The 57,671-nt window shown below is 52.2% G+C and carries 44 protein-coding genes and 1 pseudogene (1 of these 45 running past the window's edge); 31 read left to right on the forward strand and 14 right to left on the reverse strand.

Translation table 11 applies throughout. The features are described 5' to 3' along the window. Positions 1–428 precede the first annotated feature (428 nt). Positions 429–1,787, reverse strand: a complete 1,359-nt coding sequence (locus tag B1748_RS30800) for a dicarboxylate/amino acid:cation symporter (protein ID WP_087571861.1) — start codon at positions 1,785–1,787, stop codon at positions 429–431. A gap of 418 nt (positions 1,788–2,205) precedes the next feature. Between B1748_RS30800 and B1748_RS30810 the strand changes: the two genes are divergently transcribed. The 4 genes from B1748_RS30810 (at position 2,206) to B1748_RS30825 (ending at position 4,697) form a co-directional block, all read left to right on the forward strand. Then, positions 2,206–3,012, forward strand: a complete 807-nt coding sequence (locus tag B1748_RS30810) for a hypothetical protein (protein ID WP_087571800.1) — start codon at positions 2,206–2,208, stop codon at positions 3,010–3,012. Positions 3,013–3,065: 53 nt separating this feature from the next. After that, entirely contained in the window at positions 3,066–3,839 is a 774-nt protein-coding gene (locus B1748_RS30815) for a hypothetical protein (RefSeq protein WP_087571801.1), read from the forward strand. Between the two features lie 113 nt (positions 3,840–3,952). Next, positions 3,953–4,504, forward strand: coding sequence for a TlpA family protein disulfide reductase (locus B1748_RS30820; protein ID WP_087571802.1), 552 nt, complete (start codon positions 3,953–3,955; stop codon positions 4,502–4,504). Between the two features lies 1 nt (position 4,505). After that, positions 4,506–4,697, forward strand: coding sequence for a YheC/YheD family protein (locus B1748_RS30825; RefSeq protein ID WP_256976050.1), 192 nt, complete (start codon positions 4,506–4,508; stop codon positions 4,695–4,697). An 80-nt stretch (positions 4,698–4,777) separates the two neighbouring features. On the opposite strand, the gene B1748_RS30830 is transcribed toward B1748_RS30825, so the two are convergent. Then, complete coding sequence (locus B1748_RS30830; RefSeq protein ID WP_087571803.1) at positions 4,778–5,326, reverse strand: DUF1697 domain-containing protein; 549 nt, start codon at positions 5,324–5,326, stop codon at positions 4,778–4,780. Positions 5,327–5,700: 374 nt separating this feature from the next. On the opposite strand from B1748_RS30830, the gene B1748_RS37850 reads away from it, so the two are divergent. Next, positions 5,701–7,500 carry a stalk domain-containing protein gene (locus B1748_RS37850; RefSeq protein ID WP_218781677.1) on the forward strand — a complete coding sequence of 600 codons (1,800 nt, stop codon included), beginning with the start codon at positions 5,701–5,703 and terminating at the stop codon, positions 7,498–7,500. A 236-nt stretch (positions 7,501–7,736) separates the two neighbouring features. Here B1748_RS37850 and B1748_RS30840 read toward each other — a convergent pair whose 3' ends face one another. Beyond that, positions 7,737–8,597: a DUF975 family protein gene (locus B1748_RS30840; protein WP_087571805.1), complete on the reverse strand. Its 861-nt coding sequence runs from the start codon at positions 8,595–8,597 to the stop codon at positions 7,737–7,739. 154 nt (positions 8,598–8,751) lie between these two features. After that, positions 8,752–9,516, reverse strand: a complete 765-nt coding sequence (locus B1748_RS30845; RefSeq protein ID WP_087571806.1) for a TetR/AcrR family transcriptional regulator — start codon at positions 9,514–9,516, stop codon at positions 8,752–8,754. A 206-nt stretch (positions 9,517–9,722) separates the two neighbouring features. Between B1748_RS30845 and B1748_RS30850 the strand changes: the two genes are divergently transcribed. Continuing rightward, complete coding sequence (locus B1748_RS30850) at positions 9,723–10,703, forward strand: ATP-binding cassette domain-containing protein (RefSeq protein ID WP_087571807.1); 981 nt, start codon at positions 9,723–9,725, stop codon at positions 10,701–10,703. Beyond that, positions 10,700–11,536: an ABC transporter permease gene (locus B1748_RS30855; RefSeq protein ID WP_256976051.1), complete on the forward strand. Its 837-nt coding sequence runs from the start codon at positions 10,700–10,702 to the stop codon at positions 11,534–11,536. The genes B1748_RS30850 and B1748_RS30855 overlap by 4 nt, the downstream gene beginning before the upstream one ends. A 265-nt stretch (positions 11,537–11,801) precedes the next feature. On the opposite strand, the gene B1748_RS30860 is transcribed toward B1748_RS30855, so the two are convergent. The 3 genes from B1748_RS30860 to B1748_RS30870 are packed head-to-tail and all read right to left on the reverse strand — an operon-like array spanning position 11,802 to position 13,430. Continuing rightward, positions 11,802–12,764: an NAD(P)-dependent alcohol dehydrogenase gene (locus B1748_RS30860; RefSeq protein WP_087571808.1), complete on the reverse strand. Its 963-nt coding sequence runs from the start codon at positions 12,762–12,764 to the stop codon at positions 11,802–11,804. Between the two features lie 2 nt (positions 12,765–12,766). After that, a complete protein-coding gene (locus B1748_RS30865) occupies positions 12,767–12,982 on the reverse strand; it encodes a helix-turn-helix transcriptional regulator (protein ID WP_087571809.1) in 216 nt (71 codons plus the stop codon). Between the two features lies 1 nt (position 12,983). Continuing rightward, positions 12,984–13,430 (reverse strand): hypothetical protein, encoded by a 447-nt coding sequence (locus B1748_RS30870; protein WP_087571810.1) that lies wholly within the window; start codon positions 13,428–13,430, stop codon positions 12,984–12,986. Positions 13,431–14,318: 888 nt separating this feature from the next. On the opposite strand from B1748_RS30870, the gene B1748_RS30875 reads away from it, so the two are divergent. The 5 genes from B1748_RS30875 to B1748_RS30895 all read left to right on the forward strand — a co-directional run bounded on the left by B1748_RS30875 (position 14,319) and on the right by B1748_RS30895 (position 19,080). Then, entirely contained in the window at positions 14,319–14,999 is a 681-nt protein-coding gene (locus B1748_RS30875) for a hypothetical protein (protein ID WP_087571811.1), read from the forward strand. A 13-nt stretch (positions 15,000–15,012) separates the two neighbouring features. Further along, complete coding sequence (locus tag B1748_RS30880; RefSeq protein WP_087571812.1) at positions 15,013–16,707, forward strand: VWA domain-containing protein; 1,695 nt, start codon at positions 15,013–15,015, stop codon at positions 16,705–16,707. A 26-nt stretch (positions 16,708–16,733) separates the two neighbouring features. Further along, the gene (locus B1748_RS30885; protein ID WP_087571813.1) at positions 16,734–17,873 is read left to right on the forward strand and encodes a toxic anion resistance protein; all 1,140 of its coding nucleotides are present in this window, start codon (positions 16,734–16,736) and stop codon (positions 17,871–17,873) included. A 229-nt stretch (positions 17,874–18,102) separates the two neighbouring features. Next, positions 18,103–18,711 carry a hypothetical protein gene (locus tag B1748_RS30890; protein WP_087571814.1) on the forward strand — a complete coding sequence of 203 codons (609 nt, stop codon included), beginning with the start codon at positions 18,103–18,105 and terminating at the stop codon, positions 18,709–18,711. An 81-nt stretch (positions 18,712–18,792) separates the two neighbouring features. Continuing rightward, positions 18,793–19,080 (forward strand): hypothetical protein, encoded by a 288-nt coding sequence (locus tag B1748_RS30895; RefSeq protein WP_087571815.1) that lies wholly within the window; start codon positions 18,793–18,795, stop codon positions 19,078–19,080. 302 nt (positions 19,081–19,382) lie between these two features. Here B1748_RS30895 and B1748_RS30900 read toward each other — a convergent pair whose 3' ends face one another. Then, positions 19,383–19,583 (reverse strand): DUF378 domain-containing protein, encoded by a 201-nt coding sequence (locus B1748_RS30900; protein WP_087571816.1) that lies wholly within the window; start codon positions 19,581–19,583, stop codon positions 19,383–19,385. A gap of 327 nt (positions 19,584–19,910) precedes the next feature. Here B1748_RS30900 and tnpB point away from each other — a divergent pair. Both tnpB and B1748_RS30910 read left to right on the forward strand, forming a co-directional pair. Then, positions 19,911–20,998, forward strand: a pseudogene (tnpB, locus tag B1748_RS30905) (IS200/IS605 family element RNA-guided endonuclease TnpB). A 230-nt stretch (positions 20,999–21,228) separates the two neighbouring features. Next, entirely contained in the window at positions 21,229–22,377 is a 1,149-nt protein-coding gene (locus B1748_RS30910) for an MFS transporter (protein WP_179215909.1), read from the forward strand. Between the two features lie 7 nt (positions 22,378–22,384). Here B1748_RS30910 and B1748_RS30915 read toward each other — a convergent pair whose 3' ends face one another. After that, positions 22,385–22,645 carry a hypothetical protein gene (locus tag B1748_RS30915; RefSeq protein WP_087571818.1) on the reverse strand — a complete coding sequence of 87 codons (261 nt, stop codon included), beginning with the start codon at positions 22,643–22,645 and terminating at the stop codon, positions 22,385–22,387. A gap of 329 nt (positions 22,646–22,974) precedes the next feature. Between B1748_RS30915 and B1748_RS30920 the strand changes: the two genes are divergently transcribed. Further along, positions 22,975–24,213 (forward strand): MFS transporter, encoded by a 1,239-nt coding sequence (locus B1748_RS30920; protein ID WP_087571819.1) that lies wholly within the window; start codon positions 22,975–22,977, stop codon positions 24,211–24,213. Between the two features lie 611 nt (positions 24,214–24,824). On the opposite strand, the gene B1748_RS30925 is transcribed toward B1748_RS30920, so the two are convergent. Then, positions 24,825–25,709 (reverse strand): pirin family protein, encoded by an 885-nt coding sequence (locus B1748_RS30925; RefSeq protein ID WP_087571820.1) that lies wholly within the window; start codon positions 25,707–25,709, stop codon positions 24,825–24,827. A 208-nt stretch (positions 25,710–25,917) separates the two neighbouring features. Here B1748_RS30925 and B1748_RS30930 point away from each other — a divergent pair, with 208 nt between their 5' ends. The 8 genes from B1748_RS30930 to B1748_RS30965 all read left to right on the forward strand — a co-directional run bounded on the left by B1748_RS30930 (position 25,918) and on the right by B1748_RS30965 (position 38,336). Beyond that, positions 25,918–27,888, forward strand: coding sequence for a glycoside hydrolase family 43 protein (locus B1748_RS30930; protein WP_087571821.1), 1,971 nt, complete (start codon positions 25,918–25,920; stop codon positions 27,886–27,888). A gap of 146 nt (positions 27,889–28,034) precedes the next feature. Further along, positions 28,035–29,306 (forward strand): ABC transporter substrate-binding protein, encoded by a 1,272-nt coding sequence (locus tag B1748_RS30935; protein ID WP_087571822.1) that lies wholly within the window; start codon positions 28,035–28,037, stop codon positions 29,304–29,306. 709 nt (positions 29,307–30,015) lie between these two features. Continuing rightward, positions 30,016–30,915 carry a carbohydrate ABC transporter permease gene (locus B1748_RS30940; protein WP_087571823.1) on the forward strand — a complete coding sequence of 300 codons (900 nt, stop codon included), beginning with the start codon at positions 30,016–30,018 and terminating at the stop codon, positions 30,913–30,915. Between the two features lies 1 nt (position 30,916). Next, positions 30,917–31,750, forward strand: coding sequence for a carbohydrate ABC transporter permease (locus tag B1748_RS30945; RefSeq protein ID WP_087571824.1), 834 nt, complete (start codon positions 30,917–30,919; stop codon positions 31,748–31,750). Between the two features lie 20 nt (positions 31,751–31,770). Next, on the forward strand, positions 31,771–33,534 hold the full coding sequence (locus B1748_RS30950) for a family 43 glycosylhydrolase (protein WP_087571825.1): 1,764 nt from the start codon (positions 31,771–31,773) through the stop codon (positions 33,532–33,534). 56 nt (positions 33,535–33,590) lie between these two features. Continuing rightward, entirely contained in the window at positions 33,591–34,925 is a 1,335-nt protein-coding gene (locus B1748_RS30955) for an ABC transporter substrate-binding protein (RefSeq protein WP_087571826.1), read from the forward strand. Next, positions 34,922–36,706, forward strand: a complete 1,785-nt coding sequence (locus B1748_RS30960) for a cache domain-containing sensor histidine kinase (protein ID WP_087571827.1) — start codon at positions 34,922–34,924, stop codon at positions 36,704–36,706. Before B1748_RS30955 ends, B1748_RS30960 begins: the two co-directional genes overlap by 4 nt. A 25-nt stretch (positions 36,707–36,731) precedes the next feature. Then, on the forward strand, positions 36,732–38,336 hold the full coding sequence (locus B1748_RS30965; RefSeq protein WP_087571828.1) for a response regulator: 1,605 nt from the start codon (positions 36,732–36,734) through the stop codon (positions 38,334–38,336). A gap of 14 nt (positions 38,337–38,350) precedes the next feature. Here the strand turns inward: B1748_RS30965 and B1748_RS30970 are convergent, their stop codons facing one another. Genes B1748_RS30970 through B1748_RS30985 form a run of 4 tightly spaced genes read right to left on the reverse strand, consistent with a single transcriptional unit; the run spans position 38,351 to position 41,731 of the window. Continuing rightward, on the reverse strand, positions 38,351–39,142 hold the full coding sequence (locus B1748_RS30970; RefSeq protein ID WP_087571829.1) for a 3-hydroxybutyrate dehydrogenase: 792 nt from the start codon (positions 39,140–39,142) through the stop codon (positions 38,351–38,353). 17 nt (positions 39,143–39,159) lie between these two features. Beyond that, positions 39,160–39,822 carry a 3-oxoacid CoA-transferase subunit B gene (locus B1748_RS30975; protein WP_373271315.1) on the reverse strand — a complete coding sequence of 221 codons (663 nt, stop codon included), beginning with the start codon at positions 39,820–39,822 and terminating at the stop codon, positions 39,160–39,162. Then, entirely contained in the window at positions 39,819–40,535 is a 717-nt protein-coding gene (locus B1748_RS30980) for a CoA transferase subunit A (protein WP_256976052.1), read from the reverse strand. Before B1748_RS30980 ends, B1748_RS30975 begins: the two co-directional genes overlap by 4 nt. Continuing rightward, positions 40,532–41,731 (reverse strand): acetyl-CoA C-acetyltransferase, encoded by a 1,200-nt coding sequence (locus B1748_RS30985; RefSeq protein ID WP_087571830.1) that lies wholly within the window; start codon positions 41,729–41,731, stop codon positions 40,532–40,534. The genes B1748_RS30980 and B1748_RS30985 overlap by 4 nt, the downstream gene beginning before the upstream one ends. A gap of 145 nt (positions 41,732–41,876) precedes the next feature. On the opposite strand from B1748_RS30985, the gene B1748_RS30990 reads away from it, so the two are divergent. From B1748_RS30990 to B1748_RS31025, 8 genes are all read left to right on the forward strand, one after another. Continuing rightward, entirely contained in the window at positions 41,877–42,779 is a 903-nt protein-coding gene (locus B1748_RS30990; RefSeq protein WP_087571831.1) for a LysR family transcriptional regulator, read from the forward strand. 185 nt (positions 42,780–42,964) lie between these two features. Beyond that, entirely contained in the window at positions 42,965–45,586 is a 2,622-nt protein-coding gene (locus tag B1748_RS30995) for a glucosidase family protein (RefSeq protein ID WP_087571832.1), read from the forward strand. A 258-nt stretch (positions 45,587–45,844) separates the two neighbouring features. Further along, positions 45,845–46,804: an ABC transporter permease gene (locus B1748_RS31000; RefSeq protein ID WP_256976053.1), complete on the forward strand. Its 960-nt coding sequence runs from the start codon at positions 45,845–45,847 to the stop codon at positions 46,802–46,804. Next, positions 46,805–47,680, forward strand: a complete 876-nt coding sequence (locus B1748_RS31005; protein WP_087571833.1) for a carbohydrate ABC transporter permease — start codon at positions 46,805–46,807, stop codon at positions 47,678–47,680. It begins immediately after the preceding gene. A 57-nt stretch (positions 47,681–47,737) separates the two neighbouring features. Next, entirely contained in the window at positions 47,738–49,375 is a 1,638-nt protein-coding gene (locus tag B1748_RS31010; RefSeq protein WP_087571834.1) for a type 2 periplasmic-binding domain-containing protein, read from the forward strand. 64 nt (positions 49,376–49,439) lie between these two features. Beyond that, complete coding sequence (locus B1748_RS31015; protein ID WP_087571835.1) at positions 49,440–50,597, forward strand: Gfo/Idh/MocA family protein; 1,158 nt, start codon at positions 49,440–49,442, stop codon at positions 50,595–50,597. A gap of 18 nt (positions 50,598–50,615) precedes the next feature. Continuing rightward, positions 50,616–55,664: an S-layer homology domain-containing protein gene (locus B1748_RS31020; protein ID WP_087571836.1), complete on the forward strand. Its 5,049-nt coding sequence runs from the start codon at positions 50,616–50,618 to the stop codon at positions 55,662–55,664. A gap of 80 nt (positions 55,665–55,744) precedes the next feature. Further along, positions 55,745–57,671, forward strand: partial view of a TIM barrel protein gene (locus tag B1748_RS31025; RefSeq protein ID WP_087571837.1) — the 5' portion only. Its footprint extends 1,052 nt past the window's final position; 1,927 of the gene's 2,979 nt are visible here — the first part of the coding sequence; the start codon lies at positions 55,745–55,747; its stop codon lies beyond the right edge, outside the window.

The raw sequence follows: 57,671 nt of genomic DNA on the forward strand, positions 1-57,671 counted from the left end.
CCGCATAAATGAGGTTATTCAACAGTCTGAGGTTTTCCATCTAATCGCTTAAACGCAGGCGCTTCACTAGAATTAGAGGGAGGTTTTCCTATTAGTTCTGCTAGAATCGCAGGCGTGGAGCGGAGTTCTGTGATGCAGCTTGGTACGCATGACGCTACGTAAAAGCAAGCTGTCAGAAAACCTGCTTGGGAGAACGCGGGGTTAGCAGAACGATGAATGAGCGCCATGGGGAAAGCGTGGTATAAGGAGCGAGCGTGCATGCAAGCATGCATGCGAGAGCCTATTCCGGCTGCTGCAAGGGAGGGACAACCCTATCCACGTAAAAAAAGGAAGCCCTCCGAAACGCAAGCTTGTAGCTTGGCGTCTTCGCAGGGCTGTTATTCCATAAAAAACGGCGGCCAGACGGCCGCTGTCGTGCGAATCCGGCTTTAAGCCGGATTCAGGGAAACTTCCTCGTCGTCGCCGCGGTTGAAGGCTTCGCGGTCGAACTCGCCCTCGGACTTGGCGACCAGAAGCGAAGTAACGGTCGTGCCCGTAGCGTTGACGGCTGTACGGCCCATGTCGATCAGCGCTTCGACGCCTGCGACGATTGCGATGCTTTCGAGTGGCAAACCGAGCGCGCTCAACACAACGGTCGTCGAGATGACGGCCGGTCCAGGAACGCCTGCAACGCCAATGGAAGAGATGATGCTGACAAGAACCAATATAATATAGTCCGTAAACGTCAGCGTGATATCAAAGATCTGCGCCGTGAAAACAGCAACGATGGCCGGCCAGATGCCGCCGCAGCCGTTAAAGTTGACGGATGCGCCAAGCGGAGCAACAAAACTCGCGATTCGCGGCGAGACGTGAAGGCGCTTCGTGATGACTTCCAGATTGACAGGAAGCGTCGCGTAGCTGCTGCGCGTCGAGAAGGCGACCGCAACCGTCGGGTAAATTTTACGGAAGAACTTGAGCGGGTTCACCTTGGCTACCAGAAGAACAAGACCGCCGAATACGAGCACGAAATGCAGGATCAACGCCACATAGGAAGTCAGGATAACGCTGCCCAGCTCCTGAAGCGTATCCCAGCCATAGCGGGCCGTAATGCCGGCAATAAGCGCGAACACGCCATACGGCGTCAGGCGAATGACGAACTTTACGACCTGATGAAGCACTTGCGTAAGCGATTCGATCAGATCGCGCACCGGTTTGACGGACGCTTCGTTCCGGGAGCCGACCTTGATGATCGCGACGGCGATAAAGATGGCGAAAATCAGGACGGGGACGACTTTGCCATCGGCAGCTTCGCTAATCGGATTGGATGGAACGAGCTGAAGAATGACCTCCGAGAACGTCGGAATCTCGCGAGCAGCGAAGTCCGATGGAACCTCCAGCTGCAATCCTTTGCCGGGGCTGAAAATAAGCGCGACGATAAGGCCGAGAATGGAGGCGATGCCGGTCGTTCCCAGGAACCAGGCAAACGTTTTGAAGCCGATTTTACGAAGATAATCGAGACTTTTGAGCGATGCGATACTGTTTAATACAAGCACGAAAACAAGCGGAATAACGAGCATTTTGATCAGATTGACATAGATGCTGCCGAAGGTGGTGATGCCCTTAGTTTCTAATGAATCTAAGTTTTGGAATAGTATCCCAATAGCTAATCCGATGCCTAATCCAATCAATACCCTTGTGCCGAAGCCGACCCGTTTCTTGGCCAAATAAAATAGCAGTCCGAACACGAAGACGGATACGGCGAAGCTGTACCAGTTCGTTTCAATTGCCAGAAGCAGGTTGTTGTCAATGTTGTTCACTTTCATTAAGCCTCCTAAACCTATATTTTTTGTCGGAATAATGTATTCACTGTACAGACTACTTATTACACTTGTCAATGCATTTTTTTAGCGGATTTTTTAATTCCGACAAAAACGATGGGAAAAATAAAATAAATGATTGACACCTGAACAAAAGCGTCATAAACTAAAGCCAGATACAGGAATGAGCTGCCAAGCAAGAATGTACGAAGACAAAAGATCATAGACAATCGACTGGATAACCAGAGATTCAACGGTAGCGCGGTAGCGCTCATTGTTGGATCTTTCTTTTTTTGTCCGAAACTTATGCAAGCAGGCATCTCCTCCTAAGGGGTCGTCGGCGACTGTATCGAGATGTTAGTCCGGACTATCCACCCTAATACAGAAAATGAGAGGAAGGTAAACAATCATGACTAAAAAAACAATCTCCAAAAAATTCTCCATCACACTGACGGCTTCTGTAGCGGCCTTCACACTAATTACTTACGCGGCGGTGTCCGCTAACGATTCCCTGGCTTCGCCGCCTCCGGCCGAAGAAGCCGGCGTCGTTCAGTCCGTGACAACGAACGAGTCGGAGGCTCCTGCAGTAGAAGAGGCAGCAGTTGAAGTCACGGCGACGAACGAAGCGGAAGCAGCACCGGCTGTTGAAACAGCAGAGGTCGCTGTGACGGATGAAGCTGCGGCGATCGAGTCAAGCGCTGCTGAGCAAGTACAAACAACGGAAGCTGCGACGCCTGTCATTCCGGCAGCTGGCGCCAAAGCGGAGCAAGCAGTTGTCAAGTCGGAACAGCCTGCTGCAGCTTCCAATAATGCAACGTCCAAACCAAACACGTCCAAAGCGACGGTATCCGTTGCATCCTCGACAGAAACGAAGTCGGAAGCACCTGCCGTGAAGCCGGAGCCTCAGGCAACTACGGCTCCTAAGGCTCCAGCAGTCGTTAAGGAAGAAAAGCCTGCCGTTCAAGCGGCTGAATCCGTGAAGGAAAGCAAAGCGCCGGCAGCTCCTGCCGCAACGCCGGCACCTGAGAGCAAGCCGGCCACGACGAAAAAAATCGTGAGCACAAACAATTCCTCCAAGCCGGTATCTGTACCCAAACAAGAAACGAAGCCTGTTGAAAGCTCCTCGTCTTCATCTTCGTCATCGTCGTCGGATTCGTCCTCCGCACCTTCAAGCTCGGATTCTTCCTCGGGCGGCACGGAAGAGGAAATTTGCTAATACAGGCGGCGCACACGATGCAGGATAGATGAAGCGGAAAGGATGAGGCTCGCATGAAGAATGTAACCAAATGGTCCAAACTCTCTATTACGCTGGCGACGTCGATTGCGGCATTCACGTTGATTACGTATGCGGCTGTGTCGGCTAACCAGACACATAACATTGCGGAAGGCGCGGCACCCGATTCTAAGGTGACGGTCACCGAAACGAAGACTCTGGAAAGACCGGATGTAATCGTTGCTTCGGATTCCGGAACACCAGCCGTCGAAACGCCGGCCATCCAGGAGCAAGCCGCTCCAGTGGAAGCTGCATCAGAGAAGGTCGAGAAACCGGTTGCTGTTGCTGAGGAGTCGACGACGGAGACTTCGCAGGCCAAGCAGCCAGTATCGACGGTTGCTGAGAAATCAGTCGCACAAGATCATGCTAGTAAGCAGCAGGCTCCCGTCTCCAAGGAAACGAAATCATCCGTAACGGTTGCCTCTGCAGCGGCTCAGCCATCGGCAGCGCCGAAGGCGAACGCTCCGGAGCCGGCTGGCACGGAGCCGACCCAAGCTTCGGTCAAAGTCGATTCGCCAAAAGCGGATGTTAAACCTGCAGCCGAGAAACCGGCATCAGCTCCTGTTGCGGCGGCCGAGCAGGCTCCTGCGGCAACGGCAGCTCCGGAGAGCAAGCCGGCGAAATCCGTGAAGATCGTAAGCGGAAGCCAATCGGCCAAACCTATCGTCGTACCTAAGCCGACGGCTATCGCTAACAGCCAATCGTCCACCCCTTCTTCCAGCTCGGATTCGGCTCCTGCCGAAGAGGAATATTGCGAAGAAGAGTGCTAATGCATGAGGGATGGCCTGGCCTGGCCATCGATTATACCTGATCAAAGAGGGACGCGCGGCATGACGGCCGCGCGTCTTCTTATTTAATGAAGTAAAAGAAAGGAGCGAGTCATATGAACAAACCCGTGCTGCTGGGCGGCGCGATTCTGCTGCTCGTATTAATCGCCGGATACATCGCGAACCAGAATGGAGCAAGCAGCGCCGAAGCCGCTCCCACTGTCGTGTATGGTCAAGAACAGGGGGAAGAGACGGTCGCCGACTTTACGCTGCTGGATCTGTCCGGCAATCCAGTCTCGTTGACTGACTACGCAGGCAAAGTCGTCTACGTGAACTTCTGGGCGACCTGGTGCAAATGGTGCAAAAAAGAAATGCCGGACATGGAGAAAATTCATCAAGCCTATGCGGACGAGGACTTCGTCATTCTTGCGGTCAGCGTCGGAGAGGAGTCTGGCAAAGTGGAGAGCTTTATCGGAGAACATGGCTACACCTTCAAGGTTTTGACGGACCCGGATAAGACGGTGGCCGAAGCCTATCGAGTGAGACCGATCCCGGTATCCGTATTCCTTGGCCGGGATGGACGCATTGCCCATCAGAAGCTGGGGTACATGACGGAAGAGGAAATGAAGGCTCAGATCGACCCGCTGCTTGCCGAAGATGCGGCGTAATGTGATTGTTCAGAAGACGAACCAGGGGAAGTGGATCAGCACCACGCTGTTCACGAAGATCGGCCGTCCCGGCAAGGTAGCGACCAATTATAAGCAAGGGGGTAGCATCGGCTACTTCCGGCCTACGATGAAGGACAAGACCTTGTACCGCCGCATTATGTCTTATGCCAAACAGTATGGACGTAAAGGCTGACAGGGAACGACTGCCTTCGGCGCGAACGAGCCTTCCTGGCTACTCCCCTCCGTGGCCGTGTTGTTCGAAGGATGCCGCCATCAAAGCTCGGCCGCCGCTTTCATCAGATCATGGATTTTGCGAGCCGTATTGACGTTGCGAACAGTGACGCTAGCGTAAAATTTGGTGCCGATGATCTTGTTCATGCCGCTTCGCCCCGCATGCTGCCGATCGTACGACCATAGAACTGCGCCTGGGATATAGATAACCCGGTCTATCTCGGGGGTAAGCTTTAGCCCTTCCAGTACGGATTCGTTGTCGATCTCCTCCCACAGATAAAGCACATCGCTTTTCATCTCCTCGTCATTGGCCCAATGCTCCGGCAGCGCGGCCATGATGGCTTCGATCTGCCCGATTGTACGGACCATGACTCTAATGGACAGTCTGAAGTCCGAAGCGATGGCTTCCTCCAGCAGGGAGGATAGTTCCGGGGCGGTGCGATTGTCATCCGTAAAAATAATATTGCCGGTATTAATGTACGTAACCACGTTGCTGAGACCTGCCCGCTCGAACGTTGCTTTCAGTTCCTTCATATTAATTTTGTTGTTGCCGCCTACATTGATGCCTCGCAATAATGCGATATATACCATGGTCTGTGATACCTCCTGCGCGTGGGGAATCTGATATCTACTATTAGAAGCATTATACTAAAAAAATCTTCCGAAAGGCAGAAGAAGGGGCATTCCGGCTTGTAACCAGATGAAAAGCGTTCAGTCTGCCCGGGTACGGGCAAACCGAACGCTTTTAGAATTTCGATTGTTCGGCGTTATGGACCTGCTATAATATGCTTTTTTTGTTTTTGTAATCTGCATTACAAAATTCTACTGAAGGATATGTTATAACTTAAACTGAAACCGAAAAAAGGTTAGCGATGATCATTTCCTTCAATTTTTTAATAGAACGGCGCAAGATATATTTAAAACAGGAGATGAAGTTGCATTTTTTTAATAGGGAGATGAAGAGAGTGGGACTAAGAGGTAGAGGAAGAAAACGGAGATGGTACAAGGTTGCGAGCTTAACGCTTCTTACCGTGCTGCTGCTGTTCGCGCCGGTTGCTCAAGCAGCAGGTGTATCCATCAATGTAGACGGAAAAGTCGTAAAGGAGAACATGAATGCAATTGTAAAGCAAGGGACGATGTTAGCGCCGATTCAAGACATCGCGGAGCTGCTTGGCGCTACATATTCGTGGAACGAGAGGACGAGCACGCTTACGGTCAAAAAAGGCGATACGGTTGTGACTTTCTTAGAAAATTCGCTTAAGGCGTCTGTCGCGGTTAACGATAACCGCATTGAGGTTGCGCTCGGACAACCTATGCAGACCGTCGACGACGAGCAACTTGTGCCCATTCGGTTCTTAGCGGAGCTGTTCGGAGCCAGCGTAAATTGGAATCAGGGATTACAGCAGGTGCAGCTCCTGCTTGGTACGGTCAAGGGCGACAAAGGAGATAAGGGAGAGAAGGGCGACAAAGGCGACAAAGGCGATGCGGGAGCCGCTGGGGCGACCGGTCCGTCCGGGTCAACAGGACCTGCGGGTCCGGCGGGTCCTCAAGGGGAGCAAGGCCTGCCGGGGCTTATCGGTCCGGAAGGACCACAAGGTCCCGAAGGTCCGCAAGGCATTTCCGGTCCGGCGGGAGCAGCGGGCGCCGCTGGAGCTGTTGGCCCGGCGGGCCCTCAAGGGGAGCAGGGCCTGCCTGGTCTCGTCGGACCGCAAGGACCGCAGGGTCTAGTAGGTCCGCAGGGTAATCCCGGCCCGGCGGGAGCAGCGGGCGCAGATGGAGCTGTTGGCCCGGTGGGCCCTCAAGGGGAGCAAGGCCTGCCTGGTCTCGTCGGACCGCAAGGACCGCAGGGTCTAGTAGGTCCGCAGGGTAATCCCGGCCCGGCGGGAGCAGCGGGCGCAGATGGAGCTGTTGGCCCGGTGGGCCCTCAAGGGGAGCAAGGCCTGCCTGGTCTCGTCGGACCGCAAGGACCGCAGGGTCTAGTAGGTCCGCAGGGTAATCCCGGCCCGGCGGGAGCAGCGGGCGCAGATGGAGCTGTTGGCCCGGTGGGCCCTCAAGGGGAGCAAGGCCTGCCTGGTCTCGTCGGACCGCAAGGACCGCAGGGTCTAGTAGGTCCGCAGGGTAATCCCGGCCCGGCGGGAGCAGCGGGCGCAGATGGAGCTGTTGGCCCGGTGGGCCCTCAAGGGGAGCAAGGCCTGCCTGGTCTCGTCGGACCGCAAGGACCGCAGGGTCTAGTAGGTCCGCAGGGCGATCCCGGTCCCGTAGGCCCGGCTGGAGCGAACTATACCGCTGAGGGATTCTCGGCATCTTTAGTTCCGACAACGGTTACGAATACCCAGACGCTCAGCGGCTGGAATGTCGCATCGCCGTTTTATGCAGGTACAGGCTTCGATCCGGCTACCGGCCAATTCGTTGTGCCTGCCACAGGCAGATATGCCATTAAGGCTACGGTGAATTACAAGACGACGGCAGCGGTTACCATCTCGCTGGGAGCGGGTATTGATCCATATTTCGCGGTACAACGCGTATCGCCAATGGAATCCACGCTGGTATCCGGCGTCATTCCGATTTTGAATGTGAACGTAGCGCTGGTTCTATCGCTTAGGGCGCCGCTTGGCAGCGCGACCGTTACGCTGGATGGGGAGGTTGATTTAACCGCCGGGGATGTCCTGGAGTTGAAATATTTCGACGACGGTATGACTTTGCCGTTGGATATCGGCAAGGAAGCGCCAACCACATGGTCCATCCACCAGTTGTCTGGCAACTAGGGCGTGTCTGAAAACCCGCTCGGGGGCATCTTTCACCGCCTTTCCGCCCCCTGCTTCGTCACTTTTGCTTGACGTACCCCGGTACGCCTTCACAAAAGTTCCTTGCATGGAACGAAAATTCGGCAAAATCTGCTCCCCTCAGAGTATTCAGACACACCCTAATCGACGCAGACGCGTCCACACGCCAAAAAGGCCTTCCTCCGCTAGCAGGGGGAAGGCCTTTTTCCGTAAGATGGCTAGACGTAAATCGGCGGAAAGTCATCCGTAAGCCGAAGCTCTTGCGGAGCCGTCATGCCGCGTTCCAATGCTTCCTTGCGCAGAGTCAGATAAAGCTCAGCCTTCGTTGCGTTATAATAAGGAAGCACAAAGAGGTAACCGACGAAGAGAGCCAGCAAACCCAGCAGGAACCAGCCGATAAAGCTGAGATCGAGCACGAAGATCCGGAATTTATGTCCTCGCGTCATCTGATTGCTAAGCTGTACCGCCCGCCTGTAGCCGATGTTGGGATTATCCGCCAAAATATAGGGCACGAGGCTGTAGGCGTACGATTTGATAATGCCCGGAATAATGAGGAGCAGGTACCATAGGAAATTTAGCAGCCCCCGCCAGAACATGGACTTAATAATATCCACATATCTCCCCTTGCCGAACGCATAGCCTAAATTGTTAAGATTTGCATCCTGCTCGGCAGCTTGCTTGAAGTAGCGCCTGCTCCCGACCTCCAACGGAGACAGCAGGAAAATTCGGAATGCGAGCGCGAACAAAAGCACAACGATAAATACGATGATCATGATAATGATGAACGGTCCCCAGAAACCCCACTCGATACCGGAAGAGGTGCCGAAGTCATCGTTATAGACAAAAGAATCGATGATATCTTCTTCGACGAACAAATCGTCTTCGCTATAGCCGCTATCGACGGAGCTAAACGATTCTCTGAGATCGCCCCAGTCGCCCGAACCCAAATTCAGATTGGCCCCGAAGCCGCCGCCTCCCCCGCCTACAAACAACAGGATGATGCTGACCAGGAATGCCTTCCAATACGTTGTCCGCAATACATCCTTAGCTCTCTGCTTTAGCTCCGTGCGTGTCCACATTGCCAATCCCCCCATATATGCTCTGCCTTTCATCTTACAATACGAAACACCGGATTTAAATAGAATATTTCCAGCGCTTCCGCATTTTGAAAGATGATGGGGCTGTCGACGCTGAGCCGAGGGCGATTTGGACAAATGAACGCCTAAGGCAAGGTTACGTGGCTTTCCCGATCAACGCGGCTGTGCCGGCGATAATGCGCTCCAAGCCGAATAGATAGGCATGCTCCGGACTATAGGCGCTTTGATGCATCTCGCCTGCGGCATTGCCCACGCGGGACGAGACGGGGAAACGGCTCCAGTCGGTTATATTGTCAAGCACGGGAGATAACTCGAGCCACCATTCGTTATCGTTCAGCTCGGAGGAGGCTTCGGTCCGTTTCATGCTGAATTGAAGCCGCGCGCAGCTCTCCACGTGCATGAGCAGAAGCGAAAGCGTGGAGTCCATTTCGATATCGGAGAGGCCGATTCCGTCCAGCGCGCATAACTCAAGCTCGTATTTGAGCAAAACATGGGGACCCATCACGGGTCTTCTGCCGGAGAGGTCGACGATCCAGGGATGCTTCCGGTACAACTCCCAGTTGGTCTTGGCGATGTAGCGTATCGCTTCGCTCCACTCTCCTCCGCATGCTCCCCGGATATCGCCGCCGCTGTCATATAGATCCGCCTGAGCTTTGTCCAGCATCAGGTCCAGCAGTTCGGACTTGCTGGGCACGTAGGTATATAACGACATGGCGCCAACTCCCAAACGCTCCGCCACCTTGCGCATCGACAATTGCTCGATGCCGTTCTCATCGGCCATCTCCATGCCGGCAGATACGATCTTCTGTACGGTTAGGCCGCTTCGGCCCGGTACGGTCTGCGAGCCCCATAAGAGACTCAAGCTGCGGGCATAGTCATTTCCTTGTCCATTAGTGGGCATTGAAGGCAGATCTCCATTCCGATGATGTGATAACCCTATTATACACGCGAGCATTGACAGTTAAAAGTAATGAATGATACACTGTACCGTACAGTGTACGATAATGGTTTGCGGCAGAGATGCTAGACTCGAAGCCGCATTCCCGGACGTGCCGTAATCACGAGGCCAGACGCTGCTCTGGCTATTCGAAGGGGAGAATGCAAGCAATGGGAGCCCATGCGTATGCCATTCAAGCTCGCAATGTGAAGAAGCACTACGGGAGAACGAAGGAGGGACCGGGGCTGAACGGTCTCACGCTGAACGTGCCTGCGGGGAGTATCTTCGGACTTCTGGGTCCGAACGGAGCCGGGAAGACTACCGCGGTCAAAATTTTGACGACGCTGCTCCGCATGGACGAAGGCAGCGCCACTGTCGCGGGGTACGACGTTAGCAAGGAGGGACATCTCGTCCGTTCCAGGATCGGGCTGGCTGGACAATACGCCGCGGTCGACGAGCAATTGACGGGCTACCAGAACCTCGAGATGTTCGGACGTCTGAACCGACTGCCAAAGGGGCAGGCAAGGAGGCGCGCCGAGGAATTGTTGACGCAATTCGATCTGACGGAAGCGGCGGGCAGAGCCGTGGGCAAATATTCGGGAGGGATGCGCAGACGGCTTGATCTAGCTGCCAGTCTGATCGTGTCGCCGGACGTGCTGTTCGTCGACGAGCCGACGACCGGCCTGGACCCTCTCGCCAGACAAGAAGTGTGGGGAGCGATCCGCTCGCTTAAAGAAGCGGGGACAACCGTGCTGCTTACGACGCAATATTTGGAGGAGGCGGATCAGCTTGCGGATCTGATCTCTATTTTGAAGGACGGAAGAGTGATCAGAGAGGGAACGCCCGAGGCTCTGAAGTCTTCGTTCGGGGGTGACCGCTTGGAGGTGACGCTGCTAAGACAAGAGGAAGTCGAGAAGGCGGAACGTATTTTGCGCGGAATCGGCGGGGCTTCTGTTCTCGTAGACAACGCCGCGAACCGAATCAGCGTGCCGGTAACCGACCGTACGGGCTCGTTGCTAAAGGCGGCAAGCGCGTTCGCGGACTCGGGGCTGGAGCCGGAGGATATAGTTCTGCGCAGACCAACCTTGGACGAAGTATTTATTCATTTTACGGGACAGAACGGAGTATCGAATAAGGAGGAATCCAGATGATTACGATGGAACGTAACGTGAAGAATATTCAACCTTCGGGCGCCGCACGTATCCGATATGCTTTCACCGATGTATGGGTATTGTCGAAGCGGGAGCTGCTGCATTGGGGAGGCAATCCTTGGGGGATTATGATCGGCTGGCTGTTCCCTGTCATGATGCTGCTTATGTTCGGCTACCTGTTCGGGGGAGCGATGGCGGTTCCCGGGGGAGGCTCGTACTTCGAGTTTCTTATGCCGGGCATGTTCGCGATGACGATGTTTTTCGGTGTGGAGAGCACCGTCATGGCGGTAACGACGGATGCCTCGAAGGGCGTCACGGACCGATTTCGGTCGATGCCGATTCATGCCTCGGCCGTTTTGCTGGGTCGATGTATGGTCGATATGCTTAATTCGGTCATTGGGCTGCTTGTGTTGATCGTGACCGGTCTATTGCTCGGCTGGGGATGGCATGAAGGCGCAGACCATGCGCTTGCGGCGTTCGGCCTTTTGCTGCTGCTGAGATTTTCGCTGCTGTGGGTCGGCATCTTCGTAGGTCTTCACGCGACGAATCCGCATAACGTGTCGATGGTGCAACTGTTGGTATGGCCGGTGGGTTTCCTGTCGAATGTCTTCGTCGATACGACGACGATGCCCGCCTGGCTGGGAGCCATCGCGGAGTTTAACCCTCTGTCGGCTACATCGACGGCGGCAAGAGAGCTGTTTGGCAATCCTGGCCTGCGCGGCGAGAGCTGGATGTCGGAGCATGCCCTGCTGCTAGCCGTTGGCTGGCCCGTATTGCTCCTGGCCATATTCTTGCCGCTGGCGGTACGGAGTTATAGGAAGTTGAATCGGTAAACGCGTAACGGACATCAGCGACACAATTTGCGCTTTTTTTGATGGGATCAGAATCTAACGGACGGGAGAGACGCTATTTGGTCGGTATGAAGCAAAAAGATGCTCGGATGGCACAAATAGAGCTGTGTATGTCCGTTAGATTTTAGCAACCTTAAAAAATCAAAGAATAACGTCGCTCCTGTCCGTTACGTTGCAGACTCGCTCGCGCCTATGAGACTTAAAACTTTTTCTACAAGCGGTCATGCGTACTAGGAGGAATGTGCTCTTAGTACGTAATGACCACATTCCCTCTCTTGCGTTCCGTATCCACGTATGCGTGCGCTTCCGGTATCTGCTCCAACGCATACTCTCGATCAATGTTCGCGCGGAGCCTCCCGACGTTGAAGAGCTCGGTTATATATTGAAGGTTATCTTTGTTCTGCATGAGGCCGGCCGTTGCGAATTTAGCTTTGCGGCCTCGCGACAGGGAGGAGAGGAGGACGGCGAATAGAATCGACATGGACGGGACGGTGGAGAGATAGACGCCGTTGGCGGTGAGTGATCGCTTGCAATCGCGGAATGTTCGTTTGCCGACAGCGTCGAAGATCACGTCGTACGTCCGGCCATTCCGCGCAAAATCTTCTCGGGTATAATCAATGACGGCATCGGCTCCGTTCACCAGCACCAGCCCAGAGTTCGCGCCGCTGCATACGCCGGTTACCTCTGCGCCGAATACCTTGGCGAGTTGTACGGCCGCCAGCCCGACCGCTCCGGAGGCGCCGTTGACCAGCACCTTCTGGCCGGGCTTCAGCTTGGCTTTGTCGCGAAGGAAGGTCAGCGCCGTGGGGGTACCGTCGCAGATCGCGGCGGCTTCCGCGAACGTCATGCCGTCCGGCATGACCGCAAGCGGCTTGGATTCCGGCAGGCATTTGTATTCGGCATGGGCGCCGAAAGTAGCCGCGCTAATGCCGAATACGCGATCCCCGACGCGAAACTGCTTAACGTTGCGGCCGACGGCGTCGACGACTCCCGCAAGCTCCGTGCCCAGGATGGGCTGCTTGGGTTTCTTCAGCCCGTAGACGAGCCTCACGATGAAGGGGTCTCCCTTGCGAAAGGCGCAATGCGACGGACCCACGGTAGCGGCCGCTACACGAATGCGAACTTCATTATCTCCCGGCTCCGGCTTAGCGACGTCCTGCAACTGCAAGACGTCCGGAGAGCCGTATCTCGTACAGACGATCGCTTTCATCCTCATTCCTCCTCGAAATAAAAAACTTCCTCAAGCGGAACGCCGAAGGCGCGCGCGATACGGAACGCGAGCTCCAGCGAAGGCGAATAATTGCCCTTCTCGATGGTAACGATGGTCTGCCGCGTGACGCCTACCAGATCCGCAAGCTGCTGCTGCGTCATCTCGTTCCGGTTGAAGCGAAGCTTGCGCACATGATTGCCAATCAGACTTTTACTCATGTCAGACTCCCCTGCGATAGTAATAAAGCTGCGCGATATACCCGGCAACCTCCGACAGGAAGGCGAAGCCGACGAAAGTGACGAACATCGTGTTCGGCGTCATGCCGAGCGCGAGCGTGCCCATGGCCAGCACGGTACCCATGCTGAACGTGTAATGGGTAACCCGGGTCGCCTTCAGATCGATCAGCTTGTCGAGCTCGTCGGCGAATGAAGGTTCGTCTTCGTTCGTGACCATCCGGTTAATGATCGAGAAGAGGATATGCAGAATAATTTTCGCGACGATGGTGACCGGGATCAGCACGATGACGAAGAGGCCCCAAAAGCGGAAGGGATCCTCTTGATCGAGAATGCCGAAGGGCGCGTTTTGAAAGACGTACAAGCAATAAGAGCCGAAGATCAGGAAGGTGCTGAGCAAATAAAAGAGCGTTTTTTTCTCTTGAAAGGACATACGGAACGCCTCCTCGACGCATGGAAAGTAAAGTTCGATATACACAATGTAAAGTAGACTATATATGAAGTCAAGTTAATTTTACCAATAGTATAAACGGGGCCGTTTATTGAATAGCGAGGAGGAGGCCGTCGATTCATTGTGCAAAACTGGAAATGGGGCTGCAATCCATTATCGCCAACCTGTTAACGGAAATAAGGGCCCTTATATGGTTCGTTTGGCGTGATTTTAAAATCTAACAGAACTCTGCGACGTTATTCGGGAGAAATCCAGGCAAACCGCGGACTTTTGCCCATCATAAGGGCTGTCAGTTCCACTAGATTTGCGAAGTGCGGCTTTTTGCTGAAATAACGCCTCTCATTTCCGTTCCAGTTGCTCCCGTTCATTTCTTACCGGACACTTGCCCGCAATTTCACCTATGCACAATGAATAGACAGCCTCAGGAGCGACATCATTTGGTCGAAATGAGGCAATATGATGCTCTTGTGGCATAAAGAGTAGTGTATGTCCGTTACGTTGCAGCCTCGCGTCTTTGAGTTGAAATTTACTCTAGACGCGGTCGCTCGTCGCCGAAGGAATTCCCGTAATATCAATATCTGCACCATATTGGACTCGGAGAACTCCCGCGGAGATTCCTTACATTTCATTTCGCTGCACCGTCAAAAGACGTCGCAGGAGCTCCCCCGCCTATACGATCCATCTACGAATCTTTCAGGGACGATTTCGCAAAAAAATGGGCAAAAAATAGGAAACATAGATTAAAAGGGCAACGTACAGACGGGGAAATGCCCTAAATAATGTAAACTTGTCCATCGAAAGAGCTTGTTATGCTCGGCATATCGCGGTTCATAACCGGAATAGGTTAAGTAGTAGCGGGAGGTGCGGTTAATGGGCGGATGGTCGAAAGCATGGAGGCTGGCGTTGCTCGTATCGGGAACCATCGGCTTGAACGTCGCGGCTTTGTCTCCCGGCCTGGGCGGAGCGAGGCTGACGGGAGGGAGCTCCTTCGAGACCGCCTTCGTCGTCACGCTTATCGTCATGAGTCCGGTCGTGCTTCTGACTGGCAGCCATGCCATCCTCTTTCGCGATGCTTCCTCCGCACCGCGTCTGCCGGAATGGCGTTCGCCGGAGGCGTACTGGCTTGCATTCGTTCGATTCCGCCGCAATCGCGTGCTCAGACGGGAGAGCGAAGCCGCATTATCTCAGCTGGAGCGCATGGAGAAAAAGGTGAACGTCTTGCTGGGATTGTTGGGAGAACGGTTTAATCCGACGGAATTAAGCTACAAGAGGTTCGCATCGGCGATTGCAGCGGTCGAGGAGTTGTTCTACGGCCATGTGCGAGAATTGCTGGGATTGCTCCGCCTTAGAGAAGCGTCAGCGATGGCAACGGGCTGGTCGGCTGAATCCGCGGGTTATTTGGGGGCGAATGAAGAAATTCTGCTCAAGCTGGACGGTCTGCTTGCGGAACTGACAAGGCTCGGTGGCGCGGATTACCGGGATGTGCTGCTCATGCCGTGCATGAAGGACATCGACATCTTAATCAACCAGACCAAATACTACAAGCCGTGAAGGGGGGATAGAGATGGCCGGCAGAAGCGGAGGAAGAACGGCATTGCTGCTTGGAGCAATCACGATATTCGTCTTCGTGGCCGTCTACTACGGGATTGCTTTCACGTCGGACTGGGGCCAGCCAGCGGGCGTAGCGTCGACGAGCAACGCCGATAAACGTCTGGATAAGCTGGTTCGCCGCATCGACGTGACGATAGCCGAGCCGGTAAAGGGGATCGTTGACCTCGCCCCCGTCCAGGTAGGCGATTCGCTGCCGGATATCGAGAAATATCCCGTAACGGTGCAGCCGTCAACAGGCAGCTATGCGGAGATCTTCTCGTCGACGGAGAAAGGCGGAGAAGGCGTCGACGGCTGGTTGGCGGAGGCGGCGCAAGCATTCAATGATGCCGGTATTGTTCTGAACGGAGAGCGCGTATCGGTGAAGCTGCGCAACATCGCCTCCGGCACGGCCGCCGATTATATCCGCTCGGGAAAATACGTGCCGGATGCGTTCACGCCGTCGAATGAGCTGTGGGGAGCCATGATTCAAGAGGACGGCATTCCAATCGAACTACTGTCGGAAAGACTCGTCGGCAATGTGGCGGGAATCGTGACCAAGAAGGCGAAGCATGACGAATTGGTGGCGAAGTACGGCTTCGTCGGCGTTAAAACGTTGACGGACGCGCTCGCGGAGAACGAGCTTGCGATGGGATATACCGATCCCTTCGCCAGCTCGACGGGGCTTAATTTTCTGGTGACATCCCTGGAGACGTATGGAGGTGGGAACCCGCTTGGCGAGGAGGCCGTTCAAGGTTTCCAGCGCTTCCAGGCCAATGTGCCCTTTATCGCCTCTACGACGCTGCAGATGCGGGAGGCGGCAAAGTCGGGCATGCTGGACGCGTTTGTGCTGGAATATCAGACCTATATGAACTCTCCTGACTTGCGCAGCGAGTATGTTTTCACGCCGTTCGGCGTCAGGCACGACAGTCCGTTGTATGGTTTGGGCAACCTGACGGTGCAGAAGCGGGACATTCTTCTGTCCTTTGCGGAGTTCGTCACGACGGAGAGATGGCAGCAAGAGGGAACGCGCAAGGGCTTTAACGGTCTGGAGGAGTATCGGCCGGAGAGCAAGCCGATCGACGGCTCCATGCTTGCGCCTGCCCAGAAGCTATGGAAAGAGAAGAAGAACGGGGGCCAGGAGGTTGCTGCAGTCTTCGTGGCGGACGTGTCCGGCAGCATGGACGGCGAGCCGCTAAACCGGCTTAAGGAATCGCTGCTGGCAGGACAGAAGGTGCTCGGCAGGGAAAACAGCATCGGGCTAGTCTCCTATTCCAGCGAGGTGAGGGTCGAGCTGCCCATCGGTACATACGATACGAATCAGCAATCGATGTTCGTGGGGGCGGTGGAGAGCTTGCGTGCCGGCGGCGAGACGGCTACCTTCGACGGCATCGCAGTAGCCATGAAGCTGCTTCGCGAGGCGTTGGTCGCGCGCCCTCAAGCAAAGCCGGTTATCTTTGTTCTCAGTGACGGGGAGACGAATACGGGCCATTCGCTGGACGATATCCGCAGTCTGGTCGAGACGTATCGCATCCCGATCTATACGATCGGCTACAACGCTAATGTGGAAGCGCTGGGGAGCATCTCTGCTATTAACGAAGCCGTCAGCATGAATGCCGACACGGATGATGTCGTATACAAGATCGGCAATCTGCTGAACGCGCAAATGTAGGAGAACGAATTACGGGAGGGGATCCAATGTCATTCTCGATGGAAGTAGTGAGTCCGGAGGCCATACGGTCTGCGATCGAAGAGCAGGTGAAGCCGGTTCCGCAGGAGGTTGAGCAGCTTCGGACGCTCGCGCGGAGCAACGTTGCCGCGATTCTGGAGGTTGATCCGGAGGCTCCCGAGAAACGCAAGGACATCATGACCTCGCTGGAGCTGTTCGGCATGGCTACCATGCGTTCTTCCGCGGAGAAGAACGGCTTGCTCCAGGTGTCCGTCGGCCAGCTGTCCAGGGCGGGCGACGAAGGCGGGCAAGTCGCGCAAGGGTTGACGGAGCTGCAGCTTCAGCTCAAGGATCTCGATCCCGGCGCCGTCGATTTCGCGAAGCATGGCATGCTGGGCAAGTTCTTCAATCCGCTGCGGAGCTACTTTGCCAAATATCAACGGGCCGACGCCGTTATCTCGGATATCATCGTATCGCTTGATAAGGGCAAGACGGTGCTGCGCAACGATAATACGACCCTGGAATTCGAGCAGCAGGCGCTTCGCGAGCTGACGAAGCGGCTCCGCAAGGAGATACAGCTTGGCATGCTTATGGACGAGGAGATCGAGGCGCAGCTCGGAGCGGCCAGGCTGAGGCAAGAGGAGGATGACCGCATCCGCTTTATCGCGGAGGAAGTGCTGTTCCCGCTCAGGCAGCGGCTGATGGACCTGCAGCAGATGATGGTCGTAAACCAGCAGGGAATCATGGCAATCGAGGTTGTCATGCGGAACAACAAGGAGCTGATTCGCGGCGTTGATCGGGCAAGAAACGTGACGGTGTCCGCGCTTAAGACGTCGGTGACGGTGGCAAGCGCCCTCTACAATCAGCGTATCGTGCTGGGCAAGATCGAGCTGCTGAACCAAACGACGGATATGCTGATTAGCGGCACTTCCAGAATGCTCAAGGAGCAGGGAGCCGCGATTCATAAGCAGTCTCTGGAGTCCAGCATTTCCGTTGACACGTTAAAGCAGGCTTTCACCGACGTTATCGCGGCGCTGGATTCCATCAGCGTCTACAAGCAGGAGGCGCTTCCTAGAATGCGAGAGACGATTACGCAATTCCGCGAGCTGGCGGATACGGGCGAGCGCCAGATCAAACGGCTGGAGCAGGGTCAGCGGCTGGCTTTATAAAGTTGCCCAACAATAACGCCGTTCCATTGCGACAGGGCTGCCGGGTTGCTTCCAACACCCCGGCGGCCCTTACGTACTTCGGTTGAACGGTAATGGTCCAAGCTTTATCAATATCGGGGAGAATGGACGTGGCAGCATAATTGGTATTGGAAGGAAATGTTCGAAATAGAGCGAAATAGAACATAGATGGAATCTACTATGAAATCTACTCTTTTTTCGGAGGAATGATATGCATAAGGCGCATTTGAAAAAGAATATAACCCGATTTTTTGTTTTATTTATTGGGGTTTTTATTATTTACAGTATCTATATCCACTTAGAGTACAGGCAGAATTTGAATCAAATCCAAGATAGAAATGATCAAATTTTTTCGTTTATATCTGTTGCGGGGAATAACTTGGCAAACAGGCTTACGGAATTTGTTCAGTTGCCAATTGAACAGGAAAATAGCAGTGAAGTGAAAAAAGAGTTGTACAACAATTGGAGGATTGTTAGGGGTGAAAGTAAAAGCATTCATTCCGAACTACAGGCCATTTCAACCGTGCATATGAGAAAGGAAGCATCTGATTGGAGTTTACTACAATACAGCTTATTTCGTGTGGACGGCTTTATTGATGGCATGACCAATAAGTTTCTGGAACAGCATTCTTATGCAATTAGTAGTGAAGAAAAAAAGAAGATGGAAGCGGTTATTACCATTTATAAAACAATACATGCGGAATCAGAAGATGAGTTAGTGGACTTAGAAAACATTTTGCTGTCTATAAAGGAGCCCATGCTGGTTATTGACGATTATTACCAAATTACACTTGAACGAGTAGGCAGATCAACGCAATAATTTATGATTAATAATCGTGATACCGCCTAAGGTACAACCTTGCGAACATCGGCATACGATGTAGCGAGGAGGTGATTCAAAATGTTTGGTACGCTTACTCATTGGATGGAAGTCGCGATGTGGGTCGTAATGGGTTCGATGGCGCTCGATCTGGTAATCGGGCTGTTCAAATCGATGTCGGGAGGCAAACTCTCCCATGAGCTTGTGCTGGGCTACCTGAAGGATATGGTGTATTACGTGCTTCCGCTCTTCATGCTTGCCGGGCTTGCAGCCATGGATGTGACGGGCTGGGTCGTCCTTGTCGGTTATTACTTGGGGGCACTTGCCGTAGTCATCAAATATCTCATGGATATGAAATCCAAATTGTAAACGTATACACCTGCTTAGATCCAACGACGTTGCTGGAAGGATGAAAGTCCGGACCGCAACGTCATAACGGAAATAACAATAAAGGCGATGTCGGGAACTGTCCTGAGCATCGCCTTTTATTTGAATTATAGGAAAGTATAAGTTTTCTCCATACTTGCCCAATAATTCTCGGAATGAAACGCGCTGCACCGCCAAAGGACGGCGACAGCCATTTCACCTTGGATGTATTGCCTTCACAATTGTCTATGAATTATGGACTGCAGGAACGGTGTTCCCTCTTAGCGGAGACCGGAGGGGAGCCCTTAATCCTTGGCAGCTTTGGGAAGCAGGGAGATGGCATATAGCGCCGCCACGCCGACGACGATGTACACGATCTTCGAGCCGATCTCGGCCTGGCCGCCGAACAGCTCGCTGACGACATCGTACTCGAACAAGCCGACGGACAGCCAATTCAGCCCTCCAATAATGACTAAAACCAAGCTAATAAGGTTGAGCGTCTTCATACGAATACTGCCTCCTTGGGACGGTCGTGAGAGAGCCCGGCTGGGAGGGACCGGGGATTCTTTCACTCCGAATCTTGGTTAATCCATACAATGTTATGAGCAAATGCTATGGATTATGCACAGTTCGCCGGAGGAACCGATTTCGAGCCGGGAATTGTTTATCACAATCACCGAGAATACTCCTGCCTCTAAGCTACTATACTCACGAAGTGAGGGCGTAGGCAGGGGATGAATCGGGAATTTTGTTGATGGATATATGAGAACGTATGTGCTACAATTATGGGAGTTAACAACAATACTTCCCCATGCTGGTGGTGATTCTACGCGATGCTCCATCATAAGACATTCAAGTTTCGGATCTATCCGAGTGTAGAACAAATCGTGCTCATGCGCAAAACATTAGGTTGCAGCCGCTTTGTATTCAACCACTTCTTGACTAAGTGGAAGGAGTCGGTTCAGGCTACGGGGAAGGGCCTTTCTTACAACGCCTGTGCCACGCAGCTTCCCGCTTTGAAGCAAGCCTTTCCATGGTTGAAGGAAGTAGACAGCATCGCCTTGCAATCGGCGGTCCGACATTTGGCTGACGGGTTTGAGCGTTTCTTCAAGAAGCAGAATGAGGCTCCTCGTTACAAGAGTCGCAAGCATCCGGTGCTGAGCTATACGACCCGGTATACGGGTGGCAACATCAAGGTAGACGCGAAGCAATTACAGTTGCCCAAGCTGGGACGGATGCCGCTTGCCAAGTCCAGAGAAATCGAAGGCCGGATTCTGTCGGCAACGGTACGCTTAGCCCCAAGCGGCAAATGTTTCGTAGCGCTGGTCTGTGAGACGGACATTCAGCCGCTTCCGAGAACAGACCGCATCCTTGGCATCGATCGGGGCATCAAGCAGTTGGCAGTCCCTTCGGAAGGACCCGTACTGGCCAATCCGAGATATACGCTTCGGTATGAACGAAAGCTCGCGAAGTGGCAGCGCAGGATGGCGAGGAGAGTGCCGGGCGGAAGCAACTGGCACAAGGCGAAAGAAACGTGGCCCGCATCTACGAGAAGATACGAAATAGCCGATTAGATGTGATCCATAAGCAGACCACGAGGTGGATTCGTGAGAACCAAACGATCTGCACCGAGGATTTGCGTATTGTGAACATGATGAAGAACCGGCATTTGGCTAAGCATATAGCGGATGCAGCGTGGGGAGAAATGAGTCGCCAGCTTCACTACAAGGCGAAGTGGTATGGCCGCACGATCAAGGAAGCGCCTACCTTTGCCCCAACCAGCCAAACCTGTCATGTCTGCGGGAGCAAGGAGGCAGAAGTGAAAGATTTGAGCGTTCGAGCGTGGACCTGTCAGGTCTGCCAAACGTTGCATGACCGCGATCGCAATGCCGCGCAAAACATAAAGAGTATGGCCCTGTAACAAAGAAACAGGAACTGCGGGAACCGCAGGGATCGCTTGGTGTACGAGTTTTCGCAAGAAAATATCGATACGACTTTGCTCCATGAGGAGCAACAATCCAAGAATTCCCCACCTCTAAGGTGGTGGGAGTGTTCAATGGGTTAACGTTAAAATCATAGTACAATGAATTGAGTATTTCCCACATAATATTGACCGGAAAATTCAAATACATCATGAAGAAGGCGTCCCCAGTGAGAATCGTATCCGCTTATTACTTCCTTATGTACCTGATGTCCAGCGTTCTGCTGCCCTATACGAGCCTGCACTTTCATGATCGCGGCTTCAGCCCTTCCACGATCGGATATATTCTTTCGTTATGGGCTTTCGTAGGCGTCATTGCGCAGCCTGTAATGGGACTGCTTAACGACAGGCTCCAGCGTACCAAAGTTCTGCTTTTCCTGCTCGTGCTTATCACGCCGGCTTCAGGCCTGCTGTTTTATACGTCGAATGCGTTCGGGGCTATCGTCGCGGTGTCGCTTCTCTTCGCCTGGTTCCAGTCTTCGCTACCGTCCATGAGTGATGCGGCCGCCGTCCAGATTGGCAGAACGCAGGGCTTCGCGTTCGGCAACGTACGGCTGTGGGGAGCGCTCAGCTATGCCATCGGAGCATTTGCGGTTGGATTCTATTACGAGAAATACGGGTACGATCATGTATTCCTTATGTACGCGCTGCTTGCAATTCCGACTGCGGCGATTGTGTTTCTGCTGCCCGTGACTCATACGAACTCGGCGCGTATTAGCGTATTCCAGCAACTGGGGGATGTGGTTAGGAACCGAACCTTCCTGTTCTTCTGTCTCATTTCCTTTATGACTATGCTGGCCGTCACGGCGAGCGCGACATTTCTGCCGCTATACTTCGACGAACACGGCTTCGACAAGCGGTTTTTGGGGACGGCGATAGCGCTGGCCGCGCTCATCGAGGTGCCGATGTTCTGGTGGGCGGCCAAGCTGGGGAACAAGTTCGGGAAGTCTCTGTTGCTCGCGGCAGCGGCATCGTTGTATGCGCTGAAGTACCTCATTCTGTTTCTGACCAGCAACGTGTACATGACGCTGGCTACGCAGTTGTTGGACGGAATCGCCTTCGCCTTCTTCGCCGGCGTGGCGGTGGAGCTTGTGGATCGTCTTGCCGGAGCCAGAACGAAGGCGACTTATCAGACATTGTACGCGGCGGTAACCTGGGGGCTCGGAGGAATCGCGGGCAACTTGATCGGAGGGCAGATCGTGGAGCTTCGCGGCGTCGCGTTCCTCTATTTCGTACTGTTCTTGTTATGCGCTTCTTCGGCGCTCTTTTACACGAGAGTCAGGCAGGAGCATTCGAAACTTCCAAAGGCGGGAGCGTAAAGGGGGGTTAAGCGATTCGTTCGTAGCGTTCATGCCGGGGCATGGAGATGTCGTGCTCTTCCTTCAAGACAGAACGCAGCTCGTTCAACAGGACGTCCAGCTCCTGCTGCAATTGGCGCAGCTCGCTTCTGCAGCGTGCCTGAAGACCGTCCAGCTCGGCGGGGGACAGTTGATGCTGCCTAATACGGTAGATGAGCTTGTTGGCAATCGTTTCGTTGTCGCATAACCGGGGCGTATACATAATAGCGGGCTCAGCTTGAGCTGACATGATCGTTGATCTCCTTCGTCGTTATAGATTTGTTCCCGATAGGGAATTCGTTTTACAAATCCAACTTTAACAAACGATTGTTAAAAGAATGCCTTAAAAGGATCAAATTTATGTAAGAATTGGATTAAGTCATTTATTACCTTGATCCTCCAGGTCGCGCTTGATAGAATGTTTTCATTCGCGTGCCTCGCCCTGATACCGGGCCAAGCGGCAGCGTATGGAGGTGCTGGATATGCTTTTTTGGGGAATCCATTTCTTGCGCTTAAGGTAATGAGATGGTTTATACGGCTATGTCAATGCCCATGCCCAAAAAAGAAGGAGGAATCTCCATGTATACCGATTGGAAGAGAAAGTTCGCCTTCATCTTTAGCGGACAGCTCTTCTCGATTCTTACCACTTCGATGGTACAATTCTCGATTATTTGGCATCTGACGGAGACGACGCAATCCGCCGTCGTGCTCATGATCGCGAGCCTCGTCGGCTTTCTGCCGCAAGCGCTGCTCGGCCCGTTTATCGGCGTCTGGCTCGACAGATGGAACCGGAAACTTACGATGATCGCGGCTGACGGAGCGATTGCGCTGTTCAGTCTTGCATTAGGTTTGTATTATTACTTCGGCGAGCCCGGACTAGGTTTCGTCTATCTTGTTCTGATGGCGCGCTCCATCGCTTCGTCCTTCCACGCGCCTGCGTTTCAGGCGGCTATTCCGCTGATCGCGCCGCCGGATCAACTGACGCGCGTGGCAGGCTGGCAGCAAATGGTGTTCTCGGCCTCGACCGTGCTCGGCCCCGCGCTTGGCATCGCGGTATATTCCGCAACCTCGCTTGGAGCCGTGTTGCTGTTGGACGTGGCTGGCGCGTTGATCGCAAACATCATGCTGATGCTCGTTAAGATTTCTCAGCCGAAGTCCGAGGCGGCGGAGAGACCTCAGTTCCTGGCAGAGTTCAAGCTGGGTTGGCAAACCTTTATACAAGTGAAGCCGGTGGTCATTATTACGGTGGCTACCGCGGTGTTCTCGATTGCGTTTATGCCTCTCGGCACATTGTTCCCGTTTATGACATTGTCCCACTTCGGACGCGGCGGATATAGCGCCAGCCTTGTGGAGGCCGTCTTCTCGGCGGGAATGATCATAGGTGGATTGCTGTTATCCGTTGTCGCCTCCAGGTGGAAGGACATCTCCTATATCGTTATGAGTATGGTCGTGATGGGCGCCACCTGCGTGGCAAGCGGAGTAATCAGCCGGGAGGCCTTTGTCGTTTTCGTAATCCTCTCCTTCCTCATGGGAGCGGCTGCCCCGTTCTTTAACGGACCGTATATGGCGATGATTCAACGCGCTTATGATCCGGCGATGCTGGGAAGGGTTATCTCGCTGGTAACGAGCATCATGCTGTTGTCCTCGCCGATCGGCCTGCTAATGGCGGGACCGATTGTGGACAAGTACGGCATCCAGAGCTGGTTCCTCGGCTGCGGAATCGTAACGGTACTAACAGGTGTTGTATTGTTTGTTCTATCCAAACGTCTGCATGTGCCGGAGCGGGAGTCGGAGTCGGCCGCGAGTTCTGCAGTGTAATGAAGGGGTGTCTCCAAAGCCTCGAAAGGAAGATAGCGCAATTGTTCTTCCCGAGAGACTTCGATGGAGGTATCTCCACCGTAGCAGCAAGCGCGAGGTGAGGCCAATCGTATACCGCATCGGAAAATAGATGGAAAAGCTCCCATTAATCTGGATGAAACGGGCTATCGACTCGATTTAGAGGGAAAAACACCCTTTCTTCGGGGGGATTCTGCCCGAATCCAGCTTTTCGACCTGGATTAGTGGTAGGAATTCCCTCTAAAGCGCAAGCAAGGGCGTAGATGGGGATACTAGAGGGCGTTTTTCCTCTTATTCCGAGAGAAGGGTGATCGAACAGACAAGAGCGACACTTTTGCCCTTTTGTGGCGATAAATCTTCCTCTAAACGCGGACGCTCATCTTCGAACGGCCTCGATAGAGGATTATTTTCTCGAAACGAGCCGCGCCGCCAAAGGACGGCATAGCCGTTTCACCTTGAGAAAGAGGACCTCATCCTCCGCTTTACAGTGGAATTTGAGGTCCTTTCACGTATAAATCGGGATGTTTGGGACGGCCACATATCATGCGAACACCTTTAGACGGCTCTTCTTTCTGTAATGGAGGACCTTGCGATTAGAAATCGGCATTGCCCATTTTGCCTGCCTGGAAGTCTGCGTAGGCTTGAATGACTTCTTCGCGCGTGTTCATAACAAACGGCCCGTATTGGAACATCGGCTCGTCGATAGGCTCTCCGCCCAGCACGAGTACTAGCGTGTCGTCGCTCAAAGCTTCGATGGCTATGCGTCCTTCGGCATTGTCGAACAACACGAACGCGCCTTCGCCGACCTCGCGCTCGCCGTTCACTCTGGCGCTGCCGCGCAGGATGATAGCTCCCGTATTGTAGCCCGCCGGCAACTCGAATTCGGCGATGCCGCCTGACTTAAAGGCGATGTCGAACAACGTGATCGGCGAAAAGGTCTCCGCGGGACCGCGCGTGCCTTCGTATTCGCCTGCAATAATGCGAACCTCTCCGCCGTCATTCGGCAGGGCGACCCGGCCCATATTCGCTTTCAGCAGCTCCTGATATCTTGGAGGATGCATCTTGTGTTCGCGCGGAAGGTTGACCCAAAGCTGGATGAAGTGGAACACGCCTCCGCGTTTGGCGAATTCTCGCTCGTGGTATTCCTTATGCAGCAAGCCGGAGCCCGCCGTCATCCATTGGACATCCCCGGGACCGATGATGCCATGATTGCCATGGTTATCGTGATGCTCTACATACCCCTCGTATGCAATCGAGACAGTCTCGAACCCCCTGTGGGGATGCGCGCCGACGCCTCTGGCGGAATCGCTTGGCGGGAAATGGTAAGGCGCGTTGTAATCGAGAAGAATAAAGGGACTGATCCGTTCGCCGAGCTCGTTGCCGGAAGGGAAGTAGTTGGATACGCGGAAGCCGTCGCCGACCATATGGAATGGCGCGCCGCTGCGAACACTGTCGATAGGTCTATATGTTGTTGTCATGAAGAACACGCTCCTTGGTTTGGGATTTAACCTTAATATTAATTATCTTAAATTAAAGATATCATGCCGAAAGGTTGTTGTCAACCAGCGATGCCATGACCTGTAAATATGTCCATAACGTCCAAAAAAGCGTTCACCTCCAAGCCCTGTCCAGTCCGCTATAATAAGCTTAAACCTAACTTATTATAAATGGAGGAATTATACCATTATGAACATGTATACCAATCCGCCGCTCGTCGTTAAAGACGAGAGCTTAAGAGATTCCGCTGCGTCGTCTGCTCCCGCCTATCATCCTGACCCGTACGTGCTCAAGTGGAACGGAAAATATTATGCCTATGCGACCGCCGAGGCCGGTGTTACCTTGCTGACATCCAAGGATATGAAGACGTGGACCTTCCAAGGATTCGCCTATCAGGAAGAGGGACGCAGCGGTTATTGGGCCCCTGCCGTCATGTACGATAATGGACAATTCTATCTCTATGTTTCCAATATGCCAAGCGGGGGAGACGACGTTCATCAACAATTCATGCGGGTCGCGGTATCCGCAAGTCTGGAAGGCCCGTTCGAATATCGGAAGACGTTGTTCGATACGTTCTCTATCGATGCGCATGTCGTGCGCGATACGGACGGGGGTTTCGTCTTGTTCTATTCTACGAACGAAACTTACGGCATTGATCCTCATCGGGCGGGTACGGTTATTCTGGCGGACAGACTGCTGGATCCCTTCACGCCGGAGGGCAAACCGAAACTGATCGTCAGGCCTACGCTGGACGAAGAGGTATTTGCCGTAAATCGCTTCGGCGACGGAAGGAACTGGCATACGATTGAAGGCGCTTTTCATCTGAAAAGGGGCGCAAAACATTACGTTATGTATAGCGGCAACGCTTATACCAGCCCGTATTATTATGTCGGATACAGCATGGCGGATCATGCCGCGGATCATTCGCTGACGGAGCTCGAGTGGAGCAAATATCCGGACGACGACACTTACGAGCCGCTGCTGAGGCAGAACGCCAAGGTAGAAGGCGTTGGCCATAACAGCGTCGCAAAGGCGCCGAACAACGTAGACGACTGGATCGTCTATCATGGGCGCGAAGTACGCGGGGATGATGCGGCGGACGAGAAAGAACGAAGACAGCTGCGGATGGATCCGCTGCTGTGGCATGGGGACAGAATGATGGTGCCGGGACCGAGCTGGGAGGCCGTGGCTGCGCCCGCGATGCCCGCGTTCAGGGATCTGTTCGATCGTAAGGATACGGCACAAGGCGATGAGATCGGGAGTGGCTGGACAACCAATGGAGGAGAGTGGCGGATTGACGGGGGCAGCCTGCTTCAAGCAAGCCAGTTCGGCATTAGCCGGGCATTTGTCGAGCCCTCCTATGCCCATGCGCTTTTCGAACTGAACGTACGCTGGGAGCGGAGCCACATGGGAGGTTTGTACGGTGCCGTGCTGCAAGCAGGAGACGAGACAAGCCTCATCGAGGTGCTGTTCGACGCGGGCAAACGGACGATCGGCATCTACGAGACGGTGCGCGGCATTAGGCTGGAGCAGCGAAGCCGCGTTCTTCCGGTCGGATTCCGATTCGACGTATACCATCAGGTAGTGATTCGTACATCAGGAAACGCCGTCATGGTGGAGCTGGACGGGGTGCAGACGTTGTCCGCCTCCTGCGTTTCTCCAGTTCAGCGTTACGGTCTCGTCACTCACTACACGTCCGTTTGCTTTGCCGGTATTTCGTTAACAGGTTTCTTGTCTTTCCTGGAGACTGGAGCGGCGGCTTGCTTGTCGGCTTGCGAAGTGTCGGCCGGCGATTGGAGCGCGGCAGGAACGGCGTTGACCGGCTGCCCGACCGCAGGATTATCGTCCCTCCGTCTTAACAACCCGTTCCAGGATGAGGCGACAACCTGCCGCTTCGAGCTGGAGGGGGGGATCGCTAAGCTCCAGCTGTCGCTTGTTTCGGCGAATGGCGAGGTCCGCTCCGTCATCCTCCAAGACAATTCGATTGTCGGAGGCTGCACGTGGTTTATCCGCCATGCGGGACAACGTCTGCACATCAGCATGGACGGCGAGACTGTGTTATCCGAGTCCGTACAAGGGGAAACATGGCGGTCGATCGCGGTGTCCTCGGAACGCAAGATCATATTGAGCCAATTGGAATGGACGGCGCTGGGATCCTAAAAAATTGTCCATAGTATACAAAAAGAAGACATTTTTTCGCCTTCCCCGCAAAGGTATGATGGGAACCAAGGTGAAACGGCCGCACTGTCCTTTGGAAGCGCAGCAAGTTTCATTGGGAGAATCATCTACAAGGGGGAAACGAAAGGATGAAAAAAGCTACAACTTGGTTATCCGTACTGACGGTATTCGCAATGGTCGCAACGGGCTGCAGCAATGGCGGCGATGCCGGAGGCAAGACGGAGAGCGCTTCGGGAGGCGCCGGCAAGGGCAAGAAAACCGAGTTTTTGTTCTGGACGCCGTTCTCCGGAGCAGACGGCCCGTTTATGAAGGAGATCGTCGACAAATACAACGCTTCCCAGGACAGCTACAAGATCAACTTCGTTATCCAGCCCAACGGCGAATACTACAAGCAGCTTGACGTGGCGCTCAGCACGGGCAAGGAACGTCCGGATCTGATGATCATGCATCTGGATCAAATTCCGACTTACGTGAGCAAGGGACAACTGCAGGAGATGGATACGCTGGCGGGAGCTGCCGGCATTAATAAGACGGACTACGTGGAAGCCGCGGTCAACTACGCGACGATCGAAGACAAACTGTACGGCATTCCGCTCGACATTCACCCGCTTGTAATGTATTACAACAAGGACCTGCTGGAAGCCGCAGGCATCACAAGCCCTCCGACGAATCGCGAGGAATTCGACGCGGCGGTCGAAAAGGTAACGAACAAGGACAAGGGCGTCTACGGCTATGTCGTACCTACGCTCTGGCCGCAGCAATTTATCTTCCCGACACTTGTGTGGCAGAACGGCGGCGAGCTGTGGAACGGTACCGATGTTGCGTATAATTCGCCTGAAGCGGTCGAAATGATCCAGTGGCTGCGCGGAATGGTCGACAAGGGCGTATCGCCGGGCAATGTACAGCAGGATGGAGAGAACACCTTGTTCCTTCAAGGCAAAAACGCCATTCAATTCAACGGTCCATGGATGAAATCGCAATTCGACGAAGCGGGTCTCAATTATGGCGTCGCGCCTGTGCCGCAAATCGGCAAGGCGAAGCAAGCCGTGTTTGGCGGTTCTCATAACTTCGCAATTCCGAAAGACGTAAAGGATGAGGGAATTATCGCCGGCATTGGCGACTTCCTCAAGTATGTTTCCTCCAATTCGCTGGAGTGGGCGGAATCCGGTCAGGCGCTTGCCGCCAAGCCGATGATCGAGAGCGCCGAATTCAAGGCGCTGCCGCAAAGCGCGATCGCGGACAGCTTCTCTTACGTGCAATTCGCGCCGAACGTGCTTAATTGGCCGACGATTTCCGAGCCGATCTGGGGCGAGCTGAACAACGCGCTGCTGGGCAAGAAGGATGCCCAGAAGGCGATGGACGACGCGACGGCGAAGTCCAAGCAAGCGATCGGCAAGTAAGACGGACGACCGAAAGCGGGAAGGACGGAGCGGAGGCAAGTGCGGCTCCGTCCTTTTTTTACCACAAAAGAAAGTATCAGTTTTCGGTCCTCGAAAACGGATTTCTTATTGGCGATAAAACCTACCTTATGCTTCCGAAGCGGCTTTGCTATGCAATGCTGGAGGTCGCTCATCCTTTGAATAGCCTCTTACTCACTCCACACGTTTCTTCGGAAAGAAAATGTCTTTTAATGTGAATGAGTCGTTTCCGTACCGGGGCTGTGGCGGAGCTTTATGATGGTTTTTAGAAGGACGCTGCATTCATCAGTCGTGCAGAAAATAAAGGGAAAATCGCCCACTATTCTCGCTTATAAATGGAATTTTACTACTTTAAGAGGAAATCTTCCCTCTAATATCCATCCAAATGGCGTTTGCCCATCATTCGGCTTGAATTAGGGGGACAATTTCCCTCTAAAACATCGCAGCGACAACAGGGTAGTCAATTAAAGGGGGTTTTTCCCTTTATTAAAACGTAAGGGGAGCATATGTGTTTGCGAAAGGACGCTGTCAGCCGTTTTTTCTTAACACATAAACGTAAGGTTCCGAGCTTGCATTGGATGTGAAATTCTTATTGGCGATATAACCTACTTTGAACGCACAAAGGACGGCGACAGCCGTTTCACCTTGTTCGCGCGACATACATGTCAGTAACGTTGGAGGGATTGCATTTATGAGAACGTCCTGGATGTCCAGGTTAACGTCTGCTTTATTCGCATTGCCGTATACGCTATGCTTCGCCATGTTCCTGCTGTTCCCGATCGGGTACGGCCTCTATATCAGCTTGCATGACTTCGAATTGTTGTCCGAGGAGCATCCGTTCGTCGGACTTGACAACTATATCGCGATCTTTTCGGGAGGAACTTACGAGAATAGCGTCTTCCTTCGGGGCCTCTGGGCGACGGCCCAGTTCGTGCTGTTCTCCGTGCCGCTGCTCATCGCGGTGGGGCTGGGGCTCGCCTTGCTCGTCAACGTTTTGCCTGGCCGCATTCGCGGGCTGTTCCGCACCTTCTATTTCATGCCTTACGCGATCTCGGCATCCGTTATGGCGGTCATTTGGCTCATGATGTTCGACACGAACGCCGGATTCATTAACAGCATGCTGATGAAGCTGGGCATTGATACGATTCCGTGGCTGACGGATACGCCCTGGGCATGGGTATCGCTAATCGCGACGACGCTGTGGTGGACGATCGGCTTTAATATGATTATTTTCATCAACGCGCTTAACGAAGTGCCCGAGGACTACTATGAAGCCGCATCCATTGACGGAGCGACCGTTTGGAGCAAGTTCGCTTACATTACATTGCCGTCGATTCGTCCCGTCATGCTGTTTGTCATGATTACTTCGACGATCGCTTCGTTTAACGTCTATGCGCAGCCATTTCTGCTTACGCGCGGGGGGCCTGGCGATTCGACGAAGGTGCTTCTAATGAACGTGCTGGATCAGGCTTTCATTCGCAAGGAAATCGGCAGCGCGTCCGCGATGGCCATTATAATGGCGCTGCTCATCATGATCATCTCGGTCGTGCAATACAGACTGACTTATGGAAGAAAGGAGAGTGGCGTCTAAGATGAAAGGAACGCGCAAGCTATTATGGATACTGCTGGCGACCGTCATCGCGGCCATCTTTCTGCTTCCCCTCGTCTGGATGATCTCGACCTCGTTCAAAAACGACTTCGAGGCGCTGGCCGGACAGATGAACTTTATCCCGAAGAAGCCGACAATCGAAAATTATGTGGAGGGACTATCCGGCGAGCTGATGAACGTGCCGATCGTACGCTGGATTACAAACTCTCTGTCGGTGGGCGTTATCGGCACGGCGATCGTGCTGCTGATTGACTCGATGGCTGCATTCGCGCTCGCCCGCCTGTCCGACTTGCCGTTCAAGCGAACGCTGTTTGCGATGTTTGTCGCATCGCTTATGATCCCGGGCGTGCTGACGTTTTTGCCGATGTATATGGAATTTAACGCGCTGGGACTGATCAACACGTATTCGGCACTGATATTGCCTTATACCGCGGGCGCTTTCGGCGTCTTCCTGCTTTATCAATTTTTTATCTCCTTCCCCAAGGAGATCGAGGAGGCGGCCCGCATTGACGGGGCGAACAAGTGGCAGATCTATTCTCGCATTCTGCTGCCTGCGTCCGTTTCCATTATGGTCACTCTTGGCATCTTCACCTTTATGGGGATATACAACGACTTCGTGTGGCCGCTGTACGCGACAACTTCGCCGGAGATGCGGACCATTACGGCCGGTATCGCTCTGATGGCGCAGGGCAGCTATACGCAGGCGTACGGCAAGCTGATGGCGATGACGACGATTGCGACGCTGCCTGTCTTGATCGTATTTATTTTGGGACAACGTTCGTTCGTCAGGGCGATTACGCAAGCCGGCGTGAAATAAGGGAAGGAGAGAGTATGCGGATGGGGCGAAGACGGGGATCGAAGAGCATATACTTCGGGCTGGGGGCGGTCTTGCTGACCGCCCTTGCCGCTATTTGGATAGGGACGGTGAACGGGTGGATGAACGGTAATGATGAAGAAGCGGTCCCGTACGCGGGTCATGGAGGGACATTCAAGAACGCGATCTCCGGGATGGATACGCCGGATCCCAGCGTGGTCTACAAAGATGGCTTCTATTATATGACGTTTACGCATAACGGCGCGGACGTCATGATCATGAAGTCGCGCACGCTGGACTTTAAGCACGCGGAGCGCAAAGTGGTCTGGTATCCGCCGGTCGATACCGCCTATTCCGCCAACTTATGGGCCCCGGAGATTCAATATATACGCGGCATGTGGTACATCTACTTCGCGGCCGACGACGGGGCGAACGAAAATCATCGGATGTACGCGCTGGAGGCGGATACCGACGATCCTATGGGAGAATATACCTTCAAGGGTCAAATAACGGATGAATCCAATCGCTGGGCGATAGACGGTCTCGTCATGGAGCATGAAGAGAAGCTGTACTTTGTATGGTCAGGCTGGGAGGCCGACGTCAACATCGCGCAAAATACCTATATCGCTCCGATGAGCGATCCGCTGACGATCAGCGGTCCGCGCGTGCTCCTGAGCGCTCCCGATCTGGAGTGGGAGCGGGCGGGAGGACCTCCTTACATCAACGAGGGACAGGCGATTCTGAGTAAAGACGGACGCGTGTTTCTCGCGTATTCGGGAGCGGGCAGCTGGACGCCGCATTACAGCATCGGGATTTTGGCGCTGACGCCTGGCGGGAATCCGCTGGATCCGGCTGATTGGGAGAAGTCCGCGCTGCCGCTTATGGCGATAGACGACGAAGCCGGCGTGTACGGCCCGGGGCACAACTCGTTCGTGAAGTCGCCCGACGGCACGGAGGATTGGATCGTTTACCATGCGACGAGCGGCATTACCGACGGCTGGAATAATCGAAAAGCGCGCGCGCAACGCGTGTTATGGGGCGATGATGGGTTGCCGAGCTTCGGGAAGCCGTTGTCGACGGATTCCGCGATTCCGGTTCCTTCCGGCAGCGGTATCTTCCTGGCCGAACACGCGGGAACGGCGGAAGGCGGCGGTCTGCTCTTTGACAGCTTGCCGCTGGGTGCCGGAGCCGCGCAGCAAACGCCGCTGCTGCTGCATTATCGCAATGCGACCGGCACAGGCGCGGCCTTGCGGTTGGAAGCGCACGGCGGCGAGCCGGTAGAAGTCGCTCTGCCGGCGCTTGCAGGCGATGAGACCGGCTACGTCTACGCCTTGATTGGCTTTGCGGAGGGGAGCAACAGCGTAGTAGTGACCGGCGCCGAGGGACAGCTGCCGACGGGCATTCAAGTGACCGCGCTGGAAATTCCGCGTTATGAAGCGGAGTACGCGCAGGGCGGCGAAGGCATGGCAGCCGAAGATAATCCGTTCGCTTCGGGCACAGGGGTCATGAAAGGCGAGGGCGGCAAGCTTGCGTTCGAATCCGTCATTGTACCGGAGACGGCTCCATATACGCTGCGGATCGCGGCAAGCAATCCATCGTCAAACGAGATTGCCCTGCATGTGGAGACATCGGGCAGCAAGAAGGAGACCGTGCAGCTGCCGCCGACTGCCCGCAGCGAATACCCTGTTACGGAGCTCCGGCTGAAGTTGCGGAAAGGCGCCAATTCGATTACACTAAAGCCTGCCTCGGACGGGGTATCTATTGATTATATCGATATCGTGCGATAGCGGTAAAACAGACGCGTACAATCAGGAGCTGCCACAGCCGAAAGGGGTTCGAAGGGATGAGATCTGCGGGTTCAAAAAAAGATTGGCGAAGGCTTGCGGCATGTCTGCTTGCGGGAGGTTTGCTCGCGGGGACGTTGGCAGGCTGCGCGCGGAAAGAGGCGCCTTCTCCGCAGCCCGAGCCCAAGCGCGACGTGATCCGCCTGGATTACTGGACCCCCTTCAGCGGCGGCGACAACCAGTTTATGACCGAGATGGTGGAGCAGTTCAATGCTCAGCAGGACGACATAGCGGTCGTGCAGACCAACACCAGGCTCGATGATTATTATTCGCGCCTCCGAACGGCGATACTGGCCGGCAATGCGCCCGATGTCGCAATCATTCATACGACGAGCATGCCGCAATTCGTCCAGAATGGCTATATCGAGAATTTGACGGAGTCGGCTCGGGAGGTCGGTCTTGACTGGAATGACTTCACCCCCCATATTCGCAAAGCAACGGAATATGACGGGAGCTCCTATGGCGTTCCGCTGGATACGCACGCGCTCGTTATGTATTACAATAAGTCGCATTTGCGCGCGGCCGGCGTCCTTGACGAAACGACGGGGAGGCCGGTCATCGATCCGGGACCCGGAGGCTTCGCGGCATTTCTGGAGCGAATTCGCTCTGCTGTAGCTTCCGATGTGGCGCCGCTCGCAATGCCGAGTACGCGGATCGATTCCGTCTGGTTCTGGTGGAGCTTGTACAATCAGATGGACGGAGGCGGGACGTTTTACAGCGAATCCGGCATGCAGGCCAGGTTCGACAACGCCAAGGCGCTGGAGGCGCTGGAGTTCGTCAACCATCTATATGCAACAGGGTTAATTCCGCCGGATATCAACGATTCCTTTAAATTGTTTCGCGATGGCAAGGCTGCCGTCATCATGCTCGGCATGTGGGGAACAGGAGCCTTCGAGCATGCGGAGTCACTCGATTTCGGCGTCGTGCCGCTCCCCGTTCTATACGATCATTCCTCGGCTTGGGGAGATTCGCATACGCTGGCGATTCCGACCAAACACGGCATGACGGAGGAAAAGCGCCATGCGGCACTAACCTTCTCGAAGTGGATGGTCGAGCATGGCGAACTATGGGCGCAAGCCGGTCATGTGCCCAGCATGACGAAGGTCGTGGAGAGCAAGGCGTTTACCGATCAGGAATATCGGGGCGATTATGCCGCCGTCGCCAATTATGTCGCTTATTGGCCGCGGCATGTAAAGCAATGGTCCGCGATCGAATTGTTAATTCAGGAGTTCGAGAAGATGAACTACAAGCAGCAGACGCCTAAGCAGACGCTTGAGAATGCGGTTAGGAAGGTAAATGCGCTGGCGAGCGGACATGGGGAGAACGCGGAATGATCCGGAAACTGACGCAAGGATTCCGGAACCAGGAGCTGGCGCGCAAGTTGATCTGGATCAACTGTCTGCTCGTGCTTGTTCCGCTGGCCGCAATGGGACTTTATACATTCGGCAGCTTTGAGAAGGCGATGGAGAAAAACGTCGGCAGCTATCAACTGCAGACCGTCAAGCAGATTACGCTTAACATCGACACGTATATGAACGAATTAAACCGATTGACGCTGTCCCCCTACTCCAATAAGGATATCATGAGCTTTATCAGCTCGCGGCGGACGCTTGGACAGAGATTGGAATTGAAGGAGATCGAGGCGCTCAACCAATTCGTCTCGTCGATCTTTATCAATGGCCGAATCGATATAATGGGCATCTCGTTGTTTGGGGAGAAAGGGGCCTCGTACGTCGTACTCCCCGAGAGCCAATATGTGACGACGTATAAGCTGGATGAAAGCGCCGAGTGGCTCATGAAGGCCAAGGAGCGTTTCGGGCAGCCGACCTTTATCACGACGCACGAGGTGCAGGCGACGAGCGGCATGTCGTATGAGGTGTTCTCGATCGCCCGCGAGCTTCGCAGCTTCGATACCGGCGAGACGCTGGGCTATATCGTGCTGGATATCGACCCGGCCTCCGTCCGCAAAATATTGCTGCAAGCCGACCCCGTCCGCAAGGAGTCCATGTATATCGTTGACGGAGGCGGCCAGCCGGTCATTACGCGGGACGAAGCGCCGGCAATCGCGGATCTCGGCTCCCCGCAAGGGGAAGGGATGCTTCATATTGACGGCGGAGATACGGAGAAGCTGCTTGTCGCATATGTAACCTCGGACGTAACGGGCTGGACGACGGTAAGCGCCGTTCCGGTCCGGGAGCTGATGAAGGACAGTCTTTTCGTCCGCAATTCCATCGCGCTTGCGGGTTTTATCTGCATCGGACTGGCGATGCTGATCTCCGTCTTTCTCGCGTTTCGTATAACGCTGCCGCTGCGCAAACTGAGCCGGTTGATGCGAAAGGTCGAGCAAGGCGAACTTAACGTCTCGTTCCCCGTCACGTCGGCCGACGAGATCGGTCAACTGGGGAGCACGTTTAATACGATGGTGTCCAAGCTGAGCGAGCTTGGTTATCTGCTCTACGAAACGGAGATAAGGGAGAAGGATGCCCAGATAGCCGCGCTGCAGAGCAAGATCAATCCGCACTTTCTGTACAATACTCTGGGCTCCATCAGCATGTACGCCGAGCTTGAGGGGAACCGGGAAATCGTAACGATGGCGAACAATCTCGGCAAGCTGCTGCGTTATAGCCTGAGCAGCCGGAGGGAAGCCGTCACTTTGCAAGACGAGCTTGTGCACGTCAAAGGATATATGAGTATACAGAAGATCCGATACGAGGAGCGCATCGCGTTTGAGACCGACATCGACGAAGGGGCGCTTGGCTGCAAGGTCATTCCGCTCATTATTCAGCCCATCGTCGAAAATGCGATTAACCACGGCATCGACAAGGGTGTAGGCGAAGGCCGGATCAAAGTATCCGGACGCGAAGCGGAGGGCGTGCTGACGATCGTCGTAGAGGACGACGGCATCGGCTTCGGAACGGAGGAGCTGCAGATGCTGCGCGAGCGGCTCAAGCATTCCAAGGATCTCGGAGGCAAGACGGGCAATGGACTGTTGAACGTGCATCGGCGAATCGAACTGCATTATGGCGAACCTTACGGTCTAGCCTTGGAGAGCATGCCGTATCAAGGGCTTCGGGTTATTATGACGCTCCCTGCCATGACGGACGGCGGAGAGTAATCGATCAGCGGGGGAGGATGGACGAATGCCTAGAATCGTTGTAGTGGATGACGAGGCGATATTCCGGCGGGGACTCCGGGCGATGATCGCTTCGTGGGACTCCGAATGGGAGGTTGTCGGCGACGCGAAGGATGGCTACGAGGCGCTTGAGCTGCTTCAGCAGCTCAAGCCGGACGTGCTGCTGACGGACATTCGGATGCCCAAGATGGACGGTCTCCAACTGCAGACGATCGCAAGGGAACGGTTCCCGAAGCTGCAATGCGTCGTCATCAGCGGATATGAGGACTTCTCGTACCTGCAGCAATCCATGCGCAGCGGCGCCAAGGATTACATCATGAAGCCGGTGGAGCGCGAAGAGCTGACGCGCGTGTTGGATAAGTTGAAGGAGGAGCTGCGTACGAGGGGAGCATCGCCGGCTCCGGAAGCGCCAAAGGACGACCGCCAGCTTCGTCAGCAGGCTTCGGACGGCTTGTCCGCTGGCATCATGCGCGGCAGCTTGCATCAACAGGATCTGGACTTGCTGAGTCAACTGGGCATCGAGCTGTCCGAACCTTATTTCAATTGCCTGGTCATCAAGCTCGACAAAGAATCGGTTGCGCGGGAGCGGTATACGCAATCCGATCCGTCGCTGTTCCAGCTCTACATTCAACAGTTCGTACAGGAAATTCTGGATCACCGCATGCCGGGATTCAGCTTCGTGTTCTCGGAGTCGGAGGTTGCGGCGCTCGTAAACATGCCGGATACGAATATGGATGCTCTTCTGGAACTCGCCGAATCCATCCGAAGACAGATCAAGTCTCTCTCTAATCTGACCGTAACGATCGGCATCGGACGTCCGGTAAAGGGGTTCGAGTCCATGACCGTGCCGTTCCGCGAGGCGGGGATCGCCTTGCTGTACCGTCTCGTCGTGGGAGGAGACAAGGTGATCGATTACCGCAACGCGGCTCAAAATCATCTCCTCAAGGCGGAGGTGAAGAAGTGGTCCTGGGAGTCGTTGGATAAGGCGATCCACGAAGGGCGGCGAGACGAAGCCGAACGATTGGCGGAGCTGACCATTGGCGAGCTGTGCGCCAAAGCGGGGACGCCGGAGCTTGTGCACCAGCAAATATGCAAACTGCTTATCCAGTGCTACGAGCTGTCGGAAGAGCTTGGCCTGACTCGGGATTGGCTTGGCGAAAAGGATATCCGGACGCTGCTCGTCGAGATCTGTTCGATCTCATCCAGCACGGAGCTGATCGAGGTATGCCGGACGCTGCTGGGCAGTTTGACGTCGGGCATCGCGGAAGGAAGCAAGCCGACGGAGCGTGATCCCATCCAACTGGCGGAGAGGTACCTGGAGAAACATTATCACGAGCCGCTGGCGCTTAAGGATCTCGCCGACAAGGTGTTTTTAAATGCGGCCTACTTCAGTACGCTGTACAAGCAACGTACCGGCAAGACGTTCGTCGAGCGGCTGACCGAGCTTCGCGTGGAGGAAGCGAAGCGGCGGCTGGCATCGACGGACGAGAAGATACTCGGCATCGCGGAGATGACGGGTTTCTCGAACATTCGCCACTTCAACCGCGTCTTCAAAAACGAAGCGGGCGTCACGCCCAAGGAGTATCGGGAAGAGGTGCGGAGCAGGCGATAGGCGCGAACTCTCGTCTACTGCGCCGTGTAGCCGCCGTCGATGACAACGGCTTGGCCGGTGATGCCGCGGGCCAGGTCGCTGCCCAGATACCATGCATATTCGGCTACCTCGGCTATATCGATCAGCCGGCGTTGCGGCACGAGAGGCAAGATCGCGCTCTCCAGCGCCGACTCGGGCGTGATGCCGTGCAGCCTCGCTACATCGGCCAACTGGTTGCGAACAAGCATGGTATCCACATAGCCCGGACAAAGCGCATTGACGGTAATGCCGCAGGGAGCTGTCTCCAACGCGACGGCTTTGGTCAGGCCGATGACGCCATGCTTGGCGCTGTTGTAGGCGGCTTTGCCCGCGAAGCCGATCAATCCGTTGATGGACGAAATATTGATAATACGGCCGAAACGTCGCTTCTTCATTCCTGGAACAACTTGTTTGATCAGCATAAACGGAGCGGTTAGCATGATGGCGAGCATTCGTTCGAACGTCGCAGTCGGGAAATCTTCCACCTGGGATACAAATTGCATGCCCGCATTGTTGATCAGAATATCAATGCCGCCCCATGTTTGCTGAACTTGTTCGATAACGTTCGAGATCTCGCTTTCGGATGTTACATCCAGAGGCAAGCCAAGAGCGTGCCATCCGGCTTCGCGCCATTCGGCCGCCGCTTGTTTAACGGCCGGACCGTCACGGTCGGTTAACACAACCCTGGCGCCCGCCTCGGCGAAGCGGCGTCCTATAGCGAGGCCAATGCCGCCGGCCGCTCCCGTAACCAATACGATCCGACTTTGATTATCAGGTCCTTTTTTCAAGAAAAGTCCCCCTCCGATTAATAAGCGTCTATAACGAGATGGTCCGACACCACCAGATGAGGTTCGGTTGCCGCCTGGATATCGTCAACAGAAAAACCAGCCGCCGCTTCGACGAGAACGAGCCCTTGCGGAGTTATATCCATGACGGCGCGATCCGTAATGATGCGATGGACCACGCCCTTTCCGGTAAGCGGAAGCGTGCAACGATGCAGGATTTTAGGTTTGCCGTCCTTATTGACATGATCCATCATGACAACAATCCTCTTGGCTCCATGAACAAGATCCATGGCCCCGCCCATGCCTTTGACTATTTTTCCCGGGATCATCCAGTTTGCCAAATCTCCGGTTTCGGACACTTCCATGCCGCCGAGTATGGCCAGATCGATATGCCCTCCTCGAATCATGCCAAACGATTCGGCGCTGTCGAAAAAAGAGGCGCCCGGCAGGGCTGTCACGGTTTCTTTGCCGGCATTGATCAAATCGGGATCAACCTCTCCTGGCAAGGGGTAAGGACCGATTCCGATAAGCCCGTTCTCGGATTGAAGCGATACACGTTTTCCGTAGGAGATGAGATTGGCTACCAAAGTAGGCATGCCGATGCCCAGGTTGACATAAAATCCATCGGCGATTTCCTTTTCGGCGCGCAGCGCCATCTTGATGCGCGGGTTTGGCATGGTCATAAAGAAGGCCCTCCTTCGGGATGCGACACGGTTAATTTCTCGATCCGCTTCTGCTGTTTGCCAATGATAAGTCCCTGTACATAAATGCCGGGGGTATGCACATGCTCGGGATCCAGGTAGCCGCCGTCCAGCAGCGATTCCGTTTCCGCAATAGTAACATTGCCTGCGGCCGCCATCAACGGATTGAAGTTGCGGGCCGTTCGATTGTAGGCAAGATTGCCTGCCCGATCGGCTATGGCAGAGCGGATCAGGCTGAAGTCCGCAGTCAAGGACTCCTCCAGCAGATAGGCTTTGCCGCCGAACATCCGCTGTTCGCGTCCTTCTTCCAACGGCGTACCGATTCCGGCAGGCGTATAGAAAGCGGGAATGCCTGCTCCGCCTGCCCGGATTTTCTCGGCCAGCGTGCCTTGCGGCAGCAATTGGACTTCCACTTCTCCCGACAAGGCTTGACGCTCGAATTCTTTGTTTTCTCCGACGTAGGAGGCCACGATTCGGGAAATTTGCCGATTGCGCAGCAGAATTCCCAGCCCCCAGTCGTCGACGCCGCAATTGTTCGAGATGACGGTCAGGTTTTTGACGCCGCGCTCGGCAAGAGCTGAGATTAAATTTTCGGGAATGCCGACAAGTCCGAATCCGCCGACCATCAAAGTAGCTCCATCATGAATATCGGCAACGGCCTCTGCAAACGAGGTCCATACTTTCTTCTGCATCATCGTTGTTCAACTCCCCGCTCCAAAATGATGGCAATGCCTTGGCCGCCTCCGACGCATAACGCCGCCATGCCGTAACGAGCTTCCCGGCGAGCCATCTCATGCAGCAGCGTCACGACAATGCGCGCACCGCTGGCGCCGATGGGATGGCCCAGCGCGATTGCGCCGCCGCCCACGTTTAGTCGGCTGTCGTCCAGCCCGAAATGTTTTGCGAATACCAAAGCTTGCGAAGCAAACGCCTCGTTGGCCTCAATTACGTTAATATCGGACATAGAGAGACCGGCTTTAGCCAGTGCTTGTTCCGCGGCCGGAATGGGTCCAAGCCCCATGAAGGCCGGATCTACACCAACAACGGCGCAGGATCGGATGCTGGCTAATGGCGTCAAATTGCGCGCTTCGACTTCCCGGCGGCTCGCTAACACAAGAGCGGCTGCGCCATCGTTGATGCCGGATGCGTTGCCGGCTGTCACCTTTCCGCCCTTAGCAAACGCCGGACGGAGCTTCGACAGGGCATCCATCGTCGTATCGGAACGAATGTATTCGTCATGATTGGCTATGAGAGCGGGGCCCCGGCTCTGGGGTATTTCTATCGGTATGATTTCTTCCCGGAAGCGGCCGGCCGCCACCGCCGATGCGGCCTTCATCTGACTGCGATGCGCGTAACGGTCCAATTCCTCGCGCTCCAGACTATAGGCCTCGCAAATATTTTCCGCGGTTATCCCCATGTGGACATCGTTCTGAGCGCACCATAATCCGTCGACAATCATGCTGTCCTTGATCATCCGGTCGCCCATCGGAAGACCGGAGCGGGAATTTTGCAGCAAGTGGGGGGAGCGGCTCATATTCTCCATGCCGCCTGCAAGGAGAATTCCGCCTTCGCCGCTTCGAATCGAACGATAGGCCAGCTGTACCGCCATCAATCCCGAACCGCACACCTGATTGACCGTTGTAGCGGGCACGCTGACGGAGAGTCCCGCTTTGAGCGCCGCTTGTCTGGCCGGATTCTGACCCAGTCCCGCCTGCAGCACGTTGCCCATAAACACCTCCTGTACGTCGGAAGCGGAAAGACCTGACCGTTCGATTGCCGGAGCAATGACGGCCGCTCCCAGATCGACAGCGCTTATATCTTTGAACTGACCGTTAAATTTGCCAATGGCAGTTCTGACAGCGCTTACAATGATAACTTCCTGTTCTTTCATGCCTAGCCTCACTCTCCCTTATCATTCGCCCTGAACTTCGGCCCTTACGATGGTTTTAATTGTAAAGAAGACTTATTTATATGTAAAATAGATATAATTCATATCTTTAATTACAAAATAGAATAAATGGTGAGGGCGATGGCATATGGATCTTCCATATTTACGTTATTTTATTGAAGTGGCGGAGCAAGGGAGCTTTTCCAGGTCGGCCGAGAGTCTGCATATCTCGCAGCCTGCGTTAAGCAAGGCGATCAAGAATATGGAAGAGGAGCTAGGCGTGGTATTGTTCAACCGCTCGACGCGGCATCTGCAGTTAACGGATGATGGGGATGTTTTTTTACGATACGCTCGGGCGATGCTTGCCATGTCCCGTGATCTGCAGTCGTCACTAAACGAAGGGAAACAATTGAAGAGAGGAAATATTTCGTTTGGGCTGCCGCCCGTTATCGGAGCAAGCTTGTTCCCCGCTATCATTGCTGACTTTCGTCGAACCTACCCACGCGTCCGGCTTCAGCTTCTGGAGGAAGGCGGAAAGGTGGTGGAACAGCAAATTCGGGAGGCGAAGCTGGATCTTGGCGCCGTCGTGCTGCCTGTAGACGAGGCGCTGTTCGACGCCTTTCCTTTGGCCAAGGAACGTCTATCGCTTATCGTACATGCGGACCATCCTCTGGCGAGGGAACGTTTGGTTCGGTTATCGCAGCTTCGGGAGGAGCCGTTTATTTTGTTCAAGGAGGGTTTCTCCTTGTACGACCGCGTTCGGGACGCCTGTATTCGAGAGGGCTTTGAGCCTGATATTGTTTTCGAAAGCTCACAGTGGGATTTTATCGGCGAGATGGTAGGCGCAGGGCTCGGAGTTGCCTTTCTTCCGCCTACCGTGGCTAAGAAACTCGTTACGGAAAACGTGAGCGTTATTGCAGAGACGGACCCGCCAATCGCGTGGGATTTGGCGATCATCTGGAGTCGACAGCATTATTTGTCCCACGCCTCTAGAGCATGGCTGCAGCATATTCGCGAGTGGAACGAAAAAACGGAACGTCGGAAGTCTTAAACTTTAAGATGGAGTGCTCTTGTATCTACATGGACAATTGTTAGTTGGATTGCGGATGAGGCTCATTCGAACATAGGATTGATAAGTAATGTGCATGTGCCATCTAAGTGGCGTCTATGTCTTGTTTTAAACATTGTAACTACAATGAACTTATTGCTTAATTGATATTCTTGGAGGTGCTTCCGTTGAAGGGAGTTGCAATTCTGTGGAAAGACAAGGTGCGCAATGGTTCAATTACGGTTACACATGGGGACATTGAGAGTGGACGTTTCATTTACGGCCAAGGCACTTATGATTCTATTAATCAAACCTTTCAAATGGATGTCGCGAGTAGACTAGAGCTGCAAGTCATCAATGAGAGTATTCAGTTTGGCGCCCACTCGACCATCCTATCGATCAGGACGGATCAGCATGCCTTTAGCTTTTACTTGAGAGACGTGACTAAAGCCTATCCAATCTATATAAAGGAATACGAAGTCATCGTTACGGTACCCGAGAACGCTAGCGACTATGAACAAATCGTCAAGACTATCCATAACCAAGGGTTGCAGACGAATCTTGAACGGCTGGAGGAAGAGCCAGAAGAGAGCTACGAGACGGCGGCGAATGCCACTCGCCCCCTAATCACTCCCGTATGGCTTGGATTGTCTAGAGATATACGTATTTTCGAGTCGGATTATCGGGGGGGCGGCGAAAGCGACATCGATCGTATGTGGGATAACATCCGGCCGCGAAATGCGGGTGAGCGGGTGCACCTGGAGGAGACCAGCGGGACAGCCGTTCAGTACAGCTACTTATTGGGGAGAGGCTTGGGTTGCGAGCATCGGTTGACTCGCAGACTCCATAATGGCATTTTTCCGATCGTTGAGGCTGTCATACAAGATCATGACATTCACTATGAGAATACAGCATTCGTTTCCTTTGAGAGAAGCCCATTATCGGTGTCGACCCTTAAGGGGACTCCTTATTTAAAGGCAGATCAGTATGGTGTGGGATATATGTTTACGCCGGAGCAGCGTGCGGAATATGAAGGGCTTATAGAATTAGAGCCGCCTTCGGAAGAGGAGGCTGTCTATTATTCGAGGACCGTTGCAACGAATCAGGCACGCGTTCCAAGGTATGCGTGGTTCAAAAATCCATTTGTGGTTAATATCGAGCGAACGTTTGATGGCGAGGCTGGGCTTGGCATGTTTAGCTCTGACCGTGTATTTGTTGTATCCAAGATCAATGGCCGTCCGATGCCGCAGGAGGAAGTGGCCATATTGCTAAGTCCAGGCGAATCGGCGGTCTACGAATTTTATATCCCGCATCAGCCCATTAGTCGCAGCCGGGCCATACAGCTTGGATTACAGGACTTTACGATAAAACATCGGGAATGTGTCGATTTCTGGGCAGCCAAGCTGCAGAATACGATGGAGATTAAGCTCCCGGAGCGGCGGATTCAAGAGATGATGCAGGCGGGATTTATGCATCTGGATCTGATTAGCTATGGATTGGAGCCGGAGGGGCCCTTAGTGCCGATGATTGGCGTATATACGGGAATAGGGTCCGAAAGCTCGCCTATCATTCAATATTTGGATTCCATTGGGGCACATACGAATGCGGAACGGGCGCTTCAATTTTTTCTGGACAAGCAGCACGAAAGTGGTTTCATTCAAAATTTTGGCGGCTATATGCTGGAGACGGGTGCTGCACTTTGGAGTATGGGCGAGCATTACCGCTATACCAGGGATGAAGCATGGGTGGATAAAATAAAGCCGAAGCTCATCAAAGCGTATCATTTTCTGATGGATTGGCGTAAGCGGAATCTGCGCGAGGAACTGAGGGGAAGGGGCTATGGGATGCTGGAAGGGAAAACAGCGGATCCCGAGGATCACTTCCGTTCTTATATGCTTAATGGCTTTGCTTTTGTAGGCTTAAAGCGGTTAGCCGAGATGCTGTTATTGAGCGATAAGGCGCTGTCCCAGCAAATTCTTGAGGATGCCGATGCAATGAAGCAGGACATCCGTGTATCGTTGAAGGAGGCCATAGCCCGATCGCCGGTTATTCCGCTTGGCGATGGGAGCTGGATCCCGACATGTCCGCCTTGGGCGGAGTATACGGGACCGCTGGCGTTGTATGCAGACGGAGGGAGCTGGGGCACGCATGGATCTATTGCTGCCCGAGACTCCTTGCTAGGACCGTTATATCTGGTCATTCAGGAAGTGCTTGAGCCCGATGAACAGGAGACGTCATTTCTATTGCAGTTCCATAATGAATTATTTTGTTTACGCAATGTGGCATTAAGTCAGCCTTATTATAGCATTCACCCATGGATCCATCTTAAGCGTGGAGAGACGAAGGCGTTTCTCAAGACATTTTATAATGGCTTGGCTTGTTTGGCTGATCGGGAAATCTATACTTTCTGGGAGCACTTTTGGCATGCGAGTCCGCATAAGACTCACGAAGAAGGATGGTTTCTTATGCAGTGCCGGTGGATGCTCTATATGGAGGAGGGACAGAGCCTAAAGCTGCTTCCGGGTATTCCGAGGGCATGGATGGAGCATGGGAAGACGATCTCCCTGCATCAAGCTGCCAGTTATTTTGGGCAATTCTCCATGGTGATCGAATCCAATATCCAAAACGGCAGTATGACGGCTACGATTGAGTTTTATTCCGAACGACTTCCTGAAACGGTTGAAATACGTTTGCCGCATCCGCAAGGGAAGCAGGCATGGCGTGCGAGCAACGGCAGCTATAATCCGGATAGGGAATCAGTTGTCATTGCGGTATCGGGTTCGATTACACAGGTTATACTTGAATTCTAGTGTCCATTCTGGTGTCCCTTCCTCTCTTGGAGGAGGGGACCTTTGCTTTATTTGCGGCTATCTTCGCTTTCGCTTTTAAGATAGACAATTGTTCGTTCAACATGGACAATCATTAGCTGTGATGACAGATCAAAGAGCGAGGCATGAAATACAGATGATTTGTTCATGCAAGCTCTAAGCAGCGTTCATGTTCGAATGGAAGCGTTTTATTTATACTTTGATTACAGACAAAATAAAAGCAAGCGTGGTGAATTTCTATTGGCAAAACTTATACAAATGATGGACCGAAGCAGCGGCGTACTGCGAAATCCGAAAAATCGATTGCTGAAGGAGATTATTAGACATAAGTACTTCTATATTCTTTTGGCCCCTGTTGTGATCTACTTTGCTGTATTTGCTTATGCTCCTATGTACGGGGCCGTTCTTGCCTTTAAGGATTTTAATTACGCCAAAGGGATTATGGGCAGTCCCTGGAACAACTTCGAGAATTTCAGGGCCGTTCTGGGCAATCCCGATTTTATTGGAGCTTTCCGAAACACGGTCTTAATCAGTTTGGGTCGACTGGTCATCGAATTCCCGGTTCCCATTATTCTGGCCTTGTTGCTGAATGAAATATCCAAAAGCAAGCTGAAACGGATTTTCCAAACCGTGTTTACTTTTCCGCATTTCATAAGCTGGGTTGTCTTAAGCGGTATTATTATCGGTATCTTCAGTGATCAAGGTTTATGGAATCAACTCCTTGTTACATTTGGATTGGAGAAAAAATCAGTATTAACCGATCCTAACAGCTTTACAGCGATGATATTCCTCTCAAGTATATGGAAGGAGGCCGGGTGGTCATCCATTTTGTATTTGGCGACAATCGCTAGTATAAACCCCGAGCTGTATGAGGCAGCCTCCATAGACGGCGCGAACAGGTTCCAGCAGATGAAGGCGATTACGTGGCCGGTTGTAAAGACGACAGCGGCGATCCTGCTCATCCTGGCCGTGGGGAATCTAATGAACGGCGGATTCGATCAGATCTTTAATCTCTATAACCCTATCGTTTATAGCCATGTGGATATTATAGATACCTTTGTTTATCGAAGCGCCTTCCTGGATTCGACCGGATTCGGATTTTCAACGACGGTGGGAGTGTTGAAGTCAGTCATAAATTTTGCCTTTTTGTTTGGAGCTAATTATATCGTTAAGGTCGTTTGGAAAGAGGAGGGATTGTAGGTGAAGCGCAGATTTAGTGTCATTGATGTATCCATTACCCTATTCCTCGGACTCGGCGCTGTTCTTGCTTTATTTCCTTTTTACCAGACGCTTATGTTATCCTTTTCCACCATTAGCGATTTTGGAGGCGGCAAGGTATTTCTATTGCCGAAGCAGTTTGATCTATCTTCTTATAAGTACTTGTTTATGGAAGGCAAAGTGACGAGAGGGCTGTTTATATCGGTCATTGTAACGGTACTGGGAACTGCGGTGAGCTTGATCGTTACGACGACAGGGGCCTATGCATTATCCAAAAAAACATTGCCAGGGAGAAACTTTGTCTTTAATGCGATCATTGTTACGATGTTTTTCTCAGGCGGACTAATCCCTACGTATTTGCTTCTTCAAAAGCTTCACATGCAAAATAATTTGCTAGTCATGATTCTTCCCGTAGCTGTTAACGCTTTTAACCTAATTCTTATGAAAAACTTTTTTAATGGCATCTCGCCTGAGCTGGAAGAGTCCGCCAAGATGGACGGCGCGAATGACATCTTGATTTTAATGCGAATTGTGGTCCCGGTGTCATTGCCCATTATTTTTACAATGATGTTGTTCTACGCAGTTGAACGCTGGAATGAGTGGTGGCTGCCTATGCTGTTCCTCAATGATTCGAAGCTGTATCCCCTTCAGCTTGTGTTAAGAAATGCGATTGCCAATGTCAATCAAATCCTTAATAATACGGCAGGAGCACAGCTTGCGGCAGGTATTAAAAATATCTATGGAGACTCTGTTAAATCCGCGATGATCATTATTTCTGCCGTACCTATTATCGTGGTGTACCCATTTATCCAGAAGTACTTCGCCTCTGGCATCATGATCGGTTCTATCAAAGGTTAATACTAGCGAAAGCTATTATTATACAAGATTATAAGAAAATAAAAGGGAGGATCCACAATGAAAAGGCAGGTTATAAAATCGTCTGTATTGCTAAGCTTGTTGTTAGTCCTAGTGGTTTCGGCTTGTAGTAATAACGGAAACCAACCGGCGGCATCAACGGCCCCGACAACCAGCAACAATGAGTCTGGTGAAACTGCAGCTCCCACGTCAGATCCCAATGCGGAAAAGATAGAGCTTACCGTTTCAACCTGGAATATTCAAGAAGGCTTTGACGATCCAGGCGCAAAAAACGACACAATTGCGAACAACATGCAGGAAAAGTTTAATTTGACGCTTAAACCGGTTCAGGTAACCTGGGATGATTGGACTGAGAAGTATAAAATTTGGGCCACTTCCAATCAGTTGCCTGATATGTTCGTCAATAATTTGGTAACGGATGACCCCGGTCTTTATGTGACGTGGGCGGAGCAAGGTATTATAAAACCGCTTCCCGAGGATATGAGCAAATACCCAAATCTGGCCAAGATCTTGGAACTTCCTTCTGTACAGCCGTTGAAATTAGACGGGAAATATTACATGATTCCAAGGCTGACCTATGATAACTCAGATGATTGGGTGTTGGACAGACCCATTAGATATCGCAAGGATTGGGCTGCCGAGGCGGGATATACATCCGATCCCAAGAGCTTCGACGAATTTGTGGCTATGACCAAGGCCGTATTGGCCAAACATCCTAACGCTGTAGGTTTGGCTGTAAATAACAATCAGACTTTACTTACCCACTTCCTTGGCAGCTACCCTGAGATGGCCAATATTAAATCTTGGGTGAAAGAAGACAACAGGTGGATACCTTCTTATGTCTCATCGAAGGTGAATCAAGGCGTGCAAGAGCTTAGATCTTTATATGAGCAAGGAATTCTGGATAAGGATTTTGCGATTCAGAAGGTTGGAGACGGTCCGAATAAGTTCTTGAACGGGCAGGCATTCGCCGTATATGGAGGCCCTACCAGCCTTGATCTGTTGAATCAGTTCGAGAAAGCGAACCCGGGAGTGACCGCGGCAGATGGAATCGGTCTTATGTCCATGTGGCCGGCAGCAGACGGAAAAAAATATACGTTTGCGGAAACGCCATACTGGTCGGAAATGTTCTTTAGAGCCGATCTGGATGACGTCAAATTCGACCGCGCCCTGCAACTGATTGATTATATGGCCTCCGAGGAGTTTGCCGTGCTTGTTAAAAACGGCATTGAAGGCGTAGATTACAAGATGGAAGGCGGAAAGGCGGTCTCATTGCTTACTCAGGACGAATCTCTGGCACAGAAATATCCGATTATCAGCGTCATTTCCTACCTGGGAGCATGGAATCAAGGCTTTATCTATTCCGGCAAACAAACGGTAAATACGAATCCTACGATGGCTGCATACGAGCAATTGCAAATCGATACGTTTAACAAATTAAAGGCAGAGGGTACGCCAATCCCTATCAACTTTGATGTCCTGCTACTATCCACTCCTGCCAAAGACGCCATTGGCGGATTAACGGCTACGGCTATGGATGATCTGTACAAGGTCATTTTGGGCAAAGAAGATGCAGTTACGATGTGGCAGAATGCGGTTAAAAGTTATGATGCCAAGGGGCTTCAAGAAGCCATTGCCGAGGTAAACGCTAAGGCAGCGGAGCTAGGGATCAACTAAGATGAAGGGGATGCGGTCGAGATCATAATGCTGCATCCCCCTTTTTATAAGAAGGAGAATCATCATGCGTATAGGTGTCATTGGATACGGTCTTAGAATTCAGAACATCGTGGAATATTTACTTGCATCCAACGAGGAGGTTAAGCTGACAGCCATTACGGATATTAACTGGAGCAAGGTGAGTGCGCAGCTAGCCGCCAAAGGGAGAGACATTGCAGACATAGCGATGTATACGGATGCGGATGAGATGCTGGACAAGGAGCAACTGGATGGCGTATTAATCGGAACGAGATGCTCCCTGCACACGGTAATGGCGAAGAAAGTATTGCAGCGTAATTTGCCCCTGTACCTGGAGAAGCCCGTAGCCACAACGATGGTGGATCTGCTTTCGCTCAAAGAAGCCGCCGAACGCTCTGCGAGCGAGGTCATTGTTTCCTTCCCATTAAGAAATACGGCACTTGTAAGAACGGCGAAAGAAATCGTGGATTCAGGCAAGCTAGGAACGATCGAGCATGTGCAGGCGATCAATAATGTGCCCTATGGCGGCGTCTACTTCCATGATTGGTATAGAGACGAGAAGGAAACGGGAGGGTTGTTTCTCCAGAAGTCTACGCACGACTTTGACTATATCAACCACCTGCTCGGCATTAAGCCGGTCGCGATTTGCGCGATGAAATCCAAGCAGATCTTTAAGGGCAAGAAGCCTGCGGGGTTATATTGCAAAGACTGCGAGGAATACAAGAGCTGTCCGGAAAGCCCTTATGTGCTTAAGCATATCAAGTCCGAGCCAGATATGTACATTCAGGGGGAGATGTGCTCATTCGCCACGGACACGGGCAATGAGGATTCTGGCAGTGCGATCATTCAGTATGAAACCGGCATGCATGTGAGCTATTCTCAGAACTTTTTTGCTAGAAAAGGCGCAGAAGCAAGAGGAGCCAGACTGCTGGGCTACAAGGGTACATTAGAATTTGATTTCTATACGGAAGCGATAAAAGTCTATATGCATAATACGCCCAGGGTCGAAACGTATCAATTGGACTCCTCGCAGATGTCCCATGGGGGTGGTGATGCCATTCTTGTCCATAACTTTATCCAGGTAATGAAAGGAGAAGAGAAGTCGGGAACCCCGTTAAATGATGGTCTCCTAAGCGCCTTAATGTGTTTGAAAGCGACCCATTCATCAGAAACACATACCTTTAAGACAATAGCATGGGAATAACTATTGGGAGGTTGCAAGATGAGAGGTTTAAAGTGGATTAGAATAAGGAAAGATCTCGCCGGATTTCTTTCATTTTCACTGCTTGCATTATCACTAGGAAGTATCCAGCCGACGTATGCTGCAGATGAGGATTTGCCCATAGGCAATACGATAGAAAGTAATGCTCTGGTCGTGGAACTGGATCCGAATTATCCCCAAGTTATTACGTACACCCTAAAAGACAACAATGGTTTTATCGAGGGAAGCGAACCACAGGCTAACGTTTCAGATTATCGAATATCGATCAACGATGTCGATTATGCAGCGTCAGTTACGTTTGCTGTAGAGTCAGCCAATAGCGCGGAATATATCGTTACGGTCAATGACGTGGATCTTGATGGAGCTGGTCCGTTAACAATGAGAGCGGTTACGTTAAAATATCTATTCATGGTTGAAGGGACGACGTTGACCAAGAAAATCACGGAAATTACCGGTGATGATGCAAGCGCTCCGTTCCGTGTGCAATTAAAGTATCCGATTATGAGTGTCAATGATGGCACTATGGCTGACACTGGAGTTGCAGTATCCAATATAGGCGGAGTTCAATCGCCTACCTTGGGCTATACCTATAATCAAACAAGTGACTTTATATGGACATTGCAGGATATGTACGATGCGTATATCGTTTATAATTCTGATTTATTTAGGGATAGGCATTTTATGGAGCAGGTTGCTTACGCATTTGTATGGAACGATAAAGCTGTTGGAGGCGTCTATACGCCGAGCTCTTTTGATCGTCCTTATACGATGCGGCTTCGTTATAATGACAATGCCGCAAAGACGGCGGATATTTATGATGGCGTTTATTATCACAGATTGGTTGATGGCCATCGTCCACAGAATGAGAGTGAATTAGGAGTACTGAATGAGGTATGGTATGAAAGTCAAATTCATATAGGCCAGGACAGCAACAACAATGGTCAAGTGGATTGGCAGGATGGTGCTCTATGGATCAGAGAGCAGATTCCGCAAATGCCTGAGGTATTAAGAGAATTCTTTAATGGTGGAAACTGGCATCAGACGCATGGAGCATTTCCGGGTCCAGGCGGGTTATCCTCCACCTTTAAGGGCTTTACAGTAGTGAATAGCAGCTTGGATCATTTGGAGGAAGCTCAAAGACAAACCTTTAATATGACGGATGGGGTTGGGAAACAATCCTATGAATATGTCGGTTGGAATGGGCGGGGACATGATTATGGCTGGCCTAGTATAAATGAGATTTATTACAATCCGGCACTGGGAACGGATGCCAAGATGGCTGAAGCCAAATCAGCTATGGAAGTCTATGGCGGAGACTTATCTTTCCACGTGAATATGACGGATATGACGACGAATAGTAATGCCTATTTGAGAGGGAATACTCCGCATATTTATGGAAATGCGGAAATCGCAACAGACGGCTTACAATATGGTACTACTGTATTTGGTTGGGATGCATACCAGATTAGCCATTATACGGATGTGAAGGCGGGTTATCCATTTAACCGCCAGGATGATTTTGTAGATCGTTTCTGGTCGCCGCTAATTATCTATCAGGATGTCATGATCGATTATCCTAAGGGTGAGTATGGGAAGGCGGAAGAACGTTATGCCAAAAAGAGAGAAATTGATCATTGGGCGGCTCTTGGTACTTACGCAGCTACTGAATATTACGATGCTGAGAAGCGACTTAATGGGGGATATATCTTTAAGGTAGAAAATCGTGCGCCGGCCGTGCTTGATAGCTTTATCAATGCAGGGAAAACGGTATTCCACTCTACGCGTACCTATCAAACTCAGCCGCAGGATTATATTTGGGGTACGATATACAGTGATACAGAAAGAAATGGAAATATGAATATTGGATATGACCAAAACCGAAGTGCAATTGCACTTACGAAGATGACATTTTTGTACAGCTTGCTTAACGGTTATTTAGCTCAATATGGGATCCAAGAATATGAAGATACGGAAACTCGTACCTATACACGGTGGGGAGATAGCGTCATCTACGAGTATGACAAAGCAACCCAAAAGATTACAGTGACTAATGATGATGTTGTTATAGCAAGAGGTACCGATCGCTTTATACCAGCGTTTGATGGTACGGATCGTATATTTGTTTATGGTGTAGAGGCAGGTCATGCCAATACATGGAAACTTCCAGGAGGCTGGAGCAGCTATGGTACGCTTGATTTATTTGAATTGACCTCTGAAGGAAGAAGCTACGTAGATACGATTTATGTGAATAGTGGTCAGGTAACGCTTAACACGAAAGCATTAACAGGTTATGTTCTTGTACCATCTAATAGCAATAATCGTGAGGTCATTCATGGTACAAATCTTAGTCTGCATGCCAAGGTTACGGCATCATCGCATACGGAGGATGGATATAATAGCACAACTCAATCGTATACAGGTACTGAGTTTAGAACCATTACGAATGAAAACGCTCCTGACGGAGACTGGACTACCGTTCTTAAGGACATGACATCTACAATGATTGATAGTCAAGGGACGATTACCTATCAAGCAGTAGTATTAGGAGCCTTCACAGCAGATGGTGTTCAAAGCAGTTATTGGACTCCCAATATTAACACTTCAGTAGGCAGTGTTGATATGGCAGATGGTGAAGCCTGGGTGGAGTATGATCTAGGCGAGTACTCGCCGATCAACAAATTCGTTATCCAGGAAGTCGGGGCGGATGACGACAAAGTAACCTCCTTCCGAATCGATTATTTCTCAGCGCCATGGGGTAAATTCCTGCCGCTGTATAGTGGTACGAATATTCCACTGACTGTCATAGAAACGGATACTGTTTTTACGAATAAAATTAGGCTTGTCATTACTGGAGCGGAATCAAATTCACCGAAAATTAGCGAGTTTGAAATCTATGGCGCCGAGCAGTACACAAGGGATTTTAACGATAATCTTGAGGATGATTTGCAAATTGTGAAAGGTAATCAGCTCTCGCAGTTAGTTGTTTCCAATGGGGAACTACAGATTCAGGGTGGGGAGTTTCTAGCTATTGACAACAACTCTCCAATGGTTGAGGACGGCATTTACTCCTTTAAGATGAAGTTTACGGGCTCAGGGGGAGCAGGCGCAGTTCTCCGCTATGCCTCTCCGGAATCGTACACATGGATCGGCTTTCAGTCCGGTGGCGCTGTCAGGATGCGAACATTTAATGAAGATTTGGAAGAATGGGTTGAGCGGTCATTTTCTGCGTCAAATACGGGGGATGGCGAGTGGCATCAGATCGATATCGAATACATCGATCAGAATGTATGGATTAGGATCGATAACATTGATGTGTATTATGGAGAATTAACACATCCGGGCCAAGAGCAGCCAATCCTTGCAGGTAAAACCGGCTTTACGGTTTGGGGAGATGCAGAAGCTGCCTTTGATAATGCTTCTATATCCATTTCAAATCCGGAGTCTAACCCTGTATCAGCTATAGAGGCTCAGGCTATCATAGGTTCGGCAACTGGAAGCACAGCTATTCAAGCAGCCGTTGATGCAGGAAATCGTCTGGTGCTCAAACTGTCTGAACGCAGCATGAGCGTGCCTAATGCAGGCGATCTTGCACCTGTGGGAGCAGGGATTACTGACCCTTATCTATCGGGAACGGATATTAGCGATGTAAGCGCAGGTATGTATGTAGGGGTCTATGAAGTGGATAGCAGCAACCAGGTGGCAGGTTTTAAGCTGCTGCAGCTTACAAAAGAAAATATTAAAGCCGCACCGGTTCCTGCTAAGGAATTGTCTGCCACGGTGTCTCAGGGCAATGCCGTCCAGACGAGCAAGGTAGAAGCTGTTGCAAGGTTGGGCAATCAGCTTGTTATTCAACTGTCTTCTGATAGCATAGTCGTACCGTACATTGGCGATTTAGCGCCTGCAGGAGCTGGAGTCATACAATCGTATACATCAGGTGCAGACATAAGCGGAGTAAGCGCAGGTCAATATATAGGCGTTTATGAAGTAAATAACAGTAATCAGGTGCTTGGCTTTAAGCTTCTACAGCTGACAATCGACGATATAAAGCCGACCCCGGCACCGGAATTAGCTGCGACAGTAGCGCAGGGAAGTGCAATGGGAACAAGTCGTTTCAACGCTGTAGTCGCAGCGGGCAATAAGCTGGTCATTCAATTTTCATTTCATCCGATTGTTACACCTTTCATAGGCAATCCTGCACCGATAGGAGCAGGAGTAACGAATCCGTATACGTCAGGCGCCAATCTATTTGGTGTTAGTGCAGGGATGTATGTAGGTGTCTATGAAGTAGATAACAATAATCAGGTGCTTGGCTTTAAGCTGCTGCAGTTGGCAGAAGGGGATATTAGGACGACACCAGAGCCGACAGCTACGCCATGTCCGACATCGACACCAGGGCCAACAGCAATACCAAGGCCAACAGCAACACCAGGGCCGACACCGACGCCAACCCCGACATCAACAGCTACGGTGCCAACAACACCGACGCTAACAGCAACACCAACGCATGCACAGTCGTTTAGTGATGTGGCAGGTCATTGGGCAGAGGCAGGCATACAAGATGCGATTAACCGTGGAATCGTGACGGGCTATTCGGATCGTACGTTTAAACCGAAGCAGCAGGTGACCCGTACAGAATTTACTGTCATGCTTATGCGCGGATTAAAGCTTGAGTCACAGGGTACAAGCATATTCTTCTCAGATGCAAGCGCTATTGCAGCATGGGCGGAGCAAGCCATTACCCAGGCTGTTGAGGCTGGACTCATCTCGGGTTATGAGGACAATACCTTCCGTCCGAATGCCATTATGACACGATTGGAGATGGCGGTAATCGCAGCCAAAGCATTGGGCTTATCGCTCGAGGCCGTGTCGACAATGGGGTTTGCAGATGATCAGGATATTCCGGCTTGGGGTAAGGCAGCTGTTGCAGCTGCCAAACAGGCCGGAATTATGAAAGGACAGTTAGACAATAGGTTTAATCCCAACGGATTAGCGACCAGAGCAGAAGCATTGACCGTCATACTCCGATTACTGGACGCTCAAGTGGAGTAACAGAATGGAGCCACCCTGAATGTGATTCATATTCAGGGTGGTTTTAATAAATAACTTATTGGGTAACGAGGAGGATCTACGTGGGAGATTTAAAAGATCGATCAACGTCTTACATTCGTGTATTTACAGTGGAACCGGAAAATCATATTGAATATAAAAGAAGATTTGCAAAGGCGGTTACGCGCAGTGACTTAGGGAACAAAATTCATTTTTCAGCTATGCGGGCAATGGAATTAGACGATGAGGGAGCTATTAAAGACTTCAATCAACAACTAGACCTTTATACGAAGCACTATAAGCTTGGAGAGATTTTGTGGTTGTTTTATAAATTTTTGTATGCTTCAAATTTGAATTCTTTTATTGATGAGGTTAAGGACAGAGGACTTTATATCTTTGATATTTGGGGATATGTGCCGGGCTCGTTCTCAAACCGGTCGTCATGGGGTGAGTATGAAGTGCCGGAGCAAGCCGCCGCTTATCTTAGGAAGTCTTTGGGCAGCAAGTTCATGGGCTTCGATAATGGTGAGCAGGATGGGCGATATATTGGTGCTTATACGCCAATGATTTGTCCGGTAGATAGTAACAGGAAGAGTCAGTATTTACACTTTCAGCGTCATTTCGAGCAGCTTGGGAATCATTTTGATAATCAGACATCTGTCGTCTGTTCTTTGACCTTTTGTCATTATTTTGCCAAGGAAGGCAACGCTATTATAATCGGAGCGGAAACAGCGCAGGCGCTCCCGAATGCCAACATATGGTACTCCTATTTAAGAGGGGCAGGAAAGCAATACGGTCTGTTATGGTTCGGCAATGCTTCAATTTGGAATCGCTTTGGCTACAAGGATTATGAAAGAGCAGGTGTGGAGAATGGCTACGAATTTGGACCCGATGCGGGGACTAGCTTAAGCCTGCTGCGCAGACTTATTTACATTGAATACATGTACAATTGCGATATTCTTGGCTTGGAATGGGGCTTTACGATGCCGGATAGCGAGGATGATACCGGAACTAAGCTAACACCAATTGGACAAATTCAAACCGAGGCTGTCCAATTCGTTGCTAATAATGGATATCCTGGCATAATGTACACGCCAGCTGCAGTGTTGATGGACTTCTTTAATGGCTGGACACCGCCAAGACATCTATATACCCATGAATACTACAAGGTGTGGGGGAATCTTCCTTATGAGGAAGGCGATTATCAGACGCATGCTTTGTTTACAATGCTATTTCCTGGCTACGAAAATTCAGGCTTCTATCGTGATGAGAGAGGCTTTCTGACTGCTACACCGTATGGAGATATGACGGATGTCATTTTCTCGGATGCGGATCAGCAAATATTGAACAGCTATCACACGATTATTTTAGCTGGCAAAGTCACTCTGGATGTAGAGCTTTATGATAAGCTCCGTGGATTTGTAGAAGGCGGAGGGCATTTGATTGCGACTGCAGATGTCATTCTATCAGCTCAACTGCCTCAGGAGTACGTGAATCAGGTATTAGACTTTGTCGGAATCAAAAAGCTAGGGGAGCTGCAAGCTTACACTTCGGATGAGACGATCCAATTCAGAAGTAAGGATTTTGAGGAAAAAGCATTTGAAGCATACAGCATCGAACCCAATGATGGAGTGGAAATTGTTGCTCGATTGTCGGATACAGGAACGCCATTCATTGTATGCAATGCCTTGAAGCAGGGCAAGGTTAGCTTTATTGCTTCTCCCTTCGGGCTGAACATGAACAAATTGCAGGAGTGCAAGCTGGAGGAGAGAGAAACCAAATATCTTGTAGGTGAAGATATCGTTACAGAGAAAATTATGACCGCAGCAGACAATGTTGATGGTAAAGATTTGCCTATGTACTATGATTTCCTATCCACAGTCAAGCAATATCTAGGAAGCTGCTTAAATGAAATGAAAATGGTTGAGATAACGAATAGGAGCCTTCAATGCATAGTGAATACTTGTGAAGACGGCTCCTTTTTAGCGGCGATTGTGAATAATAGCTCCT

The organism is Paenibacillus sp. MY03 (assembly GCF_002165585.1).
Lineage (GTDB): Bacteria > Bacillota > Bacilli > Paenibacillales > Paenibacillaceae > Pristimantibacillus > Pristimantibacillus agaridevorans.

Bases quoted from the DNA above. Each gene is read 5' to 3' on its own strand.
- B1748_RS30810 (WP_087571800.1), top strand. From the start codon at position 2,206: ATGACTAAAAAAACAATCTCCAAAAAATTCTCCATCACACTGACGGCT.
- B1748_RS30815 (WP_087571801.1), top strand. From the start codon at position 3,066: ATGAAGAATGTAACCAAATGGTCCAAACTCTCTATTACGCTGGCGACG.
- B1748_RS30820 (WP_087571802.1), top strand. From the start codon at position 3,953: ATGAACAAACCCGTGCTGCTGGGCGGCGCGATTCTGCTGCTCGTATTA.
- B1748_RS30830 (WP_087571803.1), bottom strand. From the start codon at position 5,326: ATGGTATATATCGCATTATTGCGAGGCATCAATGTAGGCGGCAACAAC.
- B1748_RS30840 (WP_087571805.1), bottom strand. From the start codon at position 8,597: ATGTGGACACGCACGGAGCTAAAGCAGAGAGCTAAGGATGTATTGCGG.
- B1748_RS30845 (WP_087571806.1), bottom strand. From the start codon at position 9,516: ATGCCCACTAATGGACAAGGAAATGACTATGCCCGCAGCTTGAGTCTC.
- B1748_RS30850 (WP_087571807.1), top strand. From the start codon at position 9,723: ATGGGAGCCCATGCGTATGCCATTCAAGCTCGCAATGTGAAGAAGCAC.
- B1748_RS30855 (WP_256976051.1), top strand. From the start codon at position 10,700: ATGATTACGATGGAACGTAACGTGAAGAATATTCAACCTTCGGGCGCC.
- B1748_RS30860 (WP_087571808.1), bottom strand. From the start codon at position 12,764: ATGAAAGCGATCGTCTGTACGAGATACGGCTCTCCGGACGTCTTGCAG.
- B1748_RS30865 (WP_087571809.1), bottom strand. From the start codon at position 12,982: ATGAGTAAAAGTCTGATTGGCAATCATGTGCGCAAGCTTCGCTTCAAC.
- B1748_RS30870 (WP_087571810.1), bottom strand. From the start codon at position 13,430: ATGTCCTTTCAAGAGAAAAAAACGCTCTTTTATTTGCTCAGCACCTTC.
- B1748_RS30875 (WP_087571811.1), top strand. From the start codon at position 14,319: ATGGGCGGATGGTCGAAAGCATGGAGGCTGGCGTTGCTCGTATCGGGA.
- B1748_RS30880 (WP_087571812.1), top strand. From the start codon at position 15,013: ATGGCCGGCAGAAGCGGAGGAAGAACGGCATTGCTGCTTGGAGCAATC.
- B1748_RS30885 (WP_087571813.1), top strand. From the start codon at position 16,734: ATGTCATTCTCGATGGAAGTAGTGAGTCCGGAGGCCATACGGTCTGCG.
- B1748_RS30890 (WP_087571814.1), top strand. From the start codon at position 18,103: ATGCATAAGGCGCATTTGAAAAAGAATATAACCCGATTTTTTGTTTTA.
- B1748_RS30895 (WP_087571815.1), top strand. From the start codon at position 18,793: ATGTTTGGTACGCTTACTCATTGGATGGAAGTCGCGATGTGGGTCGTA.
- B1748_RS30900 (WP_087571816.1), bottom strand. From the start codon at position 19,583: ATGAAGACGCTCAACCTTATTAGCTTGGTTTTAGTCATTATTGGAGGG.
- B1748_RS30915 (WP_087571818.1), bottom strand. From the start codon at position 22,645: ATGTCAGCTCAAGCTGAGCCCGCTATTATGTATACGCCCCGGTTATGC.
- B1748_RS30920 (WP_087571819.1), top strand. From the start codon at position 22,975: ATGTATACCGATTGGAAGAGAAAGTTCGCCTTCATCTTTAGCGGACAG.
- B1748_RS30925 (WP_087571820.1), bottom strand. From the start codon at position 25,709: ATGACAACAACATATAGACCTATCGACAGTGTTCGCAGCGGCGCGCCA.
- B1748_RS30930 (WP_087571821.1), top strand. From the start codon at position 25,918: ATGAACATGTATACCAATCCGCCGCTCGTCGTTAAAGACGAGAGCTTA.
- B1748_RS30935 (WP_087571822.1), top strand. From the start codon at position 28,035: ATGAAAAAAGCTACAACTTGGTTATCCGTACTGACGGTATTCGCAATG.
- B1748_RS30940 (WP_087571823.1), top strand. From the start codon at position 30,016: ATGAGAACGTCCTGGATGTCCAGGTTAACGTCTGCTTTATTCGCATTG.
- B1748_RS30945 (WP_087571824.1), top strand. From the start codon at position 30,917: ATGAAAGGAACGCGCAAGCTATTATGGATACTGCTGGCGACCGTCATC.
- B1748_RS30950 (WP_087571825.1), top strand. From the start codon at position 31,771: ATGGGGCGAAGACGGGGATCGAAGAGCATATACTTCGGGCTGGGGGCG.
- B1748_RS30955 (WP_087571826.1), top strand. From the start codon at position 33,591: ATGAGATCTGCGGGTTCAAAAAAAGATTGGCGAAGGCTTGCGGCATGT.
- B1748_RS30960 (WP_087571827.1), top strand. From the start codon at position 34,922: ATGATCCGGAAACTGACGCAAGGATTCCGGAACCAGGAGCTGGCGCGC.
- B1748_RS30965 (WP_087571828.1), top strand. From the start codon at position 36,732: ATGCCTAGAATCGTTGTAGTGGATGACGAGGCGATATTCCGGCGGGGA.
- B1748_RS30975 (WP_373271315.1), bottom strand. From the start codon at position 39,822: ATGACCATGCCAAACCCGCGCATCAAGATGGCGCTGCGCGCCGAAAAG.
- B1748_RS30980 (WP_256976052.1), bottom strand. From the start codon at position 40,535: ATGATGCAGAAGAAAGTATGGACCTCGTTTGCAGAGGCCGTTGCCGAT.
- B1748_RS30985 (WP_087571830.1), bottom strand. From the start codon at position 41,731: ATGAAAGAACAGGAAGTTATCATTGTAAGCGCTGTCAGAACTGCCATT.
- B1748_RS30990 (WP_087571831.1), top strand. From the start codon at position 41,877: ATGGATCTTCCATATTTACGTTATTTTATTGAAGTGGCGGAGCAAGGG.
- B1748_RS31010 (WP_087571834.1), top strand. From the start codon at position 47,738: ATGAAAAGGCAGGTTATAAAATCGTCTGTATTGCTAAGCTTGTTGTTA.
- B1748_RS31015 (WP_087571835.1), top strand. From the start codon at position 49,440: ATGCGTATAGGTGTCATTGGATACGGTCTTAGAATTCAGAACATCGTG.
- B1748_RS31020 (WP_087571836.1), top strand. From the start codon at position 50,616: ATGAGAGGTTTAAAGTGGATTAGAATAAGGAAAGATCTCGCCGGATTT.